We start from the raw sequence: 57,671 nt of genomic DNA on the forward strand, positions 1-57,671 counted from the left end.
GTTGTCGGCACCGTGTTTCAGCGGCGACTTAAATAAGATACCACGGCATAATTACGAAGTCAACAATTTTCAAACATACAATTTTAACCAGGTGAAATATATGCCTCGGCAGCTTACACCAGAACGACTTTAAGAGCGGTCAGAAGCATTAATCCGGGTACGCCTAGAACAGACACGGTTCCAACTGTGTAGATGTTAATCGGCAATTCAAGCCCGGTATATCCGCTTAGCAGTTGTACACCGTAAAGCAGAAACGCGGCTACTACAACATGCACACCGATACTCGAAAAGATCCTGCGGGCGCCCGGTTGGCGAACCAGCATAAACAGCAGGACTCCGGCCGACAGAGCAAGCATTCCCCATACGGCCGTTTTCATCCCCGCACCTCCACAGTAATATGATAAGCGGACGTCACGTTTTGTCTTTTAGCCTGCCTGAGCAGCATTTCGTAGCGTTTTTCCGCCGCTTCTACCGCATAGATGGCATAATCGATCTCGTCTTTTTCCAGTGCGTGTTCAAAATGGTGCTGCGCCGTTTTCCACTGCGAATGAGCCAATCTGATCTCGGCCAGCAGCTCCTGCTTGTCCTGTTCCTCTGTCTTTTTCGTCCCACGTTGAAACAGAAAAGCACCCTTCCTCAGTTCCTTCATGCCTTTTCCCCCTGTACTCATATTCGCCATGAGCCTGTCATCTTTAATATTTATGGAGAAAAAGGATCGGTTTAGAACCTGTCCGACAACAAAAAAACCGCCCTCATAAGAAGGACGGCCAAGAGATATTTGTTTTACGGCAAATCAAGTATGCATTGCAGACAGTGGAGAAAGCCTATCTAGATCTCCCTGCGTCCTTCAAGTGCCTTGGTGAGCGTCACCTCGTCCGCATACTCTAAATCTCCGCCTACCGGCAGACCGTGCGCGATACGGGTAACCTTAAGGCCGAAGCCTTTAACGAGCCTGGAAAGATACATGGCCGTTGCTTCGCCTTCAATGTTTGGATTGGTTGCCAGAATCATCTCTTTGACCTGCTCGTCTCCGAGACGTTTCAGCAGTTCGGCAATGTGAATCTGATCCGGTCCAATGCCCTCCATGGGAGAAATGGCTCCGTGCAGCACGTGATAATACCCGTCGAATTCTCTCGTCCGCTCCATCGCAACCAGATCTTTCGGCTCTTGAACCACGCAAATAACGGACCCGTCGCGGCTTTTGTCCTGACAGATGCGGCACGGATCGATATCCGTAATATTGCAGCAGACGGAGCAGTAATGAAGATTGCGCTTGACGTTCACGAGCGCCTTGGCAAAATCAAGCACGTCTTCTTCCTTCATGCGGAGAACGTGAAAAGCCAGACGTCCGGCTGTTTTGGGGCCGACGCCGGGCAAGCGTGTAAATGCGTCGATTAATTTGGAAATCGGTTCTGGATAATGCAACGCGGGGTTTCTCCTTTTTGTGAATAAAGATGGAAAAAAGGCTTCTTACGAAGCCCTCTATCTTAAAACAGTCCGGGAATATTCATTCCGCCCGTAAATTTACCCATGTCTTTGCCGGCCACTTCTTCCGCTTTGTTAAGCGCATCGTTCACGGCTGTCAGAACAAGATCCTGCAGCATTTCGACATCGTCCGGATCGACAGCTTCCGGCTTAATCGCGATTGCCGTCACTTTCTTATGCCCGTTCGCAGTGACCGTAACGACGCCGCCACCGGCCGTTCCTTCAACTGTTTTGCTGCCGAGTTCCTCTTGAACTTTCAGCATCTGTTCCTGCATTTTCTTCACTTGTTTCATCATTTGGTTCATGTTATTCATATTCCCAACTCCTTCTTCTTAATGGGGCTGACCTTATTCATCTTTAATGCTCACCAGATCTTCGCCAAACAGCTTGATCGCTTCGTCCACCCACGGTTCCTTGTCCGGTTCCGAGTCTTCGGCTTGCAGCGTCATTTCTTCCCTGGCCGGCTCGGAAGCGCCTTCGCGGGCTTCCTTCCATTCTTTCTGCATGACGGTAGCCAGCTTAAGCGTTTCTCCGAGCGCTTCGGAAATCACCTGCTCAATCAACTGCTTGTTGACCGGCTTCTCCGTCGTGTCACGGTGCATGGCGCTTTTGAAAGCCACCAGCACCGTGTCTCCGTGAATAGCGACGGGCTCTCCGTCCACCAGCCAGGCATGAACGGTGATTTTCCGTTCCTTAACCATGGCCAAAATCTGCGTCCACTTGCCGAGCAAGGCACGCGTGTGATGGCTCTCGACCGCGCCCGTGAAATCGTCCAGCCGGACCGATGCCTTGCGCACCGCGGCATTAGACGAACGCGGCGCTACCGGAGACCGTGCCGGCTGCTGCGCCCCCGCAGCGGGGACTCCCCCTTGCATCAGCTTGGCAAGCTGCTCTTCCAGCTGCTGGATTCTGCGGGTGAGCTGGGACAGAGCTTCGGGTTCGGACTCTGCAGCCGAGCGGGAAACCGGGGCGGCTTCCGCCGGACGGCCCCCGCCTCCCGAAGTGATGGCTCCGCATGCTTTCATGACCGCGACCTCCAGGATCGTCTGCGGCTGCACGGAGTACTTCATCTCGCTCTGGTACTGATTCAGCACTTCGATGATCGCGATAAGCTGATCGGTCCCGAAACGGGACGCAACCTGCTCCAGTCTGGCGACATCGAAAACACGTTCAGTCAGCACGGACGAATCCGGAACGAGACGGATCATCAGAAGATCGCGGAAATAATGGATAAGGTTCTCCATGCATTTATCCGCACTCTTGCCTTCCTGCATAAACTGATCAATCAGTTCGAGTGCGGCGCCGATGTCCTGCTCCTTCATGCTTCCGACCAGTTTCTCAAACTGCTCCGATGCCAATCCGCCCGTCATGCCAACCACATCGCTCGCGGTAATGGTTCCGACGGCAAAAGAAGATGCCTGATCGAGCAGGCTTAAGGCATCCCGCATCCCGCCTTCCGACAGGCGCGCAATATAGTGAAGAGCCTCTTCTTCGATACCGATGTTCTCTTCACGGCACACGTAGGCAAGCCGCCCGACCTGTTCTTCCATCGATACGCGGCGGAAATCAAACCGCTGGCAGCGGGAGATGATGGTAGCGGGTAGCTTGTGAGGTTCCGTCGTAGCCAAAATAAAGATAACGTGAGCCGGCGGCTCCTCCAACGTCTTGAGAAGAGCGTTGAAAGCTTCCGTGGTCAGCATATGGACTTCGTCGATGATATATACTTTGTACCGAACTTCCGTCGGTGCATATTTCACTTTGTCCCGGATGTCGCGAATCTCTTCCACACCGCGATTGGATGCGGCGTCAATTTCAACGACGTCCATAACCGAGCCCTCGGAGATCCGGATGCAGGCTTCACATTCATTGCACGGTTCTTCGGCGGGCCCATGTACACAGTTAACGGCTTTGGCCAAAATCTTGGCCGCGCTCGTCTTCCCTGTACCGCGGGGACCGCTGAATAAATAAGCATGGGTAAATCTTTGTTCACGCAGAGAATTCTGCAGCGTCTGTACGATCGGCTTCTGGCCGACTAACTCCCGGAATGCTTGGGATCGCCAAGTCCGGTATAAAGCGATATGTGTCATAGGTTTACTCTCCAATAATTCGTTCTGAATTATTGAACTCATTATACTATAACCCGGGCGGGAATAAAACTCGGAAAGCGCGGGGAATCAGATACAGGGGATGCTGACCGTGAAGGTGGTTCCGTAGCCTTTGGACGAGACGCGTATGTGACCGCCCATATCATGGACAATCCGCTGGCAGACCGACAGTCCGAGTCCCGTTCCTTCCTCTTTGGTCGTAAAAAACGGATCGAATATTTTATCGATAACATAAACCGGAATACCCGGGCCCGTATCGTGCACTTCGATATTGACGAATCTGCCGTCGGGGTCCAGCTTTTCCGCTATCGTGAGAGTTCCTCCATCGGTCAGCGCCTCGATGCCGTTTTTGCATATATTCAGAAAAACCTGCTTCAAAAGCTCCTGATCGGCGATAACGGGCGGCAGTCCGCGGGACTCTTCGTAGTTCATGTGCACTTTATGCAGAATCGCCTCATTGTTGATGATCGGCAGTATTCCTTTGATGACCGTGGAAACGTCTATTTTCTGCAGCAGAACGTTCTTGGGCTTGCCGAGGAGCAGGAATTCGTTAACGAGTTCGTTTACCCGGTTGATCTCATCAAGCATCACATCGATATAGCCCTGCTCTTTGGCCATATCCTTGGATTCGAACGTCTTCTTAAGCACCTGCAGAAACCCCTTGATCGACGTTAACGGATTTCTGATTTCGTGCGCCGTACCCGCAGCAATCTGACCGATCATGGCCAGACGGTCGCTGCGCTGAACCTGGGCTTCGAGAGACCGGAGGTTGGTGACGTCTTTAAAAATAATGTAAGCGCCAACGATTTGATCCTCATTGTCCCTCAGCAAGTTGGAATCCAGCAGCAGTTCGTACCGTTCTTGATTGTTCATCCACGAAACCGCATGATTCCTCACGATTCTGCCGTCCAGCAGAGTTCTTTCGACGAGGCGGTGTTCCGGCGGGACCGCAGCGAAGATATCCTCTATTCTTTTGAACAGGATGGATTCTTTATGAAAGCCCAGCACCCGGCAGGCCATATCGCTGATATCCACGAGCCTGAATTCGGTATCTATGAGCAGAACGCCCAGATTGACATCTCTTAAGAAGGTGCCCGAGAAACGCTGGAGCAAATTTTGTTCCGATATCTCCTCCAGGTCGTCGAGCAGGAAGAGGTAATGAGGTTCGCTGTTCACTTCCGCAAACAGCATGCTGCATTTCTGCAGCTGAATAAACCCTTGGCTGTCTTTTACGATCGCAATGGGATACTTGCTGTCCGCCTTGTCGCGGTCCGTATCGAAATGCCGGCTATAGAAACGGTCGACCGGTTCAGGAAGTTGGATGACCTCCGAAAAAGGCGCCATTTTAATATCCTCCGCGGTATATCCGGTTCGAGTCAAAAATGGTTCGTTTACGTACACCATTTCATTGTGAGTGTTGGCTACAATCAAACAGCCCTTAAACATTTCTTCCAATCTTACTCCCAGCTCAGCTGCGGAAATGAACACCCCTATATGATGAAGGCTGGCATCCAACATTTGTCCTTCCCCCTCTTTATAACAGCTTTAAGCCGAAAGACTGCGAATGTTTACCTATTCTCTCATTTTTAGCATTTTCCTTCTATTGGAAAACAAAAATCGACGAACTGTCATTTTTATGTAGAAAAAGAGAACGCAAAAAAAGCCCTCCGCTGCCGGAAGGCTCGTTTTTTGTAATCTTATATAAGGCCGTGCACCTGTTATTGATAAAGCGATACGAACGTACCTTTATCGTTAGCTCAAGTTAGGCAACCCCTCGGCACATGGGCGGTCCTGCTTACGGCTGCTTCCTTCCGGACCTGACCGGGTTCACTGGTGCTCATTGCGAAGGACCCGACTCTCAACACCACGTGTAAAGGCCAGACCTCACATCGACAGTACCTCTAACAGGGATTCAACCCCGCTACAGCGGATTGCGGGCAACAGGGCACCGCTACCTCCCCGTCTAGCACGGCAAAAATAAGTATAGCCCATTGTGAAGCAAAGTGCAACTCCGGGGAGAAACTTACCAACGAACAGCGTCCAGGCTCTGGAATAAAAGCGCTCTTCTACCGTTTAACGGTAACGATAAACCGGTATCTCGGCAAATGCGTGTGCAGATCCTGCTCGGCCTGTGCCCGAATCGCCGCCGCCTTCTCGGGCGGTGTTCCCGGCTTAACGGAAAGCTTCACGTAACCGATCGGACCGTTAAACTGAAGATGAGTGTCCACGACGCCCTTCAGCGTTCCCAGTACCGACAGCGCGATATCCGAATCGGCCTGGTAAGTATGGTAACCCGGGTTTAACGCCAAATTCGGATTTGCGCTGGTTGTGCCCAAATAGCCGTCACTGGAGTAATTGTACGCTTTCGGACCGGCCGGCTGGCCCGGACTGCATCCGGTTATGGCTGCCGCCATCACAAGACCGGCCATTAAACCTCCAGCAGACCGCCTGACATTAACGTTTCCCAAAGCAAAAACCCCCCTTGGTATCCTGCTTCGTGCAAGGCACGCTATTAGGATGACCCGGGAGGGTTGTGTTATGCAATCCGAATTGAGGAAAAACCTCGAATTAGATACCGTATTTCTTCTTGAACTTGTCCACACGACCGCCGGCATCGATAAACTTCTGTTTGCCGGTGAAGAACGGATGGCAGTTGGAGCAAATCTCAACGCGGAGGTTCTCTCTAACAGAGCCGCTCTCGAAAGTGTTGCCGCATGCGCAAGTTACCGTTGTTTCGTGATAGTTGGGATGGATCCCTTGTTTCATTCCCATTCACCTCTTTCCGCCCTGGATCTATTCGTCGATCCAGAGTTATGATGACACATAAACTCATTATAGCATGAGTGTATCTTTTATTGCAATGGGGTTGTTCAAGCTCGCTGGGCACGGTCGAAGAAAGCCGGTATATGCGTGTAAGACCCGATTACTACATCCGGCAGCTCTTCACGGTAAATATCCAGCATCTGCTTCATACCAAGAATATCGCCTTGAGCTTTCGGAATGAGATTCAGATAACTCTCAGGGTCGATATTGAGGTTCCTCATCTGAATCAGACGCAGTCCGGTCCGGCGTACAAATTCGATCATCGCTTCCACTTCTTCTTCCCGGTCGGTTACGCCCGGGAAGATCAGATAGTTGATCGACGTGATAACGCCTTTGCTTGAGGCGTACTTCAGCGATTTCTCGACGTTGGCCAGCGTGTATCCCCGCGGCTTGTAATACGCGTTATAGTGATCGTCAAGAGCCGAAATGGTGCTGACCCGCATGAGATCAAGCCCCGCGTCTACAATTCCGCGGATGTGGTCGCTTAAGCCCGCGTTGGTATTGATGTTAATATAGCCCATATCGGTGCGGCTGCGTACTTCGCGCATCGCCTCGATAATGATTTTAGCCTGCGTGGACGGCTCCCCTTCGCAGCCTTGGCCGAAGGAGATAATGCTGTCGGGCGTCTTAAGATGCTCCAGCATAACTTCGGCGAGCTCTTTAGCCTGCGGCTTGAAGTTCATCCGTGTCTGCGGAGCGGGAAATCCGCTGTCGTCGGGCTGTTCGGAGATACAGCCGAAACACCCCGCGTTGCAGGAGAAAGAAACCGGCACCGCGCCTTCCCAGCGGTTCAGGAAGGTATTCGATGCGGTGAGGCATTCGTACTCCAGCGCGCATTTGGACAGATGCTCGTACAGCCTGTTCTCGGGGTACCGGGCACGCAGTTTTCCGACGCTGACCTCCAGCTCGTCCGGATCGCAGTTGCGCGGATTCCAAGGTTCGGGGTCGTCGCACTGCTCCGCGGCGACGTAGAAGGCTCCGTCCTTCCAGACAACGGCCGTATAACCGAATAGAGGGAACTTTTCCTCCTTATCGGTTTTTACATAGCCGGGCAGCATAAGCCGTGTAAAGCCCTGGGGCAGAAGCGCGCCTACGGCCGCATAATCCCCGGGGAGCACTTCCATCTCGCCCGTTTCCGTGTTGATCCCGACCGCTCTCGTATGAGGCAGACTTACCAAAGTCGCCCCCTCCGGCAGCGGGATGAGCTCTTCTTCCAATAATTCCACAATCTGATCGGCACTCCGACCGAGCGCTTCGTATTCGGGATGATCGAATACATTGCCGGACGGGTCCGCATAAACCACATTCATTGTCAGGTACTCCTTTGAATGGGGATTGAAGCGAATTTTTCAGCAACCTATATTCAGGAAGCGGAATTTTTCATTTTCCCTTTGCCCAGCGTAACGTTCCCGTTGTTGGTCTCCAGGGAATCCAGGAATTCCTGATTCGTCTTCGTCTCGCCCAGTTTCTTGATGAAAGCTTCCGTATATTCATAAGTATCGTTCATGCTTTTGCGCAGTCCCCATACTTTCTCCAGTTCTTCCTTGGTAAGCAGACTTTCTTCGCGGCGCGTACCCGAACGGCGGATATCGATAGCCGGGAATGTACGGCGTTCAGCCAGTTTACGGTCCAAATGAAGCTCCATGTTTCCCGTGCCTTTAAATTCTTCATAAATGACGTCATCCATACGCGATCCCGTTTCGACGAGCGCGGTGGCCAGAATGGTCAGGCTGCCGCCTTCTTCGATATTCCGGGCGGCACCGAAGAAACGCTTCGGCCGATGGAATGCGCCGGGATCGATACCCCCGGACAATGTGCGGCCGGACGGCGGAACGACAAGGTTGTAAGCACGAGCCAGACGGGTAATGCTGTCCAGCAAAATGACGACGTCCTTCTTATGTTCGACAAGACGCTGCGCGCGCTCCAGAACAAGCTCCGCTACCTTGATGTGATTTTCCGGCAGCTCATCGAACGTGGAAGCTACCACTTCCCCTTTGACGGAACGCTGCATATCGGTCACTTCTTCCGGACGCTCGTCGATCAGAAGAACAAACAGCTCGATCTCCGGATAATTCGTGGAAATGCTGTTCGCGATTTCTTTGAGAAGCAGGGTTTTCCCCGCTTTCGGAGGCGCTACGATCAAACCGCGCTGTCCGAGACCGACGGGTGCCATAAGATCCATGATTCTCGTCGAGAGCTTCTCGGGAGACGTTTCGAGAACAACTTTCGTCTGCGGATACAGCGGCGTGAGAGCCGGGAAATGCAGACGCTCGGACGCCGTGTCCGGGCTTTCGCCGTTGACGGCTTCCACATGCAGAAGTCCGAAATACCGCTCGTTCTCTTTCGGCGGACGGCATTTGCCGGAAACAAGATCTCCCGAGCGGAGATCGAATTTACGGATCTGGGAGGCAGAAATGTAGATATCCTCCGTACTCGGAAGGTAGTTAATGGGACGCAGGAAACCGAAGCCCTCCTGCAGAACCTCCAGAACTCCTTCCATAAACATGAGGCCGCTTTCCGCCGCCTGGGCCCTTAGAATGGAAAAGATGAGCTCTTTTTTCTTAAGCTGCCCATAGTAAGGAATCTGATATTTTTTGGCGAGCTTATAAAGCTCGGTAAGCTTGAGTGCCTCCAACTGCGCGAGGTGCATATCCATTCTATTCAACCACCAAACTAGTAAGTTATTAATTCCATAAATCTAGAAAGCTAGTACCCAGTGTTACCTTAAGGCCGCTTTCTTATTCCGGGCTATTCTTCGCTGTTCTCGCGCCATACTTCCGCGCCGAGTAAAGTCAGGTTAGCAACAAGGTTCTCATAACCGCGGTCAATGTATTCCACTCCGGTTACCTCTGTAACATCCGACGGCACGGTAAGACCCGCAATAACCAGGGCTGCGCCCGCCCGCAGGTCGCTTGCTTTTACTTTCGCCGCACTTAGCGTGCCGCCTTCGATGACGGCTGTCCGGCCCTCCACCTTGATCTTGGCCCCCATGCGGACCAGCTCGGGTACATGCTTGAAGCGGTTGCTGTAGACAAGGTCCGTCAGCATGCTCACACCTGTGGTCTGTGTAAGCAGACTGGTCATCGGCGATTGGAGATCCGTAGCAAAGCCGGGATACACCAGCGCTTTTACATCTATACTGTCGTAAAGAGCACGACCCACTACGCGGATCGACTCATCCATTTCATGAATTTCGACGCCCATCTCCTGCAGTTTAGCGGTCATCGCTTCCATATGCTTCGGAATAATGTTATCTACCGTTACGTCACCGCGCGTTGCCGCCGCGGCAATCATGTAAGTCCCCGCCTGTATGCGGTCAGGGATAATGGAGTGACGGCAGCCGTGCATTTCGTCTACGCCTTCGATGCGGATCGTTTCGGTCCCGGCACCTTTGATTTTCGCTCCCATGGAGTTAAGGAGTGTTGCCACATCTATAATTTCAGGCTCTTTGGCCGCATTTTCAATCAAAGTGAAGCCTTTGGCACGGGAGGCGGCCAGCATGATGTTGATGGTTGCGCCTACACTGACCATATCCAGATAAATCTTCGCCCCGCGAAGCTGTTTGGCCCGAATATGCAGCGAGCCGTTCTCGTTGGAAATCTCGGCGCCCAGCGCCTCGAACCCTTTAATATGCAAATCAATCGGGCGCGGCTCGAAATTGCAGCCGCCCGGCAAACCGATTATGGCTTCGCCGAATCTTCCCAGCATAGCTCCCATAAGATAGTAAGAGGCTCTAAGCTTCTTCACATTGCCGTTGGGCATCGGCTTGCTCTTCATGGCGCTCGGATCGATAATCATCTGTTCGTTGTTCCATTCGATGGAGGCTCCGAGCTCGCTAAGAATTTCTGTATAGATAGCCACATCGCTGAGGTGCGGCAAATTGTCCAAGGTAACCGTCGATTCGGCGAGTATCGCGGCGGGTATTAAAGCAACGGCACTGTTCTTGGCCCCGCTGATTGTTACTGTCCCTTTGAGCGGACGTCCGCCTGCGATCATTAATTTTTCCATAATGCGTTATCTTCCCCCTGCTTCCGGTAGATAGCTTAGCTGCTTACTACAATTTGTAAAAAATAAAAAATGACCTGCAACAACTAGAAGCAGCTCTTGTTTGGCTGCATACAAAAATAGAAGGCCGCCCGCAAAGTCGGGGCTGGCTCCTGGCTCATACGACAAACTTATCGTGGTCTCAAATCAACTGGAAATCAAAGTGTACATACTAAATAAAACGCAGTTTACGTGCGTTGTCAACTTTTAAGAGGAGTATGGGACGTCTGGGTGGATATGGAACCTAAAATAGAAGAGAGAAATGCATCCGTTAAGATGCATTTCCCGTCTCTTTCTCTATCTGAATCCGTATTAAGCTTGGTTCGCGCTGCCAAACAGTTGAATTTTGGATTTAACGACTTCAACCATCGCTTTGCGTGCTGGGGTGAGGTATTTGCGAGGATCGTATACTTTAGCGTCAGCGCCGAGAACTTCACGGATAGCGGCAGTAGCGGCCACTTGGTTCTCCGTGTTCACGTTGATCTTGCCTGCGCCAGCTTCGATCGCTTTCTTGATCATTTCGTCCGGTACGCCGGATCCGCCGTGAAGAACGACAGGAATCGGGATCGCCTGCGAAACTTTCTCGATGATGTCAAAGTGAATGTTCGGCTCGCCTGCATACATGCCGTGTGCAGTTCCGACCGCGATTGCCACACAATCGACTCCGGTTTCTTCGTAGTAACGAATAGCTTCTTCCGGCTTCGCCAGGTTAGCATCCGCTTCGTCTACGGAGATATCATCCTCAACGCCGCCGATCGTTCCAAGCTCGCCTTCAACGGAAACGCCCATTGCATGCGCGGCTTTTACGACTTCTTTGGTGAGGCGTACGTTCTCTTCATAAGAGTAGTGAGATCCGTCGAACATAACGGAGCTGAAGCCGGCACGGATACACTTCATTGCCACTTCAAAAGAGCTGCCGTGGTCGAGGTGAAGGGCGATCGGAAGACCGGACTGCTTGGCAGCCGCTTCCGCGATCGCTACCGTGTACTCGATTCCCATATACTTGAGCGCGCCTTCGCTGACACCGAAAATGAACGGAGAGTTCAGCTCCATAGCCGCTTCCGTGATCGCTTGGGCAAACTCCAGGTTGTTCATGTTGAACTGGCCTACCGCAAACTTGTTTGCCTTAGCCTTAGGTAAAAATTCATTCATTGAAACCAATGGCATGATTTCTTCCTCCTACTGTGTGTGTTGGCTTGATCGTTTTTAAGATGCGCTGCCGCTCTTTTTGTCATACGGTGTTATTATAGCACACTCCCTGACAAAACGTAACCGAGCCTGCCGGGTGACGTGAAAGTTTTCACAAAAAAAGGACCCTTTGCAATCAGGATCCCAGCGGTGTAGTTTCAATGAGCTGCGTATGAACAGCCAGTCGCAATTCGTCGATATCGAACGGTTTTGTAAAATGCATGATGGCCCCAAGCTCTGTGGCTTCTTTGATCATATCCAGCTCTCCGTAGGCGGTCATCATGATGACCTTGATGGAGGGATCGATACTTTTGACGTGCTTCAGAATATCTAAACCGTCCATGCCTGGTATTTTCATATCCAGAAGGACCAGATCGGGAGAATGTGTTTTAACAATCTCCAAGGCAGTCTTGCCGTTAGGCGCTTGATGGGTTTCGTAACCCTCGTTGCTGAACACTTCCATAAGAAGCATCCGGATTCCATTCTGATCGTCCACGATTAGGATTTTTTTACTCACGGGAAAGCCTCCTTCCACAAGCTTAAGGCTGAGTTCCGAATATGAACTTTGCAGCCGTACGAACTCGAACTCCCCCCTACTTCGCTATCGACTCGCCGATTTCCTCCCTCATTTCCGGGAGAATGTACAAATAAGTAAAAAAAAAGAAAAATCCCGGCTATTACGCCCGGGATTCTTGCTTATAGGTAAAGGCTGCTTTCACGAACTCACGGAAAAGCGGCTGCGGACGGTTTGGACGGGACGTGAATTCCGGATGGAATTGAACGGCCAGGAACCAAGGGTGGTCCGGAAGCTCGACGATTTCGACCAGACGGCCGTCCGGAGAAGTACCCGAAATGCGCAGTCCTGCGGATTCGATCAACTCGCGGTATTCATTGTTAAACTCATACCGGTGACGGTGACGCTCGTACACGAGCTCGTCATTGTAGCACTGCATGGCCAGGGAACCTTCGACCAGCTTGCAAGGGTAAAGCCCCAGACGCATCGTTCCGCCAAGGTTCTCGATATCCTTCTGCTCAGGCAGCAGGTCGATAACCGGATATGGCGTAACCGGGTTGATCTCGGAGCTGTTCGCTCCTTCGAGGCTGGCAAGCGCGCGTGCATACTCGATCACCGCTACCTGCATACCCAGACAGATTCCGAAGAACGGAATTTTCTTCTCGCGCGCATGGCGGATGGCAATAACCTTGCCCTCGATACCGCGATCTCCGAAGCCGCCCGGAACGAGAATGCCGTCCACACCGCCGAGAAGCTCGTCCACGTTGTGATCGTATACTTCTTCCGCGTTGACCCAGCGGATCTTCACTTCGGCTCCGTTGTCGATACCGGCATGGCCGAGCGATTCCACGATGCTGAGGTAAGCGTCATGCAGGGCGACATACTTGCCTACGATAGCGATCTCTGTCGTTTCTTTCAAGCCTTTGACGCGCTGGACGAGCTGCTCCCACTCGGTCATGTCCGGCTGCGCCGCGCCGCCGAGCTTCAAGTGATTGACGACGATATCGTCAAGCCCTTGCTCTCTGAGCATCATCGGCACTTCATACAAGGTTTCGGCGTCCAGGCATTCCACGACCGCTTCCGGGTCGGTGTCGCAGAACTGGGCGATCTTGCGCTTCATGTCTTCCGTAAGAGCATGCTCCGTACGGCAGACGATAACGTGGGGCTGAATACCGAGGCTGCGCAGTTCTTTCACGCTGTGCTGGGTCGGTTTCGTTTTGACTTCGCCCGCCGCTTTGATGTAAGGAATCAGGGTAACGTGAATGTACATGACATTCTCGCGGCCGATATCGCTCTTGATCTGACGGATGGCTTCGAGGAACGGGAGGCTCTCGATGTCGCCCACGGTTCCGCCGATTTCGGTGATTACCACATCCGAACCCGCTTCGCGGCCCGCACGGAACACGCGGTCCTTGATTTCATTTGTAATGTGAGGAATAACTTGTACCGTTCCGCCCAGGTACTCGCCTCTGCGCTCTTTGGTAATGACGGAAGAATATACCTTACCCGTCGTTACGTTGGAGTTCTTCGAGAGATTGATGTCAATAAACCGTTCATAGTGACCCAGATCGAGGTCAGTTTCGGCGCCGTCGTCCGTTACGAAAACTTCCCCGTGCTGGTAAGGGCTCATCGTCCCCGGATCGATGTTGATGTAAGGGTCAAACTTCTGGATGGTCACTTTCAGACCCCGGTTTTTGAGCAAGCGGCCCAGAGAAGCCGCCGTGATGCCTTTACCGAGCGAGGAAACGACACCCCCGGTTACAAAAATATACTTAGTCATCTGAGAACTCCTTTCGAGCATATCTAGATTCTTGGGTGCATAAAGGTTCGCCGTACAAAAGTGGGGGACCGAACGTCTGAGTGCATGCCGCATATGCGGCAGTCCAAGAAAACGGCCGGTCCCTTCTAGGCTTCCACCAAAACCTCCGGGGCATCAAATAATGTCCCTGAAAAAACAAAAAAAAGTGACACCCGTGGTATACGGGGCACTTTTTATATGGCGTAAATTTGGTCGTTCTTTTTAAAGCCCATGCAATAGTTTACTAAGAACGACATCCTCTGTCAAGAACCGCCACGATGAATTATTTATCCTTCTCGTCGTCGGCCTCGAAATCTTCATCGTCATCGGAATCGTCGTCGGATTCTTCATCCACTTCTTCGTCGATTTCGGCGTCTTCCAGTTCTTCGTCCAGCTCTTCTTCCTCGAAGAATTCGGTATCTTCCTCTTCTTCCTCTTCTTCCTCTTCTTCTTCGGCGTCATTCTTGTCGAAACCGTCCGCCGTGAAGGTGTCGTACTCTTCTTCTTTGTACTCTTCTTCCTCGGAGTACGGATCTTCGTCGAGATCGTCGTCCTCGTCGTTGATGATACGCGGACGCTTGGCGTTGCCTACGGCATCGTCCGATTTCTCGACCGGATACCAGCGCTTCAAGCCCCACAGGTTGGTTCCGACGCAGGCAAAACGGCCATCGATATTAATCTCTGTATATAGTTGGGCAATGACATTCATCGTTTCATCTTCAGCCAAGCCTTTGATTTTCGCGATTTCCTGCATCAGGTCGCGATAATAGAACGGCGTATTGGCCGCTTTAAGCACCTCAAACGCCAGATCCACCATCGGCATTTCCGCGGCTTTTTCCGGCTTGATTTTCAGTGTGTACGGGCTACTCATTTGTGGCACTTCCCTTCACCGTATTAACAATACTTTAACTACCTTATCCCATTTCATCCTTAAGTAAAACCTATTTTATGTAAAAATGCAACTCCCGCCCGCCTGTCCCCCGAAACAAGAGCAAAAGCGAAGGTTTCCCTCCGCTTCCCGACTGTATCCTGCGGTTACGAACGAATCGCCGATCCGCTCATCCCCGCCCCTTGAAACCGAGAGATGTTTCACCTCTCCCTTTATGGTATGTAGGCAAGAGCACGTTGACACGGCAATGCACCTATTTATTTGGAAAGAGGCCTTATTCTCAGTCGGGCCCCCCGACCTGTACATATAATAAGCCAGAATTGCACCTTCGGTTTATGGGAGGAATGGGGCTTTGGACTCGAAACGATTGCTCATGATGCTGCATGAAGAAATCCAGGCATCGCAGGGGGAGCGCCGGCACATCATTCTTTTCCAGAGCGATCGGGATTACCGGCAGGTCACCGAGCTTATCCGCCTGCACAAAGATACACATTCCAGCCTGTCCTCCGTGTATGATCTGAAACTGATCCGGGGGATCTCGTGCCCTATCCGTAACCGTGCGGAACTGATTAAGCATCCTGCCGTTCTCTCTATTGAAGAGGATGCGTCCATAACTATCCAGCTGCGGCCCAGAAAAACCGTAAAAACATCGGAAATTGTCGAAAAGGCGTCCGAAGACTCCCAGTTTATCCCCTGGGGCGTCCAGCAGGTCAAAGCTCCGGACGTGTGGAAAAAAGCCAAAGGAAGCCGCGTCACGATCGGCGTCATTGATACCGGAATCGACTACTACCATCCGGATTTGCAGGCTTCGGTCGCCAGAGGCATCAACCTGCTTAACCGCAGCCAGCCTCCCTATGACGATAACGGACACGGAACACATATAGCCGGAACCATCGCCGCCGCGGGCCGGATAGGAATTATGGGAGTGGCTCCCAAAGCCGTCATCCACGCGGTTAAAGCTTTCGACATGAACGGAAGCGCGTTCGTTTCGGACATTGTGGCGGGTATCGACTGGTGCGTGCGCAACGGCCTGGACATCATCAACATGAGTTTCGGGATGAAAACGTACAGCCGGGCGCTGGAGGAAGCGGTGATCAACGCCTATCAATCCGGCACCATTGTCGTCGCTTCTTCCGGCAATGACGGCAAGGGAGCGGCGATTGACTACCCCGCGCGTTTTCCGAGCGTCTTCTCCGTGGGGGCGACAACCAAGTTCAACAAGGTCGCCCCCTTCAGCAACCGCGGCAAACGCATAGACATTTATGCGCCGGGCGAAAGCATTTATTCATGCTGGCTGCACGGCAAGTACAACGAGCTCAGCGGCACCTCGATGGCGACCGCACATGTGAGCGGTGTCATCGCGCTTATGCTGTCGGTGAGGCCGTCTCTGCGTCCGCAGCAGATCAAGCAGATCCTCCGGCGCTGCGCAACGCCGCTCACGAAAGCGAAGCAGCCGGAAGGGACCGACGCTCCCGGCCTCATCCATGCGAGGCGGGCCGTCACCGCCCTGCTCAAAACAAACAAAGCCTGATCCGCCGAGAGCGTCAGGCTTTGTTTGTTTTGGTGTGCCCCGAAGCGGCAAAGCAGCTTCGGAGGGACGCATGCGGCCGCTCCGGGAAGCCCGGCGGAGCAGGCAGCCTTCGGGCTGCGCCCCCGGACAGCAGGACGCAGCCCGAGGCTGCCCTATTCAACGGGAATGGACAGCCCGGTGCAGACCATCCGTGGGAAGCCCGCCCATCCTCTGTCGCCGCGCGGTGCGGCACGATGCCTTGACAGCTCACGCGGCACTTCTCCCCCCAGCGGCAGTGCCTCAGCGCGCATGCAGTCGCTTCATTGTGTCATGCCCGGCCGGAGACTACATCCGGTCCGGAGCGGATACGCCTACGACCGCCAGCACGTTGGCGATAACGGTGCGCAGCGCGCCCAGCAGCGCCAGGCGGGCCTGCGTCTGCTCCGCATCCTCGGTGATTACGCGCTCCGCTCTGTAATAGCTGTGGAACAGCCCGGCCAGATCGTACACGTAGCGGATCAGGCGGTGCGGCGCATACAGCTCGGCCGCGATAGCGACTTCCTGCGGAAGCTCGCCGATTTTGCGCAGCAGCTCGTACTCGGCTTCCGTCGACAGACGAGACAGGTCCACCTGCGCCAGACCGCGCAGCTCCACTCCCTGCTCTTCCGCCTGCCGGAAGATGCTGCAAATCCGTGCATGCGCATACTGCACGTAGAACACGGGATTCTCGTTGGATTTGGAGATCGCCAAATCCATGTCGAAATCAAGATGCGAGTCCATGCTGCGCATCGTGAAGAAATAACGGATGGCGTCGACGCCGACTTCGTCCATCAGGTCTTCCATCGTGATCGCTTTGCCGGTACGCTTGGACATTTTCACTTTCTCGCCGTTCTGGAACAGGCTCACCATCTGGGCGATAAGCACGGTCAGACGGTTCGCGTCGTAGCCGAGCGCCGTCATGGCCGCTTTCATCCGCGGAATATAGCCGTGGTGGTCCGCTCCCCAAATATTGATAAGCTCGTCGTAGCCGCGCTGGAACTTGTTGCGGTGGTAAGCCACGTCCGGCGTCAAATAAGTGAAAGAGCCGTCGTTTTTGATCAGGACACGGTCTTTATCGTCGCCAAGCTCTGTCGTGCGCAGCCAGGTCGCCCCTTCCTGCTCATACACGTAACCGGATTCGCGGAGTTTGCCGAGCACGTCGTCGATCAGGTTATTTTCATAAATGGAAGTCTCGGAGAACCACTCGTCAAACTTGACGCCGAACCGCCCGAGATCCCGCTTGATTTTATCGAGTTCTTTTGTCAGCCCGTACTGGCGGAAATAAGACAAACGCTCGTCCTGTCCGAGCTTGGTCAGGCGATCGCCCTCTTCGGCCGCCAGCTCAGCGGCGAATCCTTTGATATCTTCGCCGTGGTAGCCGTCTTCCGGCATTTCGGCATCCTGGCCGAGAGCCTGAAGGTAGCGCGCTTCGATGGACTTGGCCAGGTTGTTCACCTGGTTGCCCGCATCGTTGATGTAATATTCACGCGTAACGTTATATCCGGCGAGAGCCAGCACGTTGCACAAAGCGTCGCCCACAGCGGCTCCGCGGGCATGTCCGAGGTGCAGGGAACCGGTCGGGTTCGCGCTGACGAACTCCACCTGAACCTTGCGTCCTTGTCCCACGTTCACGGCTCCGTAACGGTCCGCCTGTTCCGCCACCTGTGCAAGAATAGGATAGAGATAGCTCTTGTCCATACGGAAATTGATAAACCCGGGGCCCGCGATTTGAACTTCCGCGATCTGGGCTTTCTCTTTGTCGAGCTTCTCAATCAACTGTTCCGCAATCGCGCGCGGGTTCTGCTTGGCGATCCGGGAAAGCTGCATGGCCAGGTTGGTTGCGAAGTCACCGTGGGCCTTGTCTTTCGGTACTTCCAGCACAATCTCGGGAAGCTCCGAAGCCTGTACGAGACCCACTGCGACCGCGGCCTCGCCTATCGTTAGTTTAAGCGTTTCTTTTACCTGCTCGAGCACATTCATCTTACATCCTCCTGAATCGTTAACGATAATGTATATAAACCGGCATGATCCTCACCTACATACAGGTCGTAGCTCCAATCAATGACGCCGATGCCGTCTTGGAGATTCCGGACGTACGTCCGTGTGCGGGTTTCCATGGGGATTGAGCCCTCGGGCATCCGGTACCAGCCTGTCCGGGAATGACCCGCGACAAACGTCTGCTCGGATCCGATCTGCCCTTTTCTCGTAATCTTGAGTTCCTCGGGCCCCGCTTTTACCATCGTTGAAGTGCCGCCCATTTCTTCGGATGTCTCCTGGTAGAGGACATATACTTTCCCCTCCCGGATGTACAGCTCTCCGCGGGCTTCCTGTATGATCGATTCCTGTCCGGCAGCGCTTGTTATGCGGATGCGGACGTTTTTCTTGTTGGACATGACCCAAACGCTCCGTTCTTTCTTGACTGTGCCCGGCCGCTTCCGGGAATGTGCCGGCCTAAACCGTCTTCCCGCCCGTGCGTCCCGGCAAAAAGCAAAGTTAGCTTTAAGTGTATAGTATCATACGGGTATTTTCAATGGATCATTGCAGCCGCAGCCAAAAGCCTTTATTCGCCGGCACCGCCGCATGTGTAAACCCCGACGAGTAAAAATCCCCCAGGCACGTGGCCTGGAGGATGGGATTACGAATTGTATATGGTTAAGGTTAAAAATTATTTCACCAGTCCCAGCAAAATCTCGCGGATCAGCTTGGCTGCCACGATCTGCGTCTGTTCGGACGGATCGTAAACCGGGGCCACTTCAACCACGTCGGCGCCGACGATGTTCAGCTCGGAACCTGCGATAGCGTGAACGGCCGCAAGCAGTTCCTTGCTGGTGATGCCGCCCGCTTCGGCCGTTCCCGTGCCCGGTGCCGCGGACGGATCGAGCACGTCGATGTCGATCGTCAGATAAACCGGACGGCCCGCAAGCTCCGGCAGCACCTTCTTGAGGGGCTCCAGAACTTCGAACGGGTACAGGTTAAGGTTCTTGCGCGCGTACTCGAACTCTTCGCGCATACCGGAACGGATACCGAACTGGTACACGTTCTTGCCGCCGATAAGCTCGGCCGCCTTGCGGATCGGCGTCGAGTGGGACAGCGGCTCGCCCTCGTACTGCTCGCGAAGGTCGGCATGCGCGTCGATGTGAATGAGCGCAAGGTCCGGATACTTCGCGTACACTTCCCGGATAACCGGCCAGGACACGAGGTGCTCGCCGCCCATTCCGAGCGGGAATTTGCCGTCGCTCAGCAGGCCGCGGACGTATTCACCGATGATGTCGAGGCTGCGTCCGGCATTGCCGAAAGGCAGCATCAGGTCGCCGGCGTCGAAGTATTTCACTTCGTCGAGGCTTTTATCGAGATACGGGCTGTATTCTTCCAGCCCGATGGAAACTTCACGGATGCGGGCGGGGCCGAAACGGGAGCCCGGACGGAAGCTGACCGTGTAGTCCATGGGCATTCCGTAAAGCACGGCGCGGGAGGACGCGTAGTCCTCGGAGGCGGCGATAAAAATGTTGCCGGAGTAAGCTTGGTCTAAACGCATGGGGTCATCGCACCTTTCTGTTCGAAAACGGTCCTTATTTTACGAGATCTTCAACGAATTTAGGCAGGGCAAACGCGGCCTTGTGAAGGCGCGGCGTGTAGTATTTCGTATCGAATTCGGGAATCGAAGCTTCCTCGACTTGAAGCGGATCGTATGTTTTGCTGCCCATGGTGAATGTCCAGAGACCGCTCGGGTAAGTCGGAATATTCGCGCCGTAAACACGGACGATCGGGAAGATCTCACGAACGTCGCGGTTAACCGTTTTGATCAGGTCTGCTTTGAACCAAGGGTTGTCCGTCTGAGCCACGAAAATGCCGTCTTCCTTAAGCGCATCGTAAATGCCCTGGTAGAAGCCTTTCGAGAACAGTTCCACGGCCGGGCCGACAGGCTCGGTGGAATCCACCATGATCACGTCGTATGTATTTTTATGATCGTGGATATGCATATAACCGTCGTTGACGATCACTTCTACACGAGGATTGTCCAGCTCGCCGGCAATCTCGGGAAGGTATTTCTTCGAATACTCGATTACTTTACCGTCGATTTCAACGAGAACGGCTTTCTCCACTTTCGGGTGCTTGAGCACTTCACGGATAACGCCTCCGTCGCCGCCGCCTACCACAAGAACGTTCTTAGGGTTCGGGTGGGTAACCAGAGCGGGATGCGCAACCATTTCATGATAAACGAATTCGTCTCTTACGGTCGTCATGACCATGCCGTCCAGAACGAGCATGCGGCCCCATTCGGCCGTATCGATCATGGCCAGATCCTGAAAATCGGTTTTCTCGGTCACCAGCGTTTCTTTAATCTTGGCGGTGATGCCGAAGTCTTCCGTCTGTTTCTCGGTATACCAAAGTTCCATATTCCCAGCCTCTTTTCTTAAGTCAGTGATGTAAGGAGTGCATGCGGACAAGCCCCGAAATGAGACCGACCGCTCCATAATTTCGTACTGAATAGTATCCTCATCATTGTACCACAAGCGGGTAAATCCATGCGCGAAATGAGCCTTGCGCCTTGAGGGTTTGCACGCACAAATTGTATTATAGAGGATTGAACCCGAAATGCAAGAATTTTGCAGGACGGACGGGCCTTTTTACGAAATTTTAGGAAGCGGGAGGGAAAATACCTGAATAGGGGCCGGAAAGCTTTTCCATACTGTGTAATATGCCGCTATTATGTATCCTGAAGCTCACGCTTGAACCCGCTAGGCCCGAGAAGAAAGGAGAGTGAGGGACTCTTGGCCGATCAACAGAAAGAAGCCGATAACAACGCCGCTCCCGACAAAAAAACACCAGGTCCGGCCGACAAGAACTGGCCCCGCCGTTTAAAACGGGGATTCACTTTCTCCTTTACGACGTTTCTGGTCCTGTGTGTACTTGGAGGGGTATTCCTTCTCTATTTGCGATCACAGGCGCTTCCGGTCACGAAGGTGCTCCAGACGTCCCAGATTTTTGACGTTAACGGAGCTTTAATCGATACGCTGGATTCCGGCCAAAACCGCAAAATCGTGCCGATCAGCGATATTTCCGTATATGTGGTTAAGGCGACGCTCGCGATAGAAGATCAGAACTTCTACAATCATCCGGGTTTTGATGTCAAAAGCATAGCGCGTGCCGCCATCGTCAATCTGAAGAGCATGTCCAAGGTGCAGGGGGCCGGCACGATTACCCAGCAGCTGGCACGGAACTTGTATTTGAATCATGACCGCACCTGGACGCGTAAAATCAAAGAAACGGTGTATGCCGTGCAGATGGAGATGCAGTTGACCAAGGATCAGATCCTGGAAAGCTACCTGAATCAGATTTACTACGGACATTCCACATATGGAATCGAAGCGGCCTCCCAATTGTTCTTCGGCAAGCATGCCAAGGACTTGTCTCTGGCTCAAAGCGCGATGCTCGTAGGCGTTCCGAAAGGGCCGAAATTTTATTCGCCCTACTATAACATGGAGAATGCGATGGACCGGAAAAACGTCGTGCTCCAGACGATGGCCAAAGAAGGCTTCATTACCCAGCAGGAAGCCGACGCGGCCAAGCAGGAGAAGCTGACCGTCCAGCCTCTCGTGGAGAAGAAGCCTTCGCAGGCTCCTTACTTCCGCGACTATATCAAAACGCTCGCCGTGCAGAAGCTGGGCATTACGGAAGACCAGTTCGAGCAGGGCGGTCTGAATATTTACACGACGCTGGACCTGAAGGCGCAGAAAATCGCGGAAGAGCAGGTGGCCAAGCAGCTCTCCAAGGAAAGTGAAATTCAAGGCGCTCTGATCTCGCTCGATCCGCGGACTGGCTACGTGAAAGCGATGGTGGGCGGCAAGGATTACGCGGCAAATCAGTTTAACCGCGTGTTCGCGACGACCCGTCAGCCGGGCTCCTCGTTCAAGCCATTCGTCTACCTGACGGCTCTGCAGAACGGCTTTACGCCGCTCAGCACGGTCCGGAGCGAACCGACCGTCTTCAAATACGATGAAGGCAGGCAGTCTTACACGCCCCGCAACTACAACGACCAGTATGAAAATGCGGCCATCGACATGCGCCGGGCAATCGCCAAATCGGACAATATTTACGCGGTCGATACGATTCTGAAGGTCGGTCCCCAGAAGGTCATCGACAATGCGCGGAAGTTCGGCATCACGAGCGATCTGAAGCCTCTGCCTTCTCTTGCGCTGGGCACCTATCCGGTAAGCCCGTACGAGATGGCGGCCGCCTTCTCGGCGCTTGCCAACCAGGGGGTGCGCGTCGAGCCGACGGCCATTATCAAGATCGAAGATATGGCCGGCAGCGTGCTCTACCAGGCGGCGCCGAAAAGCGAACGCGTCGCCGACGCCGCTCCCGCTTACGTACTCACCCATATGATGGAGAGCGTATTCGAGGAAGGCGGTACCGCCAGCCGGGTGGCCGCCACGATCAAGCGGCCCGTCGCGGGCAAGACGGGCACGACCGACGCCGACGCGTGGATGGTCGGCTACACGCCCGAGCTCGTCACCGCCGTCTGGGTCGGCTACGACAAAGGACGGGCGATCAACACGGCGGAATCGCATCTCGCCTCGCCGATCTTCGCCGGCTACACCGAAGCCGTCCTGGAGGCGATTCCGCCGAAGCTCTTCCCGGTGCCGGAGGGAGTCACGACCGTCTACATTGATCCGAAGAGCGGCAAGCTCGCCAATGAAGACTGTACGACCGGCGCGCGCAACGAGGCGTTCCTCTCCGGCACGGAGCCGACGGAATACTGCACGAACCGGGCCGCCAAGGGCAAAGGGTTCGGCAGCGGAGCGCGCTCCTGGTGGGAAGATGTGAAGCGCTGGTGGAACGAATAGCAGCGGAAGCAGGCAGCATCGTCATCCCATGAAGGGATGGCGGTCTGTCATGCGGCGTTCCGGCCGTTTCATTCCCGGTGAGGCGGAAGGCACGGCGCCGGGAACGAAGCCGCCGGTGCCGAAATAAACGCCCCGAACCTCCGTACGGGCCCATGGAGCAGTCCGCTATTGACTGTCGTGATGTGACGCCGAGCGCCGCATGCGGAACTTACGCACGGCCATGGAGCGGTCGGTTCCGGTAGGATCTGTCCGGTCCTACCATGTCCGAAGTCCGAAATGTTACCCCCTTCATTGGAAGAAACCAAAAAAGGCGTATACGAGTTAGGGCTCGTATACGCCTTTTTTGCAGCACGTCCGTATGACCCGCAGATGTCCTTCCGGCAGCTTCTTTATTGAAGCTTCCTCAAAAGCCGAAAGTCCTACTGCAGGAAATAACCGGACGGGCAGTCATTTATATCCAACGCAAAAAGGCAGAACTAAGCGTCCTTAGTCTGCCTTTTTGCTGTCCTAGTATATGAGTGTAACATACACTAGTGTTAGTATACCCGCTTCCCCTGGGACTCACAATCCATGACACAATTTGTACACATTTACCGTGAGGCTAGGCAAGCGCTTGTTTAAGCTCTTCGGAAGAGTGGTTCCACCATTCCGCGTTATGCTCGATCAAAGCCTTGCGCAGCACGGCTTTTTCCGATTCGTCCAAACCTTCTACCATGATTTTGCGCTTCATGGCGGCATCCATCCGGTTCACGTGATCGGCGAGAATTTTCCACCCTTTGCGGGCTTCGGTATCGATCAGCATCTCGCAAGCCGTCACTCCGCCGTAGGAAGTTCCTTCCGGGGAACGGTCCACGGCCACCCATACGATCCAGCAGCGGCGTCCGTCCGGGACGTCTTCTTTGTTCGTCGAGAATTTGATCCGCTTCTCCACCTGGCTTTTCGCATGCAGCGCGCCCATGTCGAGGTAAGCTTCCTCCCCGTCGATAATAAGGCTGGAAACGTTGCTCAGGTCAATCGAGCCCGCTCCGAATCCTTTGTGATTCACTTTCGTGCTGACGATATTGAGCGCCGCCGGTTTTTTCTTCGGTTCTTCTTTATGGGAATCCATGAAAGGCACCTACGCTTTCCTAGAAAAATAAATCTGCTCTTCTTCATTTATTTTAGCTAATAATCCCCGGAATGCAAACATATACATGCTGTAGATGCTTGTCAACGGGGTGAAAATCATGAAAGTAAAGATGGCCAACCGAAAAAAAGCCTGGCTCGCAACCGCAGCCGCCGCGTTTCTGGGCGCGGCTTTCCTCGCCAACTCACTCCTTTCTTCCCCTGAAGAAAGGACGGGCCAGACAAGCCGGGCCGTTCTGTCCGGGACTCCGCAAAATCCAGTCTCCCCGGTGAACGCGGAACCTTCTTCTTCCATCGGTCAGCCGCCGGTGTCGGGTGAAGGCGTACACCAGCCTCTCAGCAGGCGCATCGTCGAATATCACATCAATGTGGAATACAGCCCGGAAAACCAGAAGCTCTTCGGCCAGCAGACCGTCACCTGGAAAAACCCGGGCAGTCAGCCTGTGCAGGAACTGTACATGCATCTTTATCCGAACGCCTTCGCCTCGGAAAAGACGACTTTTATGAAGGAATCCGGCGGCAAGCTTCGGAGAGATGAAGCCAAAAAAGGCAGCTTCGGCGATATGGAGCTGCGCAGCATCAAAACCGAGGACGAAACCGACCTCAGCTCCGCGATGCAGTTCGTCCAGCCCGATGACGGAAACCCCGACGACCGGACGTTGATCAAGGTTACGCTTCCGAAGCCCGTCGCCGCGGGAGCCGCCATTACGCTGCATACGGATTTTGCGGTCAAGCTTCCGCAAGTGTTCGCCCGTATGGGCGTAACGAAAGATTTCGTTATGGCGGGCCAGTGGTTTCCCAAGCTTGCCGTGTACGAGCCTGCCGGCACCCGGGGACGGACCGCGGAAGGCTGGAACCTGCATCAGTATCACGGCAATTCGGAGTTTTACGCGGACTTCGGCATTTTCGATGTCCGGGTGAAAGTCCCGGCGGACTACATCGTGGCCGCTACCGGTTTTCCGACCAAAAACCCGGTTGTCGAAGCCGGCAAGAAAACCTATCAGTTTTATGCGGATGACGTGCACGATTTCGCCTGGTCCGCTTCGCCCGACTTCAAGATGTTTGAAGAGCCCTATGCCGCTCCCAACCTGCCGGGGGTCAAGATCAAGCTGTACCTCGATCCCAAACATGAACCGTACAAGTCCCGCTATATGATCGCCGCCAAAAAAGCGCTGAGCCGGTACTCCCAGTGGTATGGTACGTACCCGTACTCGACCTTATCCATCGTCGTACCGCCGGAAGAAGCCAACGGGGCAGGCGGCATGGAATACCCTACGCTCGTTACCGCGTGGGGAGCCGCCGAGGGGACGCCCGATCTGGAACTGGAGCGCGTCGTCGTGCATGAGATCGGCCACCAGTTCTGGTACGGGCTCGTCGCCACCAATGAGTTCGAGGAAGCCTGGCTTGACGAAGGGTTCACCTCCTACACCGAGGATAAGCTGATGGAACTGGAATACGGGTCGAAGCCCAACCTTCCGGTCGAAGCCAGTTACATCACCTCTCCAGCCGCTCTGCAAAAAAATGCGTGGAGTTACCGCAGCCACAGTGAGTATGCCGACAATGTGTATACCCGCGCCAAGCTGGTTCTCAAGGAGATCGAGCACCGGGTCGGGCTAAACACGATGGACCGCATTATGAAAACTTACTTCCAGCGCTGGAAATTCAAGCACCCCGGAACCCGAGACTTCCAAACGGTCGTAGAGGAAATCACCAAAACGAAATGGACGGAGTTTTTCGATCAGTATGTATACGGCAGCATGATGACCGACTATGCGGTCGATAACATCCGCACCCGCCAGGTGAACGAATCGGGACAGACGTTGTACGAAAGCAGCGTGCTGGTCCGCAAGTTCGGTGGCAGCGTACCCTCGGTGCCGATCCGGTTCCATTTTGCCGACGGTTCGACGACAGAGAAGGTCTGGGACGGACAGGGCGAGCAGATCGAATACAAGCTGACCCATAAATCCCCGGTGGACTGGGTCTCGCTCGATCCCAAATACACTATGAAGCTCGAAAACCGGCACATCAACAACTATATGAAAACCGAAGTCGACACCACGTGGAGAATCCGCTGGACCCTCGGCGTAGTCAAACTGCTGGAAACACTGTTCGATACTGTAGCCTGGTGAGGTGATAAGATGCTCCGCTATCTTCGACAAGGCTTGACGGCCGCCCTCAAGCAGCCGTTCGCCGTCTGCGTGCTGTATGTGTATCAGTTTGCCTGGGGGATCCTGCTCTATAAGTGGGTCCAATCCATAATCGTCCCCCTGCTCCACCGCTATCCGGCCGGCGATCAGCCCCAGAGCGCCGTTCAGTTGTTCGTGGCGGAAAGCCAGTTCCGTCTTGTGAAAACGGATCTCATCCAGCCGTATCTCGAGTGGCTGATCATTCTTCTGGCCGTCCGCATGCTGATCAGCCCCATGCTGAACGCGGGTGTCCTGTATTCTTTGGAGCACCGGCAGATGAATGCGGGCTACCGTTTTATGAAAGGAATCCGCGAGCTGCTGCTGCCCTTCTTCCTCTACTATCTCCTTCAAACGGTTCTGATGCTGGCGCCTCTCTACTGGCTGGCTCCCAAAGCGCTTGCTTTATTCAATGAAGCTTACGGATACGAACAGCTTCTCCTGTCCCTGCTTCCGTGGGCGGCTCTCTATGCCGTGTATGCCCTCCTAATCCAGCTTCTCTTCCTGTTCCTGCAGTTCGGCCGGGCTTCCGAGGATCGGCGCGGACTTCTCGCGGTGCTTCCGGTCGTGTTCCGCCAAGGCTTACGGATTACGTGCAATGCTCTGCTGCTTATCCTGCTCGGCTTTCTTCTTGCCGTCGCGGCCACAACCGCATCCTATGTATGGGCAGGTTTGACCGCTCTCATCATTCATCAGATATATCCCTTGGTCCGTACTTTCGTCAAAATGTGGTCCATCGCGGCGCAGCGCGAAATCTGGGAAAGCTACCGTACCTAAACGACCGCTCTTCTGCCCGCCAGCCGGACGGACAAGACAGACGAGTCCCACTCCCGGACCCTTTTCTTAAACGCTCTCTTTCCGGATTGTTCCGGCGCGATACCGTCTCCCCCTGCCGTTCGCGGCCAGGGGGTTTTTAGTTTCCATTTGCGTTTATTTCAGCTATCATGGAGGGATAGAAGATAAAAGGAGGCATTACCGATGATATCCCCACGGACAAGCACCGTCGTGGCGGCAGTAATTGGCCTTTGTGTCGCCGCCGGGTCGTTCTTATACGGACAGTCCGACGTTAAAGCCAAAGAGGTTGTAGCGATCGGTCACGACGTCCGCATTTCCAATCAGGCATTCGACAAGATGAAAGCCGAAGTCGATCTGGCCTTTCAAATGCAGGGCGCCCAAAACACGTTGACCAACGATCAGCTTCTCGATCTGATGCTTAAGGACGAGCTCTTCGTGCGCTACGGCCAGAAACGCGGAGTCAAAGTCAAGGAAGCCGAAGTGAAGCAGGCTATCGACCAGCAGCGCAAAGCACTGGAAGCGGCCGGTCCCGAAGCGGCTCAGTTGAAGGAGATGCTCTACAAAAGCGCCGGCTTGACCGAAGCGACCTACTGGACCGATCCCAAAACCGTCAACCAGTACGCCAAATATCTCCTCCAGCAAAAGACGATCGAATTTCTCGTCAAAAAAGGCGAGCTGAAAACGCAGGAAGACCTCAACGCCCTGCAGGAAAAACTGCTTGCCGAAACGAAACCGGGACTGCGCGTGAAGTTTCCGGATCAGCCGAAGACTTAGGGTCGTTGGTTTAAGCCTCATTAAAAACCCCTCCTTTCATTTAGAAAGAAGGGGTTTTGCTTTCCGTTCATTCTTATTAAACCTTCCTATCGCACTATCTTGAAATTCTTGACAGCTTTCCTTATCTCTCCTACATCGTAATGCTTAGGCAGCTGATCTACAATCGCTGTCGTTGTTTGAATCAGTTCTTGCACTTCTCCGTCATTGATCTCCTCTTTGAAAAACTGATTGGATTTGTCCGACAAGGTTTGAACAGCATTTAAAACAGGCTGCACAGAAACACCATAAATATCAAATTGATGCTGGAGCTTAGTAAAATTAAGATATGCAAGGTTAATACGCGTGCCAGCGAGATGCAGAAACTTCGTGGGATTTTTTTCTTCATGCTTTAAAAGCGGGGTATAATCACTTGAAACGGCTTGCTCAAGTTGAGCAACTGCCTGCTCATATAGCAGTTTGGCGTCTTTGGAATCAACGGTTACCTTGCCAAACAAAAAACCTGCCAACACAATGTTCAGGAGAACGGAAATACCGAGGAGAACAAACCCTACTCTTTTTTTCATAGTTTACCTTTCCGGTATCAATTTAATGGTATTGGAGTTACACGTCCTATCCTCATTACCCTAAATCTGGATACTCAGGAACATGAATACCCCAATTTTCTTCATGCCGAATAGCATGATGGCAACTAAGCTGAAAGACATGGAAAACCCGCCCTTTTTATAGAAGAAGGCGGGTTTTTTGATCTACTTTTTCCCCTGAAATCCGACTAAATAACTGCTTTTGAAACTTTTTTGTAACTATTTTTAGTTTTTTGGAAGGAATTTCTGGACCTATGGCGAATATTTAGTGTCGGAACAGAAAAAGATTGCCGAATTTCTTCTTAGACGAAAAGGAAGAGAACGGGGGATCCACTCTGGGTGAATTGATCTTGCAACAAAGGGATCATAGGGGACACCTTCTACCGAACCCTCCAGCTAACCTCGTAGGCACAGGAAGGAGCAACACAGTTGAAGAAAGTCTTGTTGTTTGTTTTGAGCTTGACCCTGTTTTTGAGTGTGGAAATCGGCAGCGCATCCGCGAAGTCGACGCTCAGCTCCACGATTGACGGATTGGTAGGGACGCCTTACAAGTATTCGGGCACCTCGACCAGCGGTTTTGATTGCTCGGGCTTCACGTCCTATGTATTCGACCGGTTCGGCGTTGATCTGGCACGCACTTCAAAAGCACAGAACGGCCAAGGATCCTCGGTAGCGAAAAGCGATCTGAGACCGGGTGACCTTGTATTCTTTAACACCGACGGAAAAGGCATCTCCCATGTAGGTATTTACATCGGGAACAACAAGTTCGCCCACTCCGCAACGAACAAAGGTGTTACAAAGAGTGACTTGAGCGAATCTTACTATGCGAAACGATACGTTTCTGCACGCCGCGTTATCGGCGATGACCTTTTTAACAAGATCACTGCAGACTAGTAAGACGCACTCGTAATGGAACGCAGCATATACCCGAAAGGGAGCCCCGTAATCCAGGTTGCCGCCTGGCTTGCCGGGCTTCTTTTCATTTGTGGACGATTTCCTGTTACTATGAAGTTAGACGAAAAAGCAAGGAGCGTCCCTTCATTATGATCCTTTTTATTCATCGCAAAGATCTGCGGATTGATGATATGACGGCATTCGATTATATTCACAGCCTGGGGCGGCCGAGCCTGCACATTCTCATTCTGGACCCTTTTCTGCTGCGCGGCGGCCGGGACCGGGAACACAGCGGAGTCAACTTCCTGCGTCACGTCTCCAGGCTCACACGCGAATACCGGAAAGCAGGTGCGCATCTGGAGGTGCTTGCCGGCGAGCCTCAGGCCGTGGTCGACGGACTGCTCTCGGAGCTTCCGATTGAAGAAATCGTGCTGCACGGCGACGTTACGCCCTATGCCTTAGTACGTGACCGCAAACTTAAGGTTTCAGCTTCCGCCCGAGGCATTCCGGTTACTACGCTGATCGACCATACTCTCGCCGATTTCGGGGATTTCCAACACTTCGCGGAGCGCCGGACTCCTTACCAGGTATTTACCCCTTTTTATAAAAAATGGAACGCTTACATGCACCTTTTTTTCCGGCCGTCTTCGCCCGTCACCGTGCGCGACTTGCAGACACGGCCGCTGCCGGACCGCGAAGCCTGGTCCGCCCGGTTTCCGCTTCCGCTGGACCCGGAAGCGGCAGGCACGGCGCCTGATCCCGCTCAGACTCTGAGTGATTTTCTCGAAGGAGGTCTCCGCGCTTATGAAGCGCAAAGAGACCGGTACGCCTTCGAGACGACAAGCGGGATCAGCCGCCACCTGAACACCGGCGCGCTCTCGGTGCGCCGGGCGTATGAAGCCGCTCTCGGAAGCGAGCGGCACGAAGCCTGGACGCGCCAGCTGGCGTGGCGCGACTTCTACCTGTACCAGGCCGTCTATAATCCGGATTTCTTCGTCTACGAGAAGAAATTCGATTTCTCCGGCCTGGAGGACACGCTCTTCGAGCGGTGGTGCCGGGGTCAGACCGGCATTCCGGTCGTGGATGCGGCCATGGCGGAGCTGAACGCCACGGGACACATGCCGAACCGGCTGCGGATGGTGACGGCCATGTTTCTGACCAAGAACCTGCGCTGCCCCTTCACGCTGGGTGAACGGTATTTCCGGCGCAAGCTCGCCGATTACGACAACGTGCTCAACCGGGGCGGCTGGCTGTGGAGCGCTTCGCTCGGCTTCGACGCGTCTCCGTACTTCCGCGTCATGAACCCGGTCATGCAGTCGGAGACGCATGATCCGACGGGGATGTACATCCGGCGGTGGCTTCCCCGGCTCGCTCATCTGAGCGACAAGGAGATCCACAAGCCGCAGGCGGACGCGATCGTCGATCTGAAGAGCTCCCGCGCCGCAGCGATCGAGATTTACAAGCGTATGCTGGCCGAGGCGAAACCTGACTCCGGACCGGGTCCGGACTGATTTTCCCCCTGGCGGCCGTCCCCCTGTTTAAAGCCCCGTTCTTCGGGTAAATAGAAGTACGAGGTGATAAACATGGAAAATCCAATGGTGAAGTGCAGCATTGCCAACTGCGAATACTGGGAGCAGGGCAATAACTGCAGCGCGGAAGTTATTATGATCGAAGTAAACGCTCATTCGAACAAACCGCAACCGCAGGAGCGGGACGGTCTGCCTTACGATTCCGGACATCAGGATTCCGCCGAGGGCATCACCGACACCTGCTGTCAAACTTTCGAGGAACGTCATCATCACTAATTCAATCGAACTTTTCATTAAAAAATGAAAATGCCGACAGCAGAGGAACCTTACCGCTCCCCTGTTGTCGGCTTACAAAAATAATCCCGCCGGGAAGGCGGGGATTAAGGCCGGGCAGGCTTCATCCTGTCCGGCTTTTTTTCATGGTAAAAAATCCGTTTACTCCTGCAGGATCGTACTGTACGAAGCTCAGCCTTTCTACGCTTTACCAGCCGAAATCCAGTTTCTTACCCGTTTCCACAAACGTTTTGATGGCGCTCAGCAGCATCCACCATGCGGGGTCCGCCTTCTCGTAAGACGGGTGATTTTCGACCCACTGATCGTTGACCAGCGTCAGCTTGGTGCAGCCGGCGAACGGCTCCAGCTTAATGGTTACCCGCGTTGTGATTTCCGCATGATTCGGATAGTAGGAAGGTCCGGGGTGTTCGATATAACTTAAGATGCGGTTCGGCTCGTATTCTAGCACTTCTCCGTAAATATGGACGGTCTGCTCGCCGTCATTGCCGGGCCCGATAAACCGGATAGATTCACCGGGGACATAAGAAGAATCGATCACACAGTCGAAAAAGATTTTACGGGTTTTTTCCGGCGTTACGAAAACATCCCACACCTGCTCCGGGCTGCCGTCGATATAAAAATGATAAGTGAGATCCATTGAAAATTCCTCCCTAGCCTAGTGTCGGCGTCTTGTGATAGCTTGGCCGTTTTGCTACCATCAATTTTACAGGGTCACGGCGCAAAGCGATTGTAAAAAAGCGACATCTTCCCTGAGACATCATCTGGAACGGAGGCGGCTCCGCATGAAACCCGAAGAGAATCCCGTCGTCGTCAACAAAGGTATTTTAAATTTTGAAAAGGGCCGGCAGAAGTTCACCATTTCCCGAAGATTGCCCGCTCCGGAGCTGGCTTTTTTTATCCGGCATTATTGGCTGATTCATTGGGATTTGAGAGGACTTCCCTCCCATACCCAGGAGGTGCTCCAGCCTCCATGCTTTAATCTGGTTTTTGAGAAAGACAACACGCGGATCTACGGGACGAATAAGGGGAAAACGTCGCAGCTTCTTGAGGACAAAGGAGAAGTGTTCGGCGTATTGTTCCGGCCGGGCGGGTTTTATCCGTTTTACCGGCGGCCCGCTTCTGAGCTGGCCAACCGCAGCCTGCCCTTCCGGGAAGTTTTCGGCAGAAGCTGCCTTCCGCTTGAAGATGCCCTTTTCTCCGAAACGGATGAAGATGCGAAGGTCCGCTTCGTGGATGACTTTTTCAATAGTGAGCGGCCGCCGGCTGACGAACAAATCGAAATCGTCAATTCGGTGATCGATTATATTGCGGGGCACAGGGAAATCAACCGGGTAGAGGACGTCGGGGCCAGATTCGGCATCTCGGCAAGAACGATGCAGCGGATGTTCAGCCAGTATGTCGGCGCCAGCCCGAAATGGGTTATTAAAAGATACCGCCTGCAGGATGCCGCCGTATCGGCGGATGCGGAAGGATCGCCGGATTGGTCGAAGCTCGCGGTAGAGCTGGGGTATTACGACCAGGCTCATCTGATTAAAGATTTCAAAACAGTTGTCGGCAAATCTCCGGAGGAGTATGTGCGCAGCAAGCAAGGTTAAACCGGCAGAGCCGCACAAAAAATGGAACGGCCTCACTGAATTGTAGCGCTTGGAAGCACGCTGCAATTCAGTGAGGCCGCTTTCTGAAATTAGGCTTTAGTCCGCTTTCCGCAAAGACGGGATTTTAACGATCAGCCATAAGGTAAAGGCCAGCAGGAGAAGAGCGCCGCCCATTACAATGTTTTGTATTCCTACACCAACGCTGAGAAGCAGTGAAGTCAAACCGTATGAAATAGGTGTAAGTCCCATGGAAGACATAGTCTGAATACTCATCACACGACCGATATATGCTTTGTCGGCATGATTCTGGATCACGGAAATGGCACAAATGTTCGAGATTCCCATGAAGATTCCCATACAGGCGGCGAACACTGCTCCGGTCCAAAATGTAACGGCCATGCTCAACGCGAGAAAGCTGAACGACAGGCCTAACTGGGCCAGTACGCTGATCAAGCCCCTCCGGCGTTTCAAGTTGAGAATGCCCAGCACAATCGAGCTGACCAGCATTCCCCCCGCCAGGCCGGATTGCAGCATGCTGAAATCAAGTGTCTCCCCGTGCAGAACGTGTTTGACGAAAACCGGGATGCCGATGGCAAAGGGGCCGGTAAAAAACAGATTCAAAAACAGCGTCTTCAGCACAAACGCCTTCAATACGGGTGCCTGACGGACGTAGCCGATCCCTTCTTTGACGCTGGTCAGCATCGTAATCCGTTCCGCTTTCGTATCCGGCGATGGGGATTTCCGCACACGGACAAGCAGCGCGAATAGGGCCCCCAGCGCCAGCAGCACGGTAATCAGGCCGAAGATTCCTTCATACCGGAGAGCGACGATGACAAAACCGCTGATCATCGGCCCGAATATCGAGGTGGACTGATTCGTCGTCTGGATAATGGAGTTGGCCCTCGTCAGCCCCTCTTTGGAGACGATGGACGGGACGATCGAACCCGAAGCGGGCCAAAAGAACGCGTCCAATATGCCGAACAGCAGTGCGAAAGCCGTTAGGGCACCCAGTCCGATTCCCCCTCCTTCCACCAGAACCAAAACTAGGACGGCGAGCAGCGCCGATTTGGTTATCGTCGACACGAACATGATCTTCGACGGGCTGATCCGGTCCGCCAGCACGCCTCCGATCGCCATGAACAAGACGCGGGGCAGCGTCCCGATCAGATAAATAACGCCGAGGGAAGCCTCCATGTTCAAGACGTTCACCACGTACCAGGCTTCCGCAAAATAGAACATGTTCAGGGCGAGGCCGGAGAAAATCGTAGACAGCCACAGCATGGCGAACGCCCTTTCCCGGAAGAGCGACGATGCCCGCCGGGGCATCCACTCCTCCTGGATTTGGGCCCCCAAGCTATTCATCTTCCTTCACCCCTTTGAAATACGGCTCGTCGATCTGGAATGCTACCGTCATCAGATAAAAAGTTTCCATCTCCTCCTCCGAAACTTCTTCTTCCGCCATCCGGTTCAGCTCCTGGACCAGCTCGTGATATTTCGCGACCCATTTCTTAAACTTTTCCTTCGAAATGTTCACCTCAGTCTGACTCGCAATGCGGTGCCATTTCCTGTGATCTTCGGAATCCGTCAGGAAGGCGCTCTCCGGGGCCGCCAGGGCACGGCTCTTGGCCCGGTCCAGAGTGGATATCGTCATCAGTCGGCGGCTCTCCCCGTATTCATGGTGGAAGGATAGCAGGTCCGTAGACGGAATAAAGCTTTTCGCCACGGCCTGATACAGCTTCTGAGTCATGTTCCCCTTGCGATTTTCCTCCACCAGCCGAATCAAGCCGTTCTTCTCTAAATCCTGCAGGTGGTAGTGGACTTTCGACCGCGATTCCCCCATCTGCTGGGAAAGCTGCTGCCCCGACCGAGCCTCCTCTACCAGCAGGGATAAGATTTCAATCCGCAGCGGATCGCTCAAAGATTTCAACTGTTCGAGATTCGTTAGCACCATAATATCATTTTTATTTTCCATACATGTCAGCTCCATTTGACTTGTCAGTTTTTATTGACAATAAAAACTTACCAAATAATCTTCTCTCCTGTCAAGGGGAATTCAGGAACAAAAAAAGGCCGCATGGGATACTATGCGTACCTCATGCAGCCTTCTAGAGAGAAGATCCCTCAAAACCCGGATCGGGATAATGCCGGCTTCCGAATTAATTTTTGTGCAGCTTGCCGTGCCAGTTAATGAAATTGTTAACGACTACATTCAGAAACTCAATGGTCGGCTCGTGATGCAAGTTGCCGTCTTTATCGATTTTTTCATGGACAAGGCCTACGTACACTTCATTGCCCGGAAGAAGCACGGAAGAAACCCCCGGCGAGAACAAAATATCCCGAAGATGCTCTTGTGCCCGCACAGTGCCAAGAAGCCCCATCGAAGCGCCCATGATCCAGGACGGTTTGCCGATCATCACTCGGTCTCCGCGCGAAAGCCAGTCGAGGGCATTTTTCAGCACGCCGGGAATCGAGTAGTTGTACTCGGGCGTAACCCAAAGCACGGCGTCGGCGCCTGCGATTTTGCTGCGGAAATCCAGCACCGACTGGTCCGGTGTAAGCTCGATATCCTCGTTGTAGAACGGCAGATCGTTCACTCTGACAATCTCCACGTCGAGCCGATCTTTGAAAGTCTTTTGCACATACTCCGCAAGCTTCAGGTTATATGAGTTTTTGCGGTTGCTTCCGATAACTGCTGCGATTTTCATAAGCAAACCCTCCGATATATTTTTTTAGTTGCTATATCAACTAAAAGGCAAACAGGTGTGCACGGCAGCTTACCGCTTGCGCACATTGTTGCGGACCTTTGTAAGAAGCCTCCTGAGCTCGGCCGTCTCTTCAGCCGTAAAACCCGCCCGCAGATGCTGTTTCATATGGCTGCTGATCTCTTCCACGTTTTTCCGGAGCGCACGCCCCTCATCGGTCAAATACACTTCAATCGAGCGGCGGTCGCCCGCGCTGGGAGTACGCCGGATAAAGCCCTTGTTCTCCAGACTGGCAAGCATCCGCGTAATGCCGGATTTATCTTTGCTCAAGCTTTCCGCGATTTCATTCTGCGACAAGCCTTCCTGCCTCAGCAAAAGCGCGATCACCAGATGCTGTTCGGGAGCAAGCTGCATAGGCGCCAGCAATTTCTTCAAGTAGCTGGTAATCTCCAAATCCGCCATATGGATCATCAAACCGATATGTTCTTCCATGTCCCGTTCCATTTGTTCACCCTGACCATATTAGTTGATATATCAACAATCACAGTTATATTATCTTAAAAGCCGAGGGGATTGTCAAGAGCAGTGAAGTTGCACACAGTGGATTCGGATAAATTGGATAAGTCTAAACTCGACCTTGAAGCTGACGGAAAATTGTCGGACGATGGTTTCTGGGGAACAGAAAATCCGCACACTTAATAGCTTTAATCCCCCAGTGTCGACTTGAAGGAGTGATGTTATTTGAGTAGGGACAACAACATAAAGGATCTGTGGGGGGTCGCGATTTGTAAATTAAGTAACCTTTCATCGGAAATTAGGAGGCTGACTGGGAATGATGTCTTTAAAAAACATGGTACGAGGATTAAAAGATGATTCTACGGCCAAACAACTGATTCAGTTTTGGGAGTATGATGCAAAAACTTTAAAGTTTTGGAGGGCAAGCAGCAATTTCATTTACATGTTTGAGAGAAACGGAGACCGGTATTTCCTAAGATTCATTCATGAAGAGGACAACTCGATTGAGAATATTCAGGCCGAGCTTGATTTTCTGCTGTATCTGATAGCCGAAGGCTATCCTGCCGCGGCTCCAGTCCCTTCTAAATCCGGAAAATGGATCGAAACGATCCATACAGTGGAAGATGGTTGTTATTACGGCGTAGTATTCGAACAAGCAAAGGGAATCCATCTCCCGCTTGATCAAATGACAGATCGCCATGTCGTACAATGGGGAATGTCACTCGCTTCATTGCACATTCTATCCGAAAGGTATCCTTCCAGAGCGAATTCGCGAGGAAGTTGGAATGATGCACTGTCTTTCATATCATCGGTGCTGCAGCGGCATCCCGGTGAGCATGGTGCCCGAAAGGAACTTGAGCAGTTGCGCATACAACTTTCGGCACTTCCTACCGATGCAAAACATATGGGAATAATCCACTATGACTTCGAGACGGACAATATCTTCTATGAGGCGGAGAAGTCCCGGTATCACGTCATCGATTTCGATGACGCGATGATTCATTGGTATGCCATGGATATTGCTTCCGCCATATCTGATCTGGTCCCGCAAGAAGATGATCACGCTAAGCGGAAAATCAAACATTTTCTAACCGGATACCAGTCGGTCAAACCGTTAGAAGAGCGTTACGTACATTTGCTTCCCGTCTTTCATAAATTTGCGGATCTCTACACTATGGCAAGACTTCTCCGGAGCGTTGAGGATGTAGATCTCACTGGTTCACCGGAGTGGGCCGACCGGCTTAAACATAAACTGCTTGGGGTATGTGAGCGGATAGGTGAACGTTGCCACCCGAGCGTCGAACTCAAGCCCGTTGATGAGAATAACTGGTACGAATGCACCGAGCTTGAAGTTACGGATGAGCAGAAGAACGTGTTTCCCGTTCCGGTTGTATATTGGCTGGCAGAGTCCGCTTATTGCGGGTTTACTCCTCTGGCCGTGTATACCGGTGAACAATTAATCGGATTTGCGGTCTACGCCGTCGACCCTGACGATGGGAGCTACTGGATTATGGCCTACATGATCGATCATAAGTTCCAGCATAAAGGCTTGGGACGATCCGGCATGAAGGAACTGGTCCGTTATATCCACGACAAGCATGGCTGCGACAAAATCGTACTCGGACATCGGGCCGAAAACGAACGGGCGTCTCATTTATATGCTTCGTTAGGTTTTGAAGAAGTTTCCCGGGAAGGCATAGAGATTATACGGGAATTGACCCTTTCGTAACTATGATCATTAACGTTCGAGATTTAAGAGCCGCAAGATTTGCGGCTCCTTTTCATTTTCCTCGAGAACCCTAAGGGCTGCGCTTTATCGGACTGCTTAATTTCTTCGGAAATAACGGTTGCGCCAGCAATACAACACCTCGAAAATCGAGAATACGCCAACTACCGCAGCAGCCAAAAGGATTACCGAGATACCGAAAACGGTCATCGTTCCCGTGATTCCTTTATCCTCCAGCAAAAGAACACTGCCGACGACCCAAAAAATGTCGACCACGGCAATGAAAAGCACCACCTATGGAGAAACCATACTCCTGAATGCGGTCCAAACGAGAAATGCGACACCTCTTTGGCAGCACCCTAAGGGGTGGATGGGTTGTGAGTGTATTTGCCTCAAATCAAAGCAGATTAAAGAATTGCCCAATCTCTCTCTGCTTATCCAGAATATATTACAGATATCAATCAAAAGGAGTGGATATTTTGGTACGTATTCTCGATAAAGCTGCCGTTCAGCCGCGCCGCAAATTCAACTTAGCAAACTCATTTACTATCCGACGTTCACCAGCAAGATCTCGTCTTGCAACAATCAAAATTCTAATTCCAAGGAATTCTCAGCCTAATCGGGTAGATTTGGTAGCAACCGTCGGTGTTCGAGGCGTCACTGGCATTGCCCAAATATTATTTAGAATCTTCCGCGACGGGAAAGAAATTTTCAACACACAGCAAGGTATCGAATCTGCTGGTTCTGAGCAAAATTATATAGTTACGTTCCAGGCGGAAGATAGAAATGTAAGAACGGGTACCCATGTTTATACAGTCACAGCAGAAAACCTTACTCCAAATACAAGAGCAGATGTTGTCGGGCCTATATCGTTCAGTGGGCTTGCCGTTAAAACGAGAACATAAAACCCATTTGCATTTTTCAGCACCTGTATAGAGAGACCTGCAAAGGTCTCGATTTGAGGAATGGTGTAGATGAAAAAGTAAAAGCAGCTCATTCCTCATCAGAGGATGGGCTGCTTTGCTCTAGTACGGAAGAGACGGCAACTTAATTTCCGTAGATCTGCAGCTGCTTTCTTCGACCTCTGGTTTGCAAACTGTTGAACGGAAAGCCCGAAAAGGGCTGTAACAGGAAGCAACGATGTTTAGCCTTCTCGCAAAAGGGATTTGAGGGGTTGTGGCATAAAATAGTGGCGACAAACTTCCTTAATTGTTGGGTCTGTTTGAGGCCCACTCGGTGGCTCTTGCCATTAATTCGTTAACAAATGACTCCTTGCCTTCTTGATACTTATATGTGTTGTCCGGGAACTTTTCAGCCAGGCTTATTTTCAATTCACCGTATTTTTTGGCTACTTCAGGATGGGAGAGTAGGTATCCTTTGAAATCCAAATGCTTTTTAATGTTTATATTGTCGGCAGCGTAAGTATGTACGTGATGGGTTCTATTAATGCCGCCCTTTGTAAAATATCTTCTGCCTTCGATCCCTTGCTCCCCCCGGGGAGCATACCCCAGTTTGGCCATTCCATTATTGTTTGAGTCAACTATATTAATATCCCTTACAACAACCAATAGGTCTATAATCGGTTTTGCGTAACCAATATGAGGAACTGATGTGCTTCCAATATGATAGGTATCGAGAATATTATCGCCGAAAATCCGCCTTATTGCCTTTGCTTCTACAGAATACATATCGTCCCATTCTTCAGTCCAAGCAGATATTATCGTTTTTCGCATAAATCCTCCTTTGGATTTGAGTTCTCATTCAGCATGAAACTTGCTTGTTTGTCATGTAATTGCTCTCAACCTCTGTTTTGCAAGCCGCTGAACGCTAAACGCAAAAAAGGCCGCAACAGCCCGCCCCTCGGCAGCCTGTCACAGCCTCTCAACCCGCAGCCGCGGATAATCTCCGCGGCCTATTCCTCATCCCCGACCGCCACCGGGTTATCCGCATAGCTGACCCAGTCGCTCCAGCTTCCCGCGTACAGCTTCACGCCCGGGATGCCGGCTTCCTCCAGCGCGAGCACGTTCGGGCAGGCGGTGACGCCGGAGCCGCAGTACACGATCAGCTCTTCCGCGTTCTCCAGCCCGCGGAATCTCTCCTGCTGCTCCTCGGCGCTCCGCCAGGAGCCTTCCGCGTCGAGCGCGTCCTTCCAGAAGCGGTTCCGCGCGCCCGGGATGTGTCCCGCCACCGGATCGATCGCTTCCTGCTCGCCGCGGTAGCGGGCTCCCTCGCGCGAATCGATCAGGACGGTGTCCTTCGCGCCCAGCTTCGCTTTCACCTCGTCCATGCTCGCCAGCATGTGCCGCTGAACCTTTGGCGAGAAGGTCGCCGGGCTTGCTTGCGGAGCCTCGGCCGTTACGGGGTACCCGGCCGCCTTCCACTGCGAATAGCCGCGGTCAAGCACGTAAACACGCTCATGACCGAGAAAGCGCAGCATCCACCACAGCCTCGAGGCCATCGCTCCGCCCTGGTCGTCATAAGCGACGACCGTCTTGGAGGCGTCGACTCCGATAGCGCTAGCGCGCATGGAGAAAGCGCCGAGGTCCGGCAGAGGATGGCGGCCGCCGTGCTCCCGCTTCTCGCCGGACATGTCTTCCTCCAGATCCACGTAGAAAGCACCGGGGATATGGTCGATGCTGTAGTCCTGGCGGCCGCTCCACGGCTCACCCAGCGCAAAACGGCAGTCCGCGATCAGAAGATCGGGGTCCTGCAGATGTTCGTTAAGCCATTCCAAACTGACAATATTCCGCATTCGAATCAATGTCCTCCCCGCCCTGGCAGGCTGCATAATGAGTTTAAAACCGCAAGGCGGAGCGGGAAGAAACGGCCCTTCTCCGGCGAATCGCGGCCGTCCCGGATATGAAACCGGCCGGGCCGCCTAGTCTCCTACACCGATGACGGGCTTGATGGAGTAAGGGTACCATTCTTCGCGTTCTCCGCCCATTTTCTCATAAAACTTCTGGGCATTCTCATTGGCCTTGGACGTTTCCCAAAGCATGGCCACATAGCCATTATAAGCGGCATACTGGTTGCATGCACGGAACAATTTGGTACCGACGCCTTGAATCCGGCATTTTTCCGTTACGAACAGGTCATTCATAATGACGACTTTGCCCGTGCGGAGCGTACTATATGTAAAATATAAGGTTGCGAAGCCGACTAACTCCCCTTCATATACGGCGACGAATTGCGTACCTGCTTTCTTTTCCATCAAGACATCCAACAGGTTCTCCAGCTTCTCCTCTTCCGGGCGCGGATATTGATAAAAATCGTAAATATAGGTGTTCATCAACCCGCGGAGAGCATCACGGTCGTTCAGCTCCGCCTCGCGTATTTCCACACGGCTCATACACAACCTCCTCTTCTAATCCTTAGTATTCCTTAATTTCCCATTCCTGTCACTTGATTTTTATCGACAAAAAATGTGGGATTTCTTTTTGCCCTTATAGACAAGGTATTTTATAATAGAGATAATAAACGGGGGTAAGTATAAGTTTACCATATGAAACCCTATAAGAAAAATATCTATAGCGGTATATGATTTAGATCTAAATATTTATTTAGAATCTTATGCCCGGTAAAGGAGATGGATCATGCCCGAACAGGGTTATCTTGAGATGGAACAGTCCTTCAGACAGCTCTTGAGGAAAATGTCCAATGAATGGACGAAGTACGTCGATCGCTCTTTTTCCAAATCGCAGTTTCTTATTCTGGAAAAGCTGGTCAAGGAAGGACCCCAGAAAGTATCCAGCCTGGCGGAAGCGCTGTTTATTACGGCGGGAGCTATTACGGGAATGTCGGACAAACTGATTGCCGGGGGTTATGCGGAACGGATACGGACGGAAGAAGACCGTCGCGTCGTGTTCCTGGATGTTACAGACAAGGGCCGCGAGATGGTAAAAGTAATGAGTGAGTATCGGCTCAGCATTATCAAACGCATGATGCAGGGCTTAACCGACGATGACATGACCAATATGTCGCGGATTTTCGCTCACATGATCGACAACCTCGATAGAGGAGAAGGAACGGCAGACTAACTTGCCAATCTCTGCCCCTCCTAAGCGAGCGGTTCCACATCCGAATATTTTACACAAAATAACGGCCTATTCCTTCATGACAATTACCGGGGATAAGGGGCCGTTTTTACTTTTATGCGGGAATTATCATGGAATTCTCCTTCTCCCGCAGCATTCCTTTCCGAAACTGTTTCCAGTCTGTTCAAGGGGAAATTCAAGCCTGTTCTAATACAGAGTTCTGTTCTATAATAGACTCGATCCTATTTTAACCAAAGGCGGACAAAACATGACTCATGCAGCTTCATGGCGCGTGCGCCCTTTTACCGAAAGCGACGGAAAAGCCGTCTGCACCTGGTCTTATCCCGCCCCTTACAACGTGTACAATTGGCCTTCCTGGGATGAACTTTCAGCGAGAGCGGAAGAATTCGCCGATCCCGATATCCGTGAAAGACAGTACGGGGCGGTTGTCGATGAACGGGACGAGCTGTGCGGATTTGTGCAATTTTTCCCACTGACGGGCGTGACCCGCCTCGGACTCGGAATCCGTCCGGATCTGTGCGGGCAGGGGCTCGGGCCTTCCTACGTGGAACACCTGGTAGCCGAAGCGCACAAACGGTATCCCGGCAACGAAATTGACCTGGAAGTACTCGTGCGCAACGAGCGTGCCATAAAAGCTTACATCCGCGCGGGTTTTGCCATCACGGATACGTACGAGCGGATGACGCCGACCGGCATGGCAATGATGCACTGTATGGTTTACGGAGCGGAGCCGGCATAAGCTTGCTTATTCAATTGCGGGTTCAGATAATCTCCCAGGCGGGCTTTTTTTCAACGCGGGTCTGCGCGCACCTCATTATGATAGCGTTTACAATTCTGCGTGCAGGCGCCATCGTCGCCTGCCGGATTAAAAACCGTACATTCGGAAAACGATCTGTAACCGCTCACCGGCAAGGGAGGAGGACAAAGCCTCTTCCCTTGTTTGCGTTCTAACGGGGGCCGGTTTCCGAAAGTCCGCAAGCCGAACTAAACGCCCCTCTTCAGCCGGGAATCCGGAACCCAGGCGTCTTTCTCGTACCCTCGCACTTCCCAGTACCCGATATGCTCGTCACGGATCAGCTCGATGCTTTGAAGCCACTTGACCGATTTGTAAGCGTACATACTCGGGACGATCAGACGGACAGGGCCTCCCAGCCGCTGCGGGATGGGCTTGCCGTCCATAAGCAGCGCGACGAGGACTTCATCCATGGAAGCCTGTTCCAGACTGAGGCAGTCCGTATACACGCCGTCACCGGAGATGAACTTCACAAATCCGGCGCCGGGCTGCACCCCTGCCCGGCGGAGCAGCTCGGACAGCCGGATGCCCTCCCAGGTCACGCTATTCACCGACCAGCCGGTCACGCAGTGAAAGTCGCTGACCTGGACGAGGCGCTCCACCTGCTGCAGCTCCTCCCAGGTGAACCGGAGCGGCTTGTCGACCATCCCCGACACACTGAACGCCCAGTTGTCGGAAGAGAACGCGGGGATTTCCGTTACCGTGTAGATCCGGAAATCTCCTTTTGCCCCGCCGCCGATGGGAGGCGACGAGTCCGCCAAAGGCACGGGGGCGGGAAGCATGCGGTTCGCATCGGCGCGCACCGCCTCTTCCAGCCCTCTCCCGCCGAAGAGATTGCCGCGCGCCCATCGGACGAACGACGGGCCGATCACGGCCGCGAGCACCGCCGCCGCGCCCAGCTTCAGGAAGGTGCCGCGTGTCATGCGCCTTCCCAGCGAGTCGCTCCAGGCGCTCGGCTGTGCCGCCGCTCCGCCCGCATCGCGCGTCTCGTCGCGGAAAACGGCGCCCGTATCCGCGCGGAGAATAGGCTGCGGCGCATCCGCCTGCTGTCGTGCGGCTCCGGCTGCCTCCGCAGGAAGCCTCGACGCGGAAGCGGATGCGTCCCGCTCCGCGCTGCGCTTCTTCACCCAGCGGCTGCGGGTGACGGAGTGGTAGAGCAAATACGGCACGCCCACCCACGTAAAAGCATCGTGGACGAACAGGGCCGTATTGCTCCACACCGGCGGCAGGCTGCGGAACTGCCACAGGATGACGCCGCTGACGATCCAGCCGGCCGTAAACACAAGCACGCCGGCGAGATTGCCCTGCTGCCCGGCTTTTCTGCGCTTGCGCAGCTGCCCCAGATGCTTCGGCAGCAACGGCGCGTACAGCGCCAGCAGCAGGATGGAGAAGACGCCGAGCCAGATGTGCCCCTGCTTCAGCACTACACGCAGAGCCCCGAGGTCGCCGCGGATCCAGCCGATGCTGAGCACGATGCCGGTCAGGGCCAGTGCAAGCGTGACCCAGGCATTCCAGGCGTGCAGCCGGTTCAGCTTTTTGCCGAAACCGACCGACAGCCAGTTGTTTTTACGTTCCATACCGGCCTGCTCCTCCCGCTTTATCGTTAACGCGATTAATCTTTTCTTCTGTGAATGGTTTTCTTCTATTTTAACAAACGGCCGTGCCTTCCCACAAAAAGAGACCGCAAGACAGCGGTCCACTATCTATTATCCGGTCGGAGCCGGAGGCTAAGCTACAGGAAGCACATCATCGTATTTTACCGCCGAAGTAAAATCAAGGTCTGTGAGACCGCCCGCATCATGCGTGCTGAGCTGCATCGTGACTCGTCTGTCGTCCACTTTGATAAAGGGATGATGTTTTAGAGACTCTGCCACATCGGCCACACGGCGGACAAAATCAATGGCCGTTTTGAAATCACGGCATTCATAGGTTTTCTCGATGGTGCGTTCGTCCCGCAAATTCCAGCCGTTCAAACCGGCCAGCTTTACAGCCACCTGATCGTACGAAAGCTTGTTTGCATCAGCCATTGGGTTCCCTCCTTTTCCCTCTATGCAGAAATACCCTCCAGGAAAGGGATTCGAATCTCGATTTGTACACCTTTTCCACGTCCGGTATCCATATGAAACTCCCCGTTCATCAGCAGTACCCTCCCCTGCATCTGATCCAGCCCGATGCCCGCTCCCGAAATAATCCGGTTTTTGCGGTTCGTCTCTTTTAACTGGGGATCGAACCCTACGCCGTCGTCCTCGTAAAACAAACTGATGATGCTGTTCTCCTCCACCAGCCGGATCGTGACATGCTCGGCATGCGAGTGCTTCTTCGCATTATTGAGAAGCTCCTGGATCACCCGGAACAGGTGCTTCTTCCTTTCGACTTCAAGCAGCTCGATCTGCGCCGTACAGTCCGCGATAAATCTAACCTGAAATTCGCTGTAGGAACTTTCCACATCGACCAGCTTGCGGATACTGCCGACCAGTCCCGTCTTTTGCAGCACGTAAGGGTTCAGCTCGAAACAGCTCTGGCGCAAATTTTCGTTAATCAAATCGATATGCGTGAGAATGCCCGACAACTGCCCGTACTCGTCCGTCATCTTGGGAAAACGCTGAAGAATCGGGTACAGCCTTCTTTTGAGCAGAAAAAGATCCTGCATCGTCGTATCATGCAAATCCATCGCAATGCGGATCCGTTCTTTCTCCTGGATGTCGTACATCGTTTTGCGGAGCCATACAAACTCCGGCGTCGCCTCCTCGTTCGGGATGTTAGCCATGAGCTCGTACATTTTCAGCGTCAGCTTGCGGATGAGGTATACGTTCTCCAGGCTTGCGGACAAGTAAGTGACGATCAGATTGATCCAGTGCTGGTCTTCCTGACCGAGATGGGTGTTGGACTTTTTGCCGGTTACAACCAGAAAACTCCGGTATTCTTCATGCCGGTTAATCTCAAAGGCCGTATACTTATCCCCTTTGTAGACCCCATTTTCCATGGAAGTTTTTACGTCTTCCTCATCAATGTCACCCGCCGTAATCACTTGGATGCCGTCCTTTTCAACAAACACGATGGCGCCACCGTGGATTTCAAGCGTATTGACGATATCATTGAGGATGATTTCCTTAAGGGCGTTAAAGTTAGTAACCGATCCGAGAGCTCGGGAAATTTTTTTAAGAGACTGTTGTAAAAAATATTTGCGCGGGAACATGAATTTCTCGAATTTTGTAGTGAAGTATTCCATGGAGTAAGCGAAAACGGAGAAGATAACTAAAACCACTATAAAGGTATAAGAAATTTCCAACCAAGTTATATTTTGACGATATAATATTGAAACTAGGAATACGGTTATCCCAGTTGGAATAAGAGATATTAATATCGTAAATAGTATACGTCTAAGATATAAGTCAATATCATACAATTTTTTCGACAAGATTAAATAGGCAAACGAGCAAGGGAAGAGCAATACAAACCAGCTAGTATAAAAGGAATGAACAAATTCTCTTTGTATAAAAAGCATTGGCAAGAAAGACAAAATAGAAAAAGGCGCAAAACTTACAATAAGTGAATACCAAATAATCCTTATAAGTGATTTTAAACTACGGTTTTCTTTAACATGATTATTAACTTTTGCTAAAAACCAAAAACTTGATATTAAACTTAGCAGGAAAAAAGGAATAATGGTGTAATTATCATATTCATAAACATAATAAGCAATTGGATCTACAAAAAAGTTTAATCTACTTATGGTTCCAAGTCCTATTACCACGTACCAGATCTTTAAAATCTTTTTAGGAAAATCAACAATGTTTCTCTCCTTAAAAAAAACGATAAGGAAGTGTAAAAAGACAGTTGGAACTAATACTATAAACGTTCCAATCAAATTCTTACCCCAAATGTCCCCCCTGTTAGATGCTCCAAGCGACATAAATGTAATCGCAATTGTTAAAAAAACAAAAGCTAGGTAATAGGCTGATTCCAGACGCCGATCACGCCCTCTAAGAAAAACAAATGAAGCAATGAGTAGGCTGATGAGTTCAATTATCAATGAACTAATGTCATGTCGCTGCAAATTAGAATAATTAATTGAAAATACCGCATAGTGTGGAACTCCTTCTCGCAAAAAACCTATCTCTTCAGCTTGTTCTATCTGATGCCACAACACAAATTGCTTATGCTCTTCAATATCTTTACCGTTTATAGTTTTAATTACGTCGCCGACTTTTAAACCAAGCTCATCAGCACGTCCTAACTGCTCTATTTGTTGAATAGTCCATCCTTCTTTAGCAGCAACCAGATGAGCACCCAAGTAAGGATAAGAAGTGAGTTTAAAAAAATGAATCTGGAGGATACAAAAAAGTAGGATAGGTACAAATACCAAAATTTTTCTTATGATATTAAACACTCCTAGTTCTTTAATTAGTCTAGAGCATAAAGATATTTTATAAGGAGGCTTACAAATGGATATCGTTCAGTTGCCTTGGACACTTGAATTAAAATTAGCCGTTAAACAGTTAAAAAAAGGTGGTCCAATACATGATCTTTTAAAACTTACTTCTTTAGAGGAGAAGCTTTTAAGAGATGTTTACGAGGATAAAGAAAAGGAAGTACGTTATTTTTGGTACTAAATTAATAATACCTTTTTTGTATATATCTGTATATAATCTCTAGAAGACTTACCGTTAAAAAATGAATTCCTATTAACTCAAATAAAGCAATAACCCGCTCAAAAGCGGACGAGGAACGTAGACAAACACCCTTGTTTCGGTGGAAACAAGGGTGTTTGCTTTGATTTAGACGGAAGACAACATCCATAAGAAGGACGTTTCGAGCAAGCAAAGGGGGCCGAACGAACAGTTCAGGTAAATACATCCAAAATGTGCTTTTTTAAGGATACACTTTATGGTAGTATAGTCATGGGACTTTAGGTTCATAAGGGGTGATTATATGAAAATCGTTTTTGGGGTTGCAGGTGGAATTATTTTAGCTGTCATCATACTTTCTATATGCTAGAAAGAAGCTTGGTTAAACAGCATTTCATACAGATCAAATATGATCTGGTCATTTTTGTGATGTGCTTTATCCTGTATGGTTGGAATGAACTGTATTTGAAGGAACAAAGCTCCATCATGAACTGGTTTTTTACCGGGTATTATAATGACATTCTTGCCCCCATCATTCTTTTATCTTATTCGAATATCCTAATTCTGATTTTTATGAAGAAGAAAATAACAAATTTTATTGGCCTAAGCCTTTTTGTTATGATCGTTGGACTCTATTGGGAATATATAACTCCCCTATACAAAAATTCGACCTCAGATATCTATGACTTACTGGCTTATTATATAGGATTTCTCATTTATTGGCTCTCCACTAAAGCCGGAGACATAACAAAAGCTTAATCTCTTCTTTTTATTTACATCTGTACATGCTTAAGCATGTAGATCATCTGGATGGTTACTTTTAAGTTTGCTCTTATTAACTGAAAAAATAAACAAACTCTCCCCGTTCTAACGGGAACCCGAGAGTTGTCAGCAATTCGAGAGAAGTCCGCTCCTAAGCGGACTTCTCTTTTTTACGACAAAAAAGCACCCTTTAAAGAAGTATCGGAATCGGCCAATGCCTTTTCCCAACAATGTCTTTAAAGAATGCTTTCTAGTTGCCTATAAACAATAAGTCCCGTGCCTCACATCAAAACTCTCCCGCATAAGCCTCCTGCTCCCGTACATACTGCTGCAGCAGTTCTAGGAAAGGAAGTCCGTAGTTGCGGAACTTCACCTCGCCGACGCCTTTGATTTTCAGCATCTGGGCTTCGGTCGTCGGGCAGCGTTCGCTCATCTCACGAAGCGTGCTGTCGTTGAAAATAATGTACGGCGGCACTTTTTCCTTCGCGGCCATGTCCCGGCGCAGCAGACGCAGCTGCTCGAACAGCATGTTGTCTACGGCCGACTCCAGCGGCTGGCTTGGGGTTACCTTCTGGAACACTTGAACACGTCCCTGCAGAACCTCTACCGCCGGCGCTTGAAGTCTGACGACGGGATACTGCCCTTCGGACAATCCCATATACCCTTCGGCGATAAGCACGTTAATCAGATCGGCGATTTCCTTCTCGGTCCGGTCCTTCATAATACCGTACGTCGGCAGGTTGTCGAATTTGTACTGAAGCACTTTCTTGTTTCTCGATCCTTTCAGAACGCCGGCAACCATCGAAATGCCGAATCGTTCCTGCATACGGCGGACACAGGAGAAGATTTTCTGCGCTTCCACCGTAATATCGACGGTTTCGCGGTCATCCTTGCACGAGCTGCAGTTTCCGCAGGGAACAAGCTCGCCTTCATCCCCGAAATACTGCAAAATATAATTTTGCAGACAGCGCGGCGTGTGGCAGTAGTCGATCATCGTCTGCAGCTTCTTGTACTCGTTGCTCTTGCGGTCCTGGGAATGCTGATTCTGCTCGATCAGGAATTTCTGCGTCAGAATGTCCTGGGCGCTGAACAGCAGCATACATTCGCTGGGATCGCCGTCACGGCCCGCACGGCCCGCTTCCTGGTAATACGCCTCCATGTTTTTCGGCATATTGTAGTGGATCACGTACCGGACGTTGGACTTGTCGATCCCCATACCGAACGCGTTCGTGGCAACCATAACCCGCACGTCATCATAGAGGAAGGCCTCCTGGTTGCGGGCCCGCTCCTCGTCGGATAAACCGGCGTGATAGTGTCCGGCGGCCAGCCCTTTGCGGCGCAGCTGCTCGTACAGCTCGTCCACCTCTTTACGCGTGGCGGCGTAGACGATGCCGGGCTGGTGGGTATGCGCCTTGGCATAGTCGAACACAAAGTCGCGTTTGTTCACGCCCCGCAGTACGGACAGCTCCAGATTGCTCCGGCCGAAGCCCGTTACCACGACCTCCGGGTCGTCGAGTTCCAGCAGCCGGGCGATATCCTGCGTGACCTCCGTGGTCGCCGTAGCGGTAAAAGCCGCAACGAGCGGACGGCTCGGAAGGTCCTGCACGAACGGGGCTATATTGACATAGCTGGGGCGGAAATCATGCCCCCACTGCGAGACGCAGTGCGCCTCATCTATCGCAACGAATGAGATATTCATGGAATGCATCCACTGGCGGAACCAGTCGGATTCAAGCCGCTCCGGCGCGATGTACAGCAGCTTGTACTTGCCCTGCATCGCTTCCCGGATGCGGCGTCCGGCTTCTCCCGCCTCCAGCGTGCTGTTCAGGAAGGTTGCCGGAATTCCGACCGTATGCAGAGCATCGACCTGGTCCTTCATCAGCGAGATGAGAGGCGAGACGACGAGCGTTACGCCTTCCATCATCAGCGCGGGGATCTGATAACAGATCGATTTCCCGCCGCCTGTCGGCATAATGCCGAGCGTATCCCTTCCTTCCAGAAGGGCGCTGATAATGCGTTTCTGCCCTTCCCGGAATTCCGGATATCCGTAATACTGCTGCAGAAGCTCTTGCGCTTTGGCTAGCATGTTAGATTGCACCTCTTGTTTCTTTTCCTTGGCGGCTCCGTTACCGTGCATCAGAACCGCTTTCGTATCCGTTCCTACGCGGACGTCAGCCGTACGATCGTCACAACTTGTTCGTCATGATCGATCTGGATCAGGTGTCTGTCCTTCAAATAGCGCACCTTCGCATCCGCAATCTGGAGCAGCGGCTCTGAACCGAGCCCGTAGAACACGTCGTCGGCCAGCGTACGAAGGCATTCTTGACGGTCTTCCTCGGGAAGCTCCTGCCAGTCCGCCTCGCTCATTTCAAAAAAACCGTAAAACCCGTCCACATGTCCGAGCCCGTTCATCAAATCGCGGATGATGTCTTCGTACTCTCTGCCGAACTTGATCCCCATACGTTTCGAGTGCCTCCCTTAAGTGGAAAAAGCTCCTGCTCCGGAGCCTTGCTCTTGTGTTCCCAGTATACCACCGGGATGTTTGAATTTCCAAACCTGCGTTCGTTTTTTATTATTTTATCCGAATTCCTGAATCAGCAGACGTATAATGGTAAAATGATAGGAAGGCCTTGGCTGCCCCCGGCTTTTTTTCCTGCCGGTTTCATCTTTTTATTACATGCCGGACCATGCGCAAGCGTGCTCCCGGGCAAGGACTGCCGCCTCTCGGCTGATGCGGCTTTTTTCCAAGGCTGAGGCTTTTTCATCTATCTTTATGGCACGTCTAAAAAATCCTCTATTAGCCAATCCTAAACCAATGGGCAAAACAGGAAAAAATCTGGTACTATGGAGAGATAAGGATACCCCGGAGGTTCAGACGGAATGCTCGAACTGCAAATACCCAAGAACAGAATGAACTACTTGATCAAGCAGATGCAGACCCACATGGACCCCGAGGATATGGAACGGGGTTGGATGTTTCACCACAAAGGCCGTGTAAGCGGCGTGGAGCTTGTGGGAGGGACGGTCGTGCATGCATCGGTACGGGGCAACGACCGCTACCATACCACGATCGATCTGGAAAACTTCAGTGCAGGCGACTGCACCTGCTCGTTCGAAAAACCGTGCAGACACATGGCAGCGGTTATATTTGCCTTGTACGTTCCTCACGGCAGGCCGGAACTGCTCGTTCAAGAGCTGAAGCGCGCCATGACGACGAAGCGGAAGCCCGCCAAGAACGCGGACCGTGAGTCCAAGCGCCGCACTTCCGAGCCTGTGCCGGGAGGCTCTCCCGAAGACTGGCACCGCTTTTTTGAAGCGCAGTATCACGGTTTTTCGATTTCTCATCAATACTCGTTCGATCTGTTTGTCACTTCCGCTTTCGAGCGGTTTCAAGCTTATGCCTCCGGCTGGCCGGACGGCATACGCCTTTTATACGATCTGCACGTGACCTTGTTTGTCATGCACCGCATGGAACAGTTCTTCGGAGATACCAAAAATTCTTACTTATCCGGCTTTCATGAATCCAACGCCAAAACGGCCGCGGCCGACTGCCTGTCCCGGCTGGACCGGCTTCTTGCTTCCCCGGCGCTTCCGGTTTCGGTCAAGGAGCACCCCAAGCGCTGGACCGAAGCGCTGAACCGCCTGGCCTCTCTCGCCCTGCAGGGAAGAGAGGGACCGAACGACTGGCTGTATGCCTACCGTGCGGTATGGTGGGCTCTGCCGAAGAAAGCGGAGTGGATCAAGCGCGAGAAAGAAAAGCTGGATAAACAGCTCCAGAACCGGGAAGAAGGCCGCAGGAACCGTAAGCAGGACGTCCTGCTTGTGGCACGGGCTCATTTTGACCTTATGGAGAACAACACGGACGCGGCGTTCCTTAGACTGGAGGCTCTGCATCAGCGGAGAGCCCGAGATTTTATCCTCTATATGAGGCGCTGTCATGAACGTGCCCAGTGGGAGACCTTGCTGAGCTGGCTGCGTTGGCTCGCTCCGACTATGCAGTCGGCGGCCCAGGACGATTTCCGCCTGCTCTGCCAGTATTGGACGGACGCCGCCAAGCATGCCGATGCGGATGACGAATGGGTTCATATCATGGAGACGCTTCTTCCGCGTTCCTATTATGTTTACACCGGCTATCTGCTCCAGACGAAGCGCTACCGCCAATGGGTGGATCTGCAAATCGCCAACCGGATCGGCCCCCAGAACCTGTACGCCCTGGAGCTGAGATCGGTAGAGGAATCCGATCCGTCCCTCCTTCTCCCCCTGTATCATCAGGCCGTGGAACGGTCCGTGCTGGAGAAGAACCGGACTTCCTATAAAACCGCGGTCCGTCTTCTCAAAAAACTTCACGGCTACTACACGACCCTCGGGCGGAAGCGGGAATGGGAAACATACATTAACCGGCTGTCGGATCACTTTATCCGCCTCCGCGCGTTCCAGGAAGAACTGGAGAAAGGAAGCTGGCTGCCATGATAGAAACGAGTCCGTTGACGGTTCATGCCGTCTGGATGCCGTCCGGAGCCTTCTTCGTGTGGGGAACCCGGGAGAACGGCGGCATCTGGGATGCACAAGATTTGAAGGGCCTGCTTTTTGCCTGGCATGCCCCTTCCTTTTACGGAACCTTTATTGAAACGACGGAATGGGGACACCGCGAAGGCTTGTCCCTGTCCGCATTAACGGCGCTGGATTTTTTCGGCGATCCTCATACGGTGAAGCATCTTTCCATCCGATGGGATACGGACACCACGAATCTCCGGAAGCTCGCTCCCGAAGTTAAGGAAGCGCTTGCCGGAGGACGCTTCGTTCCCGATTACGAGCAGTGGAAGGCGGGCAACCTGAGCTGGAAGCTTCAGCTAGAAGGGGAAGCCGCCGCGTCCGTCACCTCGCAGGCGGAGCTTTGGCTCGACCAGCTCATCCCCGCCTGGATCGAAGCCGACGGCTCCCGCAAAGCGGCGCTCCGCCGGCTCGAAGAGGCGCACCCGCTGCTGCGCCTGGGCACACGTCCTGCCGATACTTGGCTGGACGAAGAGGACTGGCTCGTGTCGATCGGCTGGAAGCACGATCCGACGCCGTTCCGCTCCAGCCTCCAGCTCATGGAACCCGAAGGGGACCCGGACTGGAGGCTGCAGATCCTGCTGCAGGACCGCTCCGACGACACGGTCCTGCGCGCCGTAACTCCGGCAGGCGAGCCGCTGGAAGGCGAGCTGGCCCTGCCGGAGTCCTGGACCGCGGACCTCGGGCGCGTCCCGCGGGATGTCGGCAGATGGCTGCGCCTTCTGCCGTGGCTGAACGCGGCGGACGAAGGAGAGCCGCCGCAGCTCCTCACGCGGCTGAGCGACGAGCAGGCATGGCGCTTCCTCGCCGAAGGCAGCGTGCGCCTCGTGGAGGCGGGCTTCGCCGTCATGCTGCCCCCCTGGTGGGAACGGGCGCGCAAGCTGCGCCCCAAGCTCCAGGCCAAGCTCAAAAATTCGCTTGGCGGCGGAGGCGGCGAGTCGATGTTCGGGCTTACCCAGCTTATGCAGTTTGACTGGCGAGTAGCCATCGACGACTTCGAGCTGAGCGAGGAGGAGTTCCTCCAGCTGCTCGAAGAGAAGCGCAAGCTCATCCGCATCCGCGGCCGCTGGGTTCAGCTCGACCCGCAGTTTCTGCGCCAGGCCGAGGAGCTGCTCGCCAGAGCGGACCGCCAGCAGGGGCTTACCCTGCGCGAGGTGCTGGAGCTTCAGCTGCTGGGCGGCGGCACCGGCGGAGAGGCTGAAGGACCGGCGGATGAAGCCGCCGATCCCGACAACCGGCCGCCTGCGGTCGAGATCGAGCTGACCGGCCAGCTCCGCCGGCTGTTCCAGCAGCTCACGCGCACGGCTGAGCTGCCCCGCATCGATCCCCCGGCTTCGTTCCTGGGGACGCTGCGGCCTTATCAGCTGGAGGGCAGCACGTGGCTGCTCTTCCTGCGGCGCTTCGGCCTGGGGGCTTGTCTTGCCGACGACATGGGTCTCGGCAAGACCATCCAGTACATCACCTATCTTCTTCAGGTGAAGGAAACCGAAGCCCCTGACGCGCCTTCCCTGCTCATCTGCCCGACCTCCGTAATCGGTAACTGGCAGATGGAGCTCCGCCGTTTTGCGCCGAACCTCCGCGTTCACGTTCATTACGGGCCGCAGCGCGCGAAAGGCAGCTTCTTCACGGAATCCGTAGAAGGCGCAGACCTGGTCATCACCTCGTATACGCTTTCCCATCTCGATGAGGAGGAACTGCGCGAGGTGTCCTGGAGCTCTATCTGTCTGGACGAGGCACAGAACGTCAAGAACCCGTACACGAAACAAGCGGCCGCTATCCGCAGTTTCTCGGGCCTTCACCGGATCGCCCTGACGGGAACACCGATGGAAAACAGGCTGACGGAGCTGTGGTCCATCTTCGATTTCCTGAATCCCGGCTATCTCGGTACGCTCACGCAGTTTACCCGGCGGTTCGTCACGCCGATCGAGAAGTCCCGCGACTCCGGCCTTATATCCGGCGTACAGCGCCTCGTGCGGCCTTTCCTGATGCGGCGCATCAAGAAAGACCCCGCCATTCAGCTTGATCTTCCGGAGAAGAACGAGTCCAAGACGTTCGTGACGCTTACGGCCGAGCAGGGTACGCTCTACGAGCATTACATTCGCGACCTCTTCGAGAAAGTCGACGCGATGTCTCCTATGGAGCGCAGAGGGCATATTCTCGCCGCTTTGACCAAGCTCAAGCAGATCTGCAACCATCCCGCGCTCATTATGCGCGAGGGACCGCGCACTGACTGGCGCAACCGGTCCGGCAAAGTGGAGCGTCTGCTCGACATGGTGCAGGAACTGCGCCAGCAGGGCGATAAGTGCCTGATCTTCACTCAATTCGTGGAGACGGGTCATCTTCTTCAGGAAATTTTGCAGAGCGAGCTCGGCGAGTCCGTCTCCTTCCTGCACGGAGGCACTCCGCGGCAGACGCGGGATGCGATGATCGCCCGTTTTCAGAACGCGGAGCTTCCTCTGGAAGAGCAGTTCTCCGTCTTTCTGCTCTCGCTTAAAGCGGGCGGAACGGGTCTCAATCTGACGGCCGCCAATCACGTCTTTCATTTTGACCGCTGGTGGAATCCCGCCGTGGAGAACCAGGCGACGGACCGTGCTTTCCGGATCGGGCAGACGCGGGACGTGCAGGTGCACAAATTCGTTACGCTCGGAACGCTGGAAGAGAAAATCGATGAAATGATCGAGAGAAAGCTCGGCCTGAGCGAGCAAATTGTGGGCAGCGGGGAGAATTGGATTACGGAGCTGTCTACGGACGAGCTGCGTGATCTGCTTGCTTTGCGGATGGAATGGATGAATGGGTGAAATGGTAAAAAATGCTATAACTTTTCCCACATTGGTGGTATACTAAAGTTACAATAGACTAGGCATTTTCAAGGGTGGTCGGCTAACCTTCTCGAGTAGGAGGTGATGCCCTGTGGAAGTTAAAGACGCTTTGACGCTTATGATCTCATTTGCGAGCTTAGTGGTTCTCATTCTTTCACAGAAGAAGAAATAGACCTCCCTTGGGCAACCGGCCTTGGAGGTCTATCTTCGTCACACCATATGCAGCTGATCACCCTTGAAGGGCGAGCTATTGAAAAAGACCGCAGATGCCCCCGCATCCGCGGTCTTTTTGGCATGGAGAACGGTACAGCTTATGCATAAAAATACAGAAGTGCCACGGCTGCGGCACACACATAATCCATCTATACGTTAGTTACCCGTATTTTAACACAGTGCATCGGCAAAACAAAATCAATTCTTCCTTAATTCCCTGAAACGGGGTCGGCATTACGGCTTGGCCTACTTCCATTTTACCCCATATCTCTCTGGAGAACAATGACGAAAAGCACACTCGTTTTATGCAGGATTTGGTCTTTTCATGTCGAATGTGGACTAATGCTGGATTTTTCCAGAATTATTTTCAGAAACCAGGTGAACGCATGAAATTCAACCGCTCCCGCTTATCTCTTTCGTACGTGATTGCCATCGTTCTGCTGCTTGCTCTCGTCGGAACTTCCAGCTATATTTCCTCCTTGAATATGGAGCGGCAGAGCGATGCGGTTATGGAAGATGCCATTCCCGTCATCTCGGCGGCCAGCAATCTTCTTCAAGACCTGCTCAACCAGGAAACGGGCATACGCGGCTATCTGATCTCCGGCGATGCGAAATATCTGGAGCCATACGAAGACGGCAAAGCTGCCCTTCAGAAAGATCTGGGAGTCATTCGCACGCTGGAAGCGGGTCATGACGATCTCCGCCTTCTTATACAGACTCAAGTAAATCCGCATATTCAGAAAATGCTCGCGTTCTACGCTTCCCAAATCGAGCTTGTGCAGGCCGGCAAGCTGGAAGAAGCCCAGGGACGCATCAATATCGGCAAACAGTACATGGACCAGTACAGAACCCTGCACCTTAGCATCCTGGAAGTGTTAAACAAAATCAGCGACTCTTCCCACGACTCCATCAAAAGAGCCGGCTCCGTCTCGCGGATGATCATTTTGAGCGGCGGCATTCTGGGTATCCTGATCGGAATCTGGTCGGGCCTGATCCAGCTGCGCGCCAGCCGTGCGGAAGCCCAGCTTCGCAAGAGCGAGGAAACCTACCGGTTCATGGCGGAAAGTCTGGAAGCCCAGAACGAGGAAATTATCGCCCAGCAGGAAGAGCAACAGATTACGCTGGCCAAGCTGTCCGACCGCGAGCGGGAGCTGGAGCTGATTTCGAATTATCAGGAGAAGCTGACCGGCTTCACTGAATTGAAGCAGTTTCTGCAGCATTCGATTCCTGCCCTTCTCGTCTCCGTCAGCTATGACGCCGCCCTTGTCGTCCTGAAAAGCAAAGAGGCCGAACTCTACGAAGTCCTCTTCTCCAGCGGGTACCCGCGCAGCTTCGCCTCCAGAGCTCAGAGCGAGCTTTACGGCGCGTCCCAGCGGGTGTTCGACGAAGGCTGTGCCTTTGTCCAAAAGCGGGAGGCTACCGAGGCGGAGCGGGGATTCCATGACGGCATTTCCGTTGCCGTCGATCATTATTTCCCTCTGCAGGACGACCGGCAGCAGGTGATCGGCTTCCTGCTCCTGACCAACTTCCACGGCTTAGACCGGCATGAAGAGAAGGAGCGGCTGACGCTGGGTCTGATCCGACAGTTCGATCTGGCCTTCTACGCCCAGATTATGAACGACGAGCGCCGCAAGCAGGCTGCTCATTTGGAAGAGCTTAACGATCAGCTCATTCTGGAGAAGCAGTATATCGAGTCGCAGCGCGATCTTATCGAGGGGATTCTGGAGGCGGCGCACGAAGGCATGATGATGTGCGACCGGAACGGTAAAATTCTGATCGCCAACAATCAGATGCATCAATTTTTCCGGCTGGATGAGCAGATCGGGCATGACTTCGTGGATTCCTGCCGTGAAATCGCCGCGGCTTCAAGCGGGTTCACCGGCGTTTCGCAGT

Annotated in this window: 53 protein-coding genes, 1 other RNA gene and 1 riboswitch (1 of these 55 running past the window's edge); of the genes, 18 read left to right on the plus strand and 36 right to left on the minus strand. The window is 52.9% G+C overall.

Annotation, left to right across the window (positions count from 1 at the left end; genetic code table 11):
• Positions 1-113 precede the first annotated feature (113 nt).
• The 16 genes from C4S74_RS24530 to rpoE form a co-directional block, all read right to left on the minus strand.
• Positions 114-377 carry a pro-sigmaK processing inhibitor BofA family protein gene (locus C4S74_RS24530; RefSeq protein WP_103997945.1) on the minus strand — a complete coding sequence of 88 codons (264 nt, stop codon included), beginning with the start codon at positions 375-377 and terminating at the stop codon, positions 114-116.
• On the minus strand, positions 374-649 hold the full coding sequence (locus C4S74_RS24535; protein ID WP_103997946.1) for a YaaL family protein: 276 nt from the start codon (positions 647-649) through the stop codon (positions 374-376). The genes C4S74_RS24530 and C4S74_RS24535 overlap by 4 nt, the downstream gene beginning before the upstream one ends.
• A 179-nt stretch (positions 650-828) precedes the next feature.
• Entirely contained in the window at positions 829-1,425 is a 597-nt protein-coding gene (gene recR, locus C4S74_RS24540; protein ID WP_009671618.1) for a recombination mediator RecR, read from the minus strand.
• A gap of 62 nt (positions 1,426-1,487) precedes the next feature.
• Entirely contained in the window at positions 1,488-1,799 is a 312-nt protein-coding gene (locus C4S74_RS24545) for a YbaB/EbfC family nucleoid-associated protein (RefSeq protein ID WP_103997947.1), read from the minus strand.
• Positions 1,800-1,832: 33 nt separating this feature from the next.
• Entirely contained in the window at positions 1,833-3,572 is a 1,740-nt protein-coding gene (dnaX, locus tag C4S74_RS24550) for a DNA polymerase III subunit gamma/tau (RefSeq protein WP_103997948.1), read from the minus strand.
• An 87-nt stretch (positions 3,573-3,659) separates the two neighbouring features.
• The gene (locus tag C4S74_RS24555) at positions 3,660-5,108 is read right to left on the minus strand and encodes an ATP-binding protein (protein ID WP_103997949.1); all 1,449 of its coding nucleotides are present in this window, start codon (positions 5,106-5,108) and stop codon (positions 3,660-3,662) included.
• A 189-nt stretch (positions 5,109-5,297) separates the two neighbouring features.
• Positions 5,298-5,562, minus strand: an RNA gene (gene ffs, locus C4S74_RS24560) — signal recognition particle sRNA large type.
• A gap of 94 nt (positions 5,563-5,656) precedes the next feature.
• Positions 5,657-6,058 carry a hypothetical protein gene (locus tag C4S74_RS24565; RefSeq protein ID WP_103997950.1) on the minus strand — a complete coding sequence of 134 codons (402 nt, stop codon included), beginning with the start codon at positions 6,056-6,058 and terminating at the stop codon, positions 5,657-5,659.
• Between the two features lie 100 nt (positions 6,059-6,158).
• A complete protein-coding gene (rpmE, locus tag C4S74_RS24570) occupies positions 6,159-6,356 on the minus strand; it encodes a 50S ribosomal protein L31 (RefSeq protein WP_016423669.1) in 198 nt (65 codons plus the stop codon).
• Positions 6,357-6,460: 104 nt separating this feature from the next.
• Entirely contained in the window at positions 6,461-7,723 is a 1,263-nt protein-coding gene (locus C4S74_RS24575; RefSeq protein WP_103997951.1) for a radical SAM protein, read from the minus strand.
• 53 nt (positions 7,724-7,776) lie between these two features.
• A complete protein-coding gene (gene rho, locus C4S74_RS24580) occupies positions 7,777-9,069 on the minus strand; it encodes a transcription termination factor Rho (RefSeq protein ID WP_009671576.1) in 1,293 nt (430 codons plus the stop codon).
• Between the two features lie 92 nt (positions 9,070-9,161).
• Positions 9,162-10,421 (minus strand): UDP-N-acetylglucosamine 1-carboxyvinyltransferase, encoded by a 1,260-nt coding sequence (locus tag C4S74_RS24585; RefSeq protein WP_103997952.1) that lies wholly within the window; start codon positions 10,419-10,421, stop codon positions 9,162-9,164.
• 348 nt (positions 10,422-10,769) lie between these two features.
• Positions 10,770-11,624, minus strand: coding sequence for a class II fructose-1,6-bisphosphate aldolase (gene fba / locus C4S74_RS24590; protein ID WP_103997953.1), 855 nt, complete (start codon positions 11,622-11,624; stop codon positions 10,770-10,772).
• Positions 11,625-11,781: 157 nt separating this feature from the next.
• Positions 11,782-12,162 (minus strand): response regulator, encoded by a 381-nt coding sequence (locus tag C4S74_RS24595; RefSeq protein ID WP_103997954.1) that lies wholly within the window; start codon positions 12,160-12,162, stop codon positions 11,782-11,784.
• A 160-nt stretch (positions 12,163-12,322) separates the two neighbouring features.
• Entirely contained in the window at positions 12,323-13,939 is a 1,617-nt protein-coding gene (locus C4S74_RS24600) for a CTP synthase (RefSeq protein WP_103997955.1), read from the minus strand.
• A 301-nt stretch (positions 13,940-14,240) separates the two neighbouring features.
• Positions 14,241-14,828, minus strand: a complete 588-nt coding sequence (gene rpoE / locus C4S74_RS24605) for a DNA-directed RNA polymerase subunit delta (RefSeq protein ID WP_103997956.1) — start codon at positions 14,826-14,828, stop codon at positions 14,241-14,243.
• A gap of 370 nt (positions 14,829-15,198) precedes the next feature.
• Here rpoE and C4S74_RS24610 point away from each other — a divergent pair, with 370 nt between their 5' ends.
• On the plus strand, positions 15,199-16,377 hold the full coding sequence (locus C4S74_RS24610; protein ID WP_103997957.1) for a S8 family peptidase: 1,179 nt from the start codon (positions 15,199-15,201) through the stop codon (positions 16,375-16,377).
• Positions 16,378-16,701: 324 nt separating this feature from the next.
• On the opposite strand, the gene argS is transcribed toward C4S74_RS24610, so the two are convergent.
• The 4 genes from argS to speE form a co-directional block, all read right to left on the minus strand.
• Complete coding sequence (gene argS, locus C4S74_RS24615) at positions 16,702-18,375, minus strand: arginine--tRNA ligase (protein ID WP_103997958.1); 1,674 nt, start codon at positions 18,373-18,375, stop codon at positions 16,702-16,704.
• Positions 18,372-18,788 carry a DUF1934 domain-containing protein gene (locus tag C4S74_RS24620; RefSeq protein ID WP_103997959.1) on the minus strand — a complete coding sequence of 139 codons (417 nt, stop codon included), beginning with the start codon at positions 18,786-18,788 and terminating at the stop codon, positions 18,372-18,374. The genes argS and C4S74_RS24620 overlap by 4 nt, the downstream gene beginning before the upstream one ends.
• Before the next feature lie 272 nt (positions 18,789-19,060).
• Positions 19,061-19,930: an agmatinase gene (gene speB / locus C4S74_RS24625; RefSeq protein WP_103997960.1), complete on the minus strand. Its 870-nt coding sequence runs from the start codon at positions 19,928-19,930 to the stop codon at positions 19,061-19,063.
• A gap of 34 nt (positions 19,931-19,964) precedes the next feature.
• A complete protein-coding gene (gene speE, locus C4S74_RS24630; protein WP_103997961.1) occupies positions 19,965-20,792 on the minus strand; it encodes a polyamine aminopropyltransferase in 828 nt (275 codons plus the stop codon).
• A gap of 375 nt (positions 20,793-21,167) precedes the next feature.
• Between speE and C4S74_RS24635 the strand changes: the two genes are divergently transcribed.
• Positions 21,168-23,243, plus strand: coding sequence for a transglycosylase domain-containing protein (locus tag C4S74_RS24635; protein WP_258042604.1), 2,076 nt, complete (start codon positions 21,168-21,170; stop codon positions 23,241-23,243).
• Between the two features lie 601 nt (positions 23,244-23,844).
• Here C4S74_RS24635 and C4S74_RS24640 read toward each other — a convergent pair.
• Complete coding sequence (locus C4S74_RS24640; protein WP_103997993.1) at positions 23,845-24,351, minus strand: YwhD family protein; 507 nt, start codon at positions 24,349-24,351, stop codon at positions 23,845-23,847.
• Between the two features lie 118 nt (positions 24,352-24,469).
• Here C4S74_RS24640 and C4S74_RS24645 point away from each other — a divergent pair, with 118 nt between their 5' ends.
• The 3 genes from C4S74_RS24645 (at position 24,470) to C4S74_RS24655 (ending at position 28,120) form a co-directional block, all read left to right on the plus strand.
• Positions 24,470-26,497 (plus strand): M1 family metallopeptidase, encoded by a 2,028-nt coding sequence (locus C4S74_RS24645; protein WP_258042605.1) that lies wholly within the window; start codon positions 24,470-24,472, stop codon positions 26,495-26,497.
• Between the two features lie 9 nt (positions 26,498-26,506).
• Positions 26,507-27,328, plus strand: coding sequence for a hypothetical protein (locus tag C4S74_RS24650; RefSeq protein ID WP_103997964.1), 822 nt, complete (start codon positions 26,507-26,509; stop codon positions 27,326-27,328).
• Positions 27,329-27,529: 201 nt separating this feature from the next.
• Positions 27,530-28,120: a SurA N-terminal domain-containing protein gene (locus C4S74_RS24655; RefSeq protein WP_103997965.1), complete on the plus strand. Its 591-nt coding sequence runs from the start codon at positions 27,530-27,532 to the stop codon at positions 28,118-28,120.
• 86 nt (positions 28,121-28,206) lie between these two features.
• Here C4S74_RS24655 and C4S74_RS24660 read toward each other — a convergent pair whose 3' ends face one another.
• Positions 28,207-28,683: a hypothetical protein gene (locus C4S74_RS24660; RefSeq protein ID WP_103997966.1), complete on the minus strand. Its 477-nt coding sequence runs from the start codon at positions 28,681-28,683 to the stop codon at positions 28,207-28,209.
• 296 nt (positions 28,684-28,979) lie between these two features.
• A riboswitch (cyclic di-AMP (ydaO/yuaA leader) is annotated at positions 28,980-29,127 on the plus strand.
• Between the two features lie 3 nt (positions 29,128-29,130).
• On the opposite strand from C4S74_RS24660, the gene C4S74_RS24665 reads away from it, so the two are divergent.
• The 3 genes from C4S74_RS24665 (at position 29,131) to C4S74_RS24675 (ending at position 31,400) form a co-directional block, all read left to right on the plus strand.
• The gene (locus C4S74_RS24665) at positions 29,131-29,595 is read left to right on the plus strand and encodes a C40 family peptidase (protein ID WP_103997967.1); all 465 of its coding nucleotides are present in this window, start codon (positions 29,131-29,133) and stop codon (positions 29,593-29,595) included.
• Positions 29,596-29,744: 149 nt separating this feature from the next.
• Positions 29,745-31,106 carry a deoxyribodipyrimidine photo-lyase gene (locus C4S74_RS24670; RefSeq protein ID WP_103997968.1) on the plus strand — a complete coding sequence of 454 codons (1,362 nt, stop codon included), beginning with the start codon at positions 29,745-29,747 and terminating at the stop codon, positions 31,104-31,106.
• A gap of 72 nt (positions 31,107-31,178) precedes the next feature.
• The gene (locus C4S74_RS24675; RefSeq protein ID WP_009671636.1) at positions 31,179-31,400 is read left to right on the plus strand and encodes a DUF1540 domain-containing protein; all 222 of its coding nucleotides are present in this window, start codon (positions 31,179-31,181) and stop codon (positions 31,398-31,400) included.
• 205 nt (positions 31,401-31,605) lie between these two features.
• Here C4S74_RS24675 and C4S74_RS24680 read toward each other — a convergent pair whose 3' ends face one another.
• The gene (locus C4S74_RS24680; protein ID WP_103997969.1) at positions 31,606-32,055 is read right to left on the minus strand and encodes an SRPBCC domain-containing protein; all 450 of its coding nucleotides are present in this window, start codon (positions 32,053-32,055) and stop codon (positions 31,606-31,608) included.
• Between the two features lie 145 nt (positions 32,056-32,200).
• Between C4S74_RS24680 and C4S74_RS24685 the strand changes: the two genes are divergently transcribed.
• Positions 32,201-33,013, plus strand: coding sequence for an AraC family transcriptional regulator (locus tag C4S74_RS24685; protein WP_103997970.1), 813 nt, complete (start codon positions 32,201-32,203; stop codon positions 33,011-33,013).
• A 96-nt stretch (positions 33,014-33,109) separates the two neighbouring features.
• Here the strand turns inward: C4S74_RS24685 and C4S74_RS24690 are convergent, their stop codons facing one another.
• The 4 genes from C4S74_RS24690 to C4S74_RS24705 all read right to left on the minus strand — a co-directional run bounded on the left by C4S74_RS24690 (position 33,110) and on the right by C4S74_RS24705 (position 36,219).
• On the minus strand, positions 33,110-34,375 hold the full coding sequence (locus tag C4S74_RS24690; protein ID WP_103997971.1) for an MFS transporter: 1,266 nt from the start codon (positions 34,373-34,375) through the stop codon (positions 33,110-33,112).
• Positions 34,368-34,985, minus strand: coding sequence for a helix-turn-helix domain-containing protein (locus C4S74_RS24695; protein ID WP_103997972.1), 618 nt, complete (start codon positions 34,983-34,985; stop codon positions 34,368-34,370). Before C4S74_RS24695 ends, C4S74_RS24690 begins: the two co-directional genes overlap by 8 nt.
• Before the next feature lie 184 nt (positions 34,986-35,169).
• On the minus strand, positions 35,170-35,718 hold the full coding sequence (locus C4S74_RS24700) for an NADPH-dependent FMN reductase (RefSeq protein ID WP_103997973.1): 549 nt from the start codon (positions 35,716-35,718) through the stop codon (positions 35,170-35,172).
• Positions 35,719-35,787: 69 nt separating this feature from the next.
• Positions 35,788-36,219 (minus strand): MarR family winged helix-turn-helix transcriptional regulator, encoded by a 432-nt coding sequence (locus tag C4S74_RS24705; protein WP_103997974.1) that lies wholly within the window; start codon positions 36,217-36,219, stop codon positions 35,788-35,790.
• Positions 36,220-36,547: 328 nt separating this feature from the next.
• Between C4S74_RS24705 and C4S74_RS24710 the strand changes: the two genes are divergently transcribed.
• Positions 36,548-37,960 carry a GNAT family N-acetyltransferase gene (locus C4S74_RS24710; protein ID WP_103997975.1) on the plus strand — a complete coding sequence of 471 codons (1,413 nt, stop codon included), beginning with the start codon at positions 36,548-36,550 and terminating at the stop codon, positions 37,958-37,960.
• A gap of 96 nt (positions 37,961-38,056) precedes the next feature.
• Here C4S74_RS24710 and C4S74_RS24715 read toward each other — a convergent pair whose 3' ends face one another.
• A complete protein-coding gene (locus C4S74_RS24715) occupies positions 38,057-38,233 on the minus strand; it encodes a hypothetical protein (RefSeq protein ID WP_258042606.1) in 177 nt (58 codons plus the stop codon).
• 203 nt (positions 38,234-38,436) lie between these two features.
• Here C4S74_RS24715 and C4S74_RS24720 point away from each other — a divergent pair, with 203 nt between their 5' ends.
• Complete coding sequence (locus C4S74_RS24720; protein WP_103997976.1) at positions 38,437-38,862, plus strand: exosporium protein C; 426 nt, start codon at positions 38,437-38,439, stop codon at positions 38,860-38,862.
• 300 nt (positions 38,863-39,162) lie between these two features.
• Here C4S74_RS24720 and C4S74_RS24725 read toward each other — a convergent pair whose 3' ends face one another.
• From C4S74_RS24725 to C4S74_RS24735, 3 genes are all read right to left on the minus strand, one after another.
• Positions 39,163-39,690, minus strand: a complete 528-nt coding sequence (locus tag C4S74_RS24725; protein WP_103997977.1) for a GrpB family protein — start codon at positions 39,688-39,690, stop codon at positions 39,163-39,165.
• A gap of 179 nt (positions 39,691-39,869) precedes the next feature.
• Positions 39,870-40,709, minus strand: a complete 840-nt coding sequence (locus C4S74_RS24730) for a sulfurtransferase (protein ID WP_103997978.1) — start codon at positions 40,707-40,709, stop codon at positions 39,870-39,872.
• A 126-nt stretch (positions 40,710-40,835) separates the two neighbouring features.
• Entirely contained in the window at positions 40,836-41,306 is a 471-nt protein-coding gene (locus C4S74_RS24735) for a GNAT family N-acetyltransferase (protein WP_103997979.1), read from the minus strand.
• A gap of 244 nt (positions 41,307-41,550) precedes the next feature.
• Between C4S74_RS24735 and C4S74_RS24740 the strand changes: the two genes are divergently transcribed.
• Together C4S74_RS24740 and C4S74_RS24745 are read left to right on the plus strand one after the other, a co-directional pair.
• Positions 41,551-41,994, plus strand: coding sequence for a MarR family winged helix-turn-helix transcriptional regulator (locus C4S74_RS24740; RefSeq protein WP_103997980.1), 444 nt, complete (start codon positions 41,551-41,553; stop codon positions 41,992-41,994).
• A 265-nt stretch (positions 41,995-42,259) separates the two neighbouring features.
• The gene (locus tag C4S74_RS24745) at positions 42,260-42,751 is read left to right on the plus strand and encodes a GNAT family N-acetyltransferase (RefSeq protein ID WP_103997981.1); all 492 of its coding nucleotides are present in this window, start codon (positions 42,260-42,262) and stop codon (positions 42,749-42,751) included.
• A 245-nt stretch (positions 42,752-42,996) separates the two neighbouring features.
• Here C4S74_RS24745 and C4S74_RS24750 read toward each other — a convergent pair whose 3' ends face one another.
• From C4S74_RS24750 to C4S74_RS26750, 3 genes are all read right to left on the minus strand, one after another.
• Positions 42,997-44,382: a molybdopterin-dependent oxidoreductase gene (locus C4S74_RS24750; protein WP_103997982.1), complete on the minus strand. Its 1,386-nt coding sequence runs from the start codon at positions 44,380-44,382 to the stop codon at positions 42,997-42,999.
• A gap of 150 nt (positions 44,383-44,532) precedes the next feature.
• Complete coding sequence (locus tag C4S74_RS24755) at positions 44,533-44,832, minus strand: 4a-hydroxytetrahydrobiopterin dehydratase (RefSeq protein WP_103997983.1); 300 nt, start codon at positions 44,830-44,832, stop codon at positions 44,533-44,535.
• A 20-nt stretch (positions 44,833-44,852) separates the two neighbouring features.
• Positions 44,853-46,094: a sensor histidine kinase gene (locus tag C4S74_RS26750; protein ID WP_219819078.1), complete on the minus strand. Its 1,242-nt coding sequence runs from the start codon at positions 46,092-46,094 to the stop codon at positions 44,853-44,855.
• Positions 46,095-47,250: 1,156 nt separating this feature from the next.
• Here C4S74_RS26750 and C4S74_RS26755 point away from each other — a divergent pair.
• Positions 47,251-47,418 carry a hypothetical protein gene (locus tag C4S74_RS26755; RefSeq protein ID WP_181024537.1) on the plus strand — a complete coding sequence of 56 codons (168 nt, stop codon included), beginning with the start codon at positions 47,251-47,253 and terminating at the stop codon, positions 47,416-47,418.
• A 1,063-nt stretch (positions 47,419-48,481) separates the two neighbouring features.
• On the opposite strand, the gene recQ is transcribed toward C4S74_RS26755, so the two are convergent.
• Together recQ and C4S74_RS24775 are read right to left on the minus strand one after the other, a co-directional pair.
• Positions 48,482-50,281: a DNA helicase RecQ gene (recQ, locus tag C4S74_RS24770; RefSeq protein WP_103997986.1), complete on the minus strand. Its 1,800-nt coding sequence runs from the start codon at positions 50,279-50,281 to the stop codon at positions 48,482-48,484.
• A gap of 74 nt (positions 50,282-50,355) precedes the next feature.
• Positions 50,356-50,655, minus strand: a complete 300-nt coding sequence (locus tag C4S74_RS24775) for a hypothetical protein (RefSeq protein ID WP_103997987.1) — start codon at positions 50,653-50,655, stop codon at positions 50,356-50,358.
• A gap of 420 nt (positions 50,656-51,075) precedes the next feature.
• Between C4S74_RS24775 and C4S74_RS24785 the strand changes: the two genes are divergently transcribed.
• The 4 genes from C4S74_RS24785 to C4S74_RS24795 all read left to right on the plus strand — a co-directional run.
• Entirely contained in the window at positions 51,076-52,665 is a 1,590-nt protein-coding gene (locus C4S74_RS24785; protein ID WP_103997989.1) for an SWIM zinc finger domain-containing protein, read from the plus strand.
• On the plus strand, positions 52,662-55,544 hold the full coding sequence (locus C4S74_RS24790) for a DEAD/DEAH box helicase (protein ID WP_103997990.1): 2,883 nt from the start codon (positions 52,662-52,664) through the stop codon (positions 55,542-55,544). The genes C4S74_RS24785 and C4S74_RS24790 overlap by 4 nt, the downstream gene beginning before the upstream one ends.
• A gap of 112 nt (positions 55,545-55,656) precedes the next feature.
• Positions 55,657-55,737: a putative holin-like toxin gene (locus tag C4S74_RS27290; RefSeq protein ID WP_219819079.1), complete on the plus strand. Its 81-nt coding sequence runs from the start codon at positions 55,657-55,659 to the stop codon at positions 55,735-55,737.
• A gap of 427 nt (positions 55,738-56,164) precedes the next feature.
• Positions 56,165-57,671, plus strand: the 5' portion of a protein-coding gene (locus C4S74_RS24795) for an ATP-binding protein (RefSeq protein WP_103997991.1). The gene runs 1,379 nt beyond the window's last position; 1,507 of the gene's 2,886 nt are visible here — the first part of the coding sequence; its start codon is at positions 56,165-56,167; its stop codon lies beyond the right edge, outside the window.

Source organism: Paenibacillus sp. UNC499MF (assembly GCF_900107975.1).
GTDB lineage: Bacteria > Bacillota > Bacilli > Paenibacillales > NBRC-103111 > Paenibacillus_F.

Excerpts from the sequence above, each read along its gene's own strand:
- C4S74_RS24530 (WP_103997945.1), bottom strand. The coding sequence starts at position 377 with ATGAAAACGGCCGTATGGGGAATGCTTGCTCTGTCGGCCGGAGTCCTG.
- C4S74_RS24535 (WP_103997946.1), bottom strand. The coding sequence starts at position 649 with ATGAAGGAACTGAGGAAGGGTGCTTTTCTGTTTCAACGTGGGACGAAA.
- C4S74_RS24545 (WP_103997947.1), bottom strand. The coding sequence starts at position 1,799 with ATGAATAACATGAACCAAATGATGAAACAAGTGAAGAAAATGCAGGAA.
- dnaX (WP_103997948.1), bottom strand. The coding sequence starts at position 3,572 with ATGACACATATCGCTTTATACCGGACTTGGCGATCCCAAGCATTCCGG.
- C4S74_RS24555 (WP_103997949.1), bottom strand. The coding sequence starts at position 5,108 with ATGTTGGATGCCAGCCTTCATCATATAGGGGTGTTCATTTCCGCAGCT.
- rpmE (WP_016423669.1), bottom strand. The coding sequence starts at position 6,356 with ATGAAACAAGGGATCCATCCCAACTATCACGAAACAACGGTAACTTGC.
- C4S74_RS24575 (WP_103997951.1), bottom strand. The coding sequence starts at position 7,723 with ATGAATGTGGTTTATGCGGACCCGTCCGGCAATGTATTCGATCATCCC.
- rho (WP_009671576.1), bottom strand. The coding sequence starts at position 9,069 with ATGGATATGCACCTCGCGCAGTTGGAGGCACTCAAGCTTACCGAGCTT.
- C4S74_RS24585 (WP_103997952.1), bottom strand. The coding sequence starts at position 10,421 with ATGGAAAAATTAATGATCGCAGGCGGACGTCCGCTCAAAGGGACAGTA.
- fba (WP_103997953.1), bottom strand. The coding sequence starts at position 11,624 with ATGCCATTGGTTTCAATGAATGAATTTTTACCTAAGGCTAAGGCAAAC.
- C4S74_RS24600 (WP_103997955.1), bottom strand. The coding sequence starts at position 13,939 with ATGACTAAGTATATTTTTGTAACCGGGGGTGTCGTTTCCTCGCTCGGT.
- rpoE (WP_103997956.1), bottom strand. The coding sequence starts at position 14,828 with ATGAGTAGCCCGTACACACTGAAAATCAAGCCGGAAAAAGCCGCGGAA.
- argS (WP_103997958.1), bottom strand. The coding sequence starts at position 18,375 with ATGAATGTGCTCGAGCAGGTAAAAGAAACGCTTAAACTAACGATAGGC.
- C4S74_RS24620 (WP_103997959.1), bottom strand. The coding sequence starts at position 18,788 with ATGTCCAACAAGAAAAACGTCCGCATCCGCATAACAAGCGCTGCCGGA.
- speB (WP_103997960.1), bottom strand. The coding sequence starts at position 19,930 with ATGCGTTTAGACCAAGCTTACTCCGGCAACATTTTTATCGCCGCCTCC.
- speE (WP_103997961.1), bottom strand. The coding sequence starts at position 20,792 with ATGGAACTTTGGTATACCGAGAAACAGACGGAAGACTTCGGCATCACC.
- C4S74_RS24640 (WP_103997993.1), bottom strand. The coding sequence starts at position 24,351 with ATGGATTCCCATAAAGAAGAACCGAAGAAAAAACCGGCGGCGCTCAAT.
- C4S74_RS24645 (WP_258042605.1), top strand. The coding sequence starts at position 24,470 with ATGAAAGTAAAGATGGCCAACCGAAAAAAAGCCTGGCTCGCAACCGCA.
- C4S74_RS24650 (WP_103997964.1), top strand. The coding sequence starts at position 26,507 with ATGCTCCGCTATCTTCGACAAGGCTTGACGGCCGCCCTCAAGCAGCCG.
- C4S74_RS24655 (WP_103997965.1), top strand. The coding sequence starts at position 27,530 with ATGATATCCCCACGGACAAGCACCGTCGTGGCGGCAGTAATTGGCCTT.
- C4S74_RS24660 (WP_103997966.1), bottom strand. The coding sequence starts at position 28,683 with ATGAAAAAAAGAGTAGGGTTTGTTCTCCTCGGTATTTCCGTTCTCCTG.
- C4S74_RS24670 (WP_103997968.1), top strand. The coding sequence starts at position 29,745 with ATGATCCTTTTTATTCATCGCAAAGATCTGCGGATTGATGATATGACG.
- C4S74_RS24675 (WP_009671636.1), top strand. The coding sequence starts at position 31,179 with ATGGAAAATCCAATGGTGAAGTGCAGCATTGCCAACTGCGAATACTGG.
- C4S74_RS24680 (WP_103997969.1), bottom strand. The coding sequence starts at position 32,055 with ATGGATCTCACTTATCATTTTTATATCGACGGCAGCCCGGAGCAGGTG.
- C4S74_RS24685 (WP_103997970.1), top strand. The coding sequence starts at position 32,201 with ATGAAACCCGAAGAGAATCCCGTCGTCGTCAACAAAGGTATTTTAAAT.
- C4S74_RS24690 (WP_103997971.1), bottom strand. The coding sequence starts at position 34,375 with ATGAATAGCTTGGGGGCCCAAATCCAGGAGGAGTGGATGCCCCGGCGG.
- C4S74_RS24695 (WP_103997972.1), bottom strand. The coding sequence starts at position 34,985 with ATGGAAAATAAAAATGATATTATGGTGCTAACGAATCTCGAACAGTTG.
- C4S74_RS24700 (WP_103997973.1), bottom strand. The coding sequence starts at position 35,718 with ATGAAAATCGCAGCAGTTATCGGAAGCAACCGCAAAAACTCATATAAC.
- C4S74_RS24705 (WP_103997974.1), bottom strand. The coding sequence starts at position 36,219 with ATGGAACGGGACATGGAAGAACATATCGGTTTGATGATCCATATGGCG.
- C4S74_RS24710 (WP_103997975.1), top strand. The coding sequence starts at position 36,548 with ATGATGTCTTTAAAAAACATGGTACGAGGATTAAAAGATGATTCTACG.
- C4S74_RS24725 (WP_103997977.1), bottom strand. The coding sequence starts at position 39,690 with ATGCGAAAAACGATAATATCTGCTTGGACTGAAGAATGGGACGATATG.
- C4S74_RS24730 (WP_103997978.1), bottom strand. The coding sequence starts at position 40,709 with ATGCGGAATATTGTCAGTTTGGAATGGCTTAACGAACATCTGCAGGAC.
- C4S74_RS24735 (WP_103997979.1), bottom strand. The coding sequence starts at position 41,306 with ATGAGCCGTGTGGAAATACGCGAGGCGGAGCTGAACGACCGTGATGCT.
- C4S74_RS24740 (WP_103997980.1), top strand. The coding sequence starts at position 41,551 with ATGCCCGAACAGGGTTATCTTGAGATGGAACAGTCCTTCAGACAGCTC.
- C4S74_RS24745 (WP_103997981.1), top strand. The coding sequence starts at position 42,260 with ATGACTCATGCAGCTTCATGGCGCGTGCGCCCTTTTACCGAAAGCGAC.
- C4S74_RS24750 (WP_103997982.1), bottom strand. The coding sequence starts at position 44,382 with ATGGAACGTAAAAACAACTGGCTGTCGGTCGGTTTCGGCAAAAAGCTG.
- C4S74_RS24755 (WP_103997983.1), bottom strand. The coding sequence starts at position 44,832 with ATGGCTGATGCAAACAAGCTTTCGTACGATCAGGTGGCTGTAAAGCTG.
- C4S74_RS26755 (WP_181024537.1), top strand. The coding sequence starts at position 47,251 with ATGGATATCGTTCAGTTGCCTTGGACACTTGAATTAAAATTAGCCGTT.
- recQ (WP_103997986.1), bottom strand. The coding sequence starts at position 50,281 with ATGCTAGCCAAAGCGCAAGAGCTTCTGCAGCAGTATTACGGATATCCG.
- C4S74_RS24775 (WP_103997987.1), bottom strand. The coding sequence starts at position 50,655 with ATGGGGATCAAGTTCGGCAGAGAGTACGAAGACATCATCCGCGATTTG.
- C4S74_RS24785 (WP_103997989.1), top strand. The coding sequence starts at position 51,076 with ATGCTCGAACTGCAAATACCCAAGAACAGAATGAACTACTTGATCAAG.
- C4S74_RS24790 (WP_103997990.1), top strand. The coding sequence starts at position 52,662 with ATGATAGAAACGAGTCCGTTGACGGTTCATGCCGTCTGGATGCCGTCC.